This window comes from Psychrobacter sp. NZS113, assembly GCF_015864825.1.
GTDB lineage: Bacteria > Pseudomonadota > Gammaproteobacteria > Pseudomonadales > Moraxellaceae > Psychrobacter.
In genome coordinates this window covers 173,015-230,685 of sequence record NZ_JADYWL010000003.1, presented here as the reverse complement: position 1 = coordinate 230,685, position 57,671 = coordinate 173,015, and the positions used below count along the sequence as shown (strand labels likewise).

At 41.8% G+C, this 57,671-nt stretch carries 49 protein-coding genes (2 of these 49 running past the window's edge); 17 read left to right on the top strand and 32 right to left on the bottom strand.

Features of this window, described 5'->3' with window-relative positions; all coding sequences use genetic code 11:
• Positions 1 to 94 carry the 5' end (the start) of an enoyl-CoA hydratase/isomerase family protein gene (locus I6E61_RS05970; RefSeq protein WP_197131398.1) on the bottom strand. Its footprint begins 704 nt before the window's first position, so the window shows 94 of its 798 coding nt (coding positions 1-94); the start codon lies at positions 92 to 94; the stop codon falls past the left edge of the window.
• A 317-nt stretch (positions 95 to 411) separates the two neighbouring features.
• On the opposite strand from I6E61_RS05970, the gene I6E61_RS05965 reads away from it, so the two are divergent.
• On the top strand, positions 412 to 1,224 hold the full coding sequence (locus tag I6E61_RS05965) for an alpha/beta fold hydrolase (RefSeq protein WP_194197234.1): 813 nt from the start codon (positions 412 to 414) through the stop codon (positions 1,222 to 1,224).
• Positions 1,225 to 1,427: 203 nt separating this feature from the next.
• On the opposite strand, the gene I6E61_RS05960 is transcribed toward I6E61_RS05965, so the two are convergent.
• The 6 genes from I6E61_RS05960 to I6E61_RS05935 all read right to left on the bottom strand — a co-directional run bounded on the left by I6E61_RS05960 (position 1,428) and on the right by I6E61_RS05935 (position 8,711).
• The gene (locus I6E61_RS05960) at positions 1,428 to 2,492 is read right to left on the bottom strand and encodes an HpcH/HpaI aldolase/citrate lyase family protein (RefSeq protein ID WP_197131394.1); all 1,065 of its coding nucleotides are present in this window, start codon (positions 2,490 to 2,492) and stop codon (positions 1,428 to 1,430) included.
• 170 nt (positions 2,493 to 2,662) lie between these two features.
• Entirely contained in the window at positions 2,663 to 3,844 is a 1,182-nt protein-coding gene (locus tag I6E61_RS05955; protein ID WP_197131391.1) for a cysteine protease StiP domain-containing protein, read from the bottom strand.
• Between the two features lie 64 nt (positions 3,845 to 3,908).
• Positions 3,909 to 4,742 (bottom strand): HAD hydrolase family protein, encoded by an 834-nt coding sequence (locus I6E61_RS05950; protein WP_197131388.1) that lies wholly within the window; start codon positions 4,740 to 4,742, stop codon positions 3,909 to 3,911.
• A 41-nt stretch (positions 4,743 to 4,783) separates the two neighbouring features.
• On the bottom strand, positions 4,784 to 6,079 hold the full coding sequence (locus I6E61_RS05945; RefSeq protein ID WP_197131385.1) for a phosphoribosyltransferase domain-containing protein: 1,296 nt from the start codon (positions 6,077 to 6,079) through the stop codon (positions 4,784 to 4,786).
• Positions 6,069 to 7,391, bottom strand: coding sequence for an NYN domain-containing protein (locus tag I6E61_RS05940; RefSeq protein WP_197131382.1), 1,323 nt, complete (start codon positions 7,389 to 7,391; stop codon positions 6,069 to 6,071). The genes I6E61_RS05945 and I6E61_RS05940 overlap by 11 nt, the downstream gene beginning before the upstream one ends.
• Before the next feature lie 84 nt (positions 7,392 to 7,475).
• Positions 7,476 to 8,711 carry a serine protease gene (locus I6E61_RS05935; protein WP_227685703.1) on the bottom strand — a complete coding sequence of 412 codons (1,236 nt, stop codon included), beginning with the start codon at positions 8,709 to 8,711 and terminating at the stop codon, positions 7,476 to 7,478.
• Positions 8,712 to 9,456: 745 nt separating this feature from the next.
• Between I6E61_RS05935 and I6E61_RS05930 the strand changes: the two genes are divergently transcribed.
• Positions 9,457 to 10,161: a hypothetical protein gene (locus I6E61_RS05930; protein WP_197131379.1), complete on the top strand. Its 705-nt coding sequence runs from the start codon at positions 9,457 to 9,459 to the stop codon at positions 10,159 to 10,161.
• A 124-nt stretch (positions 10,162 to 10,285) separates the two neighbouring features.
• Positions 10,286 to 11,029: an MHYT domain-containing protein gene (locus tag I6E61_RS05925; protein ID WP_197131376.1), complete on the top strand. Its 744-nt coding sequence runs from the start codon at positions 10,286 to 10,288 to the stop codon at positions 11,027 to 11,029.
• A 229-nt stretch (positions 11,030 to 11,258) separates the two neighbouring features.
• Here the strand turns inward: I6E61_RS05925 and I6E61_RS05920 are convergent, their stop codons facing one another.
• The gene (locus I6E61_RS05920) at positions 11,259 to 12,407 is read right to left on the bottom strand and encodes an ATP-grasp domain-containing protein (protein WP_197131373.1); all 1,149 of its coding nucleotides are present in this window, start codon (positions 12,405 to 12,407) and stop codon (positions 11,259 to 11,261) included.
• A 331-nt stretch (positions 12,408 to 12,738) separates the two neighbouring features.
• Between I6E61_RS05920 and I6E61_RS05915 the strand changes: the two genes are divergently transcribed.
• The gene (locus tag I6E61_RS05915) at positions 12,739 to 14,007 is read left to right on the top strand and encodes a TerD family protein (protein ID WP_197131371.1); all 1,269 of its coding nucleotides are present in this window, start codon (positions 12,739 to 12,741) and stop codon (positions 14,005 to 14,007) included.
• 118 nt (positions 14,008 to 14,125) lie between these two features.
• Here I6E61_RS05915 and I6E61_RS05910 read toward each other — a convergent pair whose 3' ends face one another.
• From I6E61_RS05910 to rlmKL, 7 genes are all read right to left on the bottom strand, one after another.
• Entirely contained in the window at positions 14,126 to 14,734 is a 609-nt protein-coding gene (locus I6E61_RS05910) for a TerD family protein (RefSeq protein WP_197131369.1), read from the bottom strand.
• A 144-nt stretch (positions 14,735 to 14,878) separates the two neighbouring features.
• A complete protein-coding gene (locus I6E61_RS05905; RefSeq protein WP_194197243.1) occupies positions 14,879 to 15,631 on the bottom strand; it encodes a TIGR00266 family protein in 753 nt (250 codons plus the stop codon).
• A 229-nt stretch (positions 15,632 to 15,860) separates the two neighbouring features.
• Positions 15,861 to 16,436 (bottom strand): TerD family protein, encoded by a 576-nt coding sequence (locus I6E61_RS05900; protein ID WP_110922674.1) that lies wholly within the window; start codon positions 16,434 to 16,436, stop codon positions 15,861 to 15,863.
• 468 nt (positions 16,437 to 16,904) lie between these two features.
• Positions 16,905 to 17,834, bottom strand: coding sequence for a glutaminase (locus I6E61_RS05895; protein ID WP_197131367.1), 930 nt, complete (start codon positions 17,832 to 17,834; stop codon positions 16,905 to 16,907).
• A gap of 234 nt (positions 17,835 to 18,068) precedes the next feature.
• Complete coding sequence (locus tag I6E61_RS05890; protein WP_197131365.1) at positions 18,069 to 19,136, bottom strand: DUF475 domain-containing protein; 1,068 nt, start codon at positions 19,134 to 19,136, stop codon at positions 18,069 to 18,071.
• 227 nt (positions 19,137 to 19,363) lie between these two features.
• Positions 19,364 to 19,939, bottom strand: a complete 576-nt coding sequence (locus I6E61_RS05885) for a TerD family protein (protein ID WP_110922677.1) — start codon at positions 19,937 to 19,939, stop codon at positions 19,364 to 19,366.
• Positions 19,940 to 20,275: 336 nt separating this feature from the next.
• On the bottom strand, positions 20,276 to 22,582 hold the full coding sequence (gene rlmKL / locus I6E61_RS05880) for a bifunctional 23S rRNA (guanine(2069)-N(7))-methyltransferase RlmK/23S rRNA (guanine(2445)-N(2))-methyltransferase RlmL (RefSeq protein WP_197131363.1): 2,307 nt from the start codon (positions 22,580 to 22,582) through the stop codon (positions 20,276 to 20,278).
• Between the two features lie 188 nt (positions 22,583 to 22,770).
• Between rlmKL and I6E61_RS05875 the strand changes: the two genes are divergently transcribed.
• A complete protein-coding gene (locus tag I6E61_RS05875) occupies positions 22,771 to 23,433 on the top strand; it encodes a response regulator transcription factor (RefSeq protein WP_197131351.1) in 663 nt (220 codons plus the stop codon).
• 165 nt (positions 23,434 to 23,598) lie between these two features.
• Here the strand turns inward: I6E61_RS05875 and I6E61_RS05870 are convergent, their stop codons facing one another.
• From I6E61_RS05870 to queC, 6 genes are all read right to left on the bottom strand, one after another.
• Positions 23,599 to 24,906, bottom strand: a complete 1,308-nt coding sequence (locus I6E61_RS05870; RefSeq protein WP_197131349.1) for a hypothetical protein — start codon at positions 24,904 to 24,906, stop codon at positions 23,599 to 23,601.
• Between the two features lie 386 nt (positions 24,907 to 25,292).
• The gene (locus I6E61_RS05865) at positions 25,293 to 26,489 is read right to left on the bottom strand and encodes a mechanosensitive ion channel family protein (protein WP_227685702.1); all 1,197 of its coding nucleotides are present in this window, start codon (positions 26,487 to 26,489) and stop codon (positions 25,293 to 25,295) included.
• A gap of 151 nt (positions 26,490 to 26,640) precedes the next feature.
• Complete coding sequence (locus I6E61_RS05860; protein WP_197131345.1) at positions 26,641 to 28,131, bottom strand: dihydrolipoyl dehydrogenase; 1,491 nt, start codon at positions 28,129 to 28,131, stop codon at positions 26,641 to 26,643.
• Between the two features lie 215 nt (positions 28,132 to 28,346).
• Complete coding sequence (locus tag I6E61_RS05855; RefSeq protein ID WP_197131344.1) at positions 28,347 to 28,844, bottom strand: peroxiredoxin; 498 nt, start codon at positions 28,842 to 28,844, stop codon at positions 28,347 to 28,349.
• A gap of 272 nt (positions 28,845 to 29,116) precedes the next feature.
• Complete coding sequence (locus I6E61_RS05850) at positions 29,117 to 29,446, bottom strand: hypothetical protein (RefSeq protein ID WP_197131342.1); 330 nt, start codon at positions 29,444 to 29,446, stop codon at positions 29,117 to 29,119.
• A 235-nt stretch (positions 29,447 to 29,681) separates the two neighbouring features.
• The gene (queC, locus tag I6E61_RS05845) at positions 29,682 to 30,461 is read right to left on the bottom strand and encodes a 7-cyano-7-deazaguanine synthase QueC (protein ID WP_197131340.1); all 780 of its coding nucleotides are present in this window, start codon (positions 30,459 to 30,461) and stop codon (positions 29,682 to 29,684) included.
• Between the two features lie 228 nt (positions 30,462 to 30,689).
• Here queC and ttcA point away from each other — a divergent pair, with 228 nt between their 5' ends.
• Positions 30,690 to 31,826 carry a tRNA 2-thiocytidine(32) synthetase TtcA gene (gene ttcA, locus I6E61_RS05840; RefSeq protein WP_197131329.1) on the top strand — a complete coding sequence of 379 codons (1,137 nt, stop codon included), beginning with the start codon at positions 30,690 to 30,692 and terminating at the stop codon, positions 31,824 to 31,826.
• Positions 31,827 to 31,914: 88 nt separating this feature from the next.
• On the opposite strand, the gene I6E61_RS05835 is transcribed toward ttcA, so the two are convergent.
• From I6E61_RS05835 to ccoN, 6 genes are all read right to left on the bottom strand, one after another.
• Positions 31,915 to 32,505 carry a FixH family protein gene (locus tag I6E61_RS05835; protein ID WP_194197254.1) on the bottom strand — a complete coding sequence of 197 codons (591 nt, stop codon included), beginning with the start codon at positions 32,503 to 32,505 and terminating at the stop codon, positions 31,915 to 31,917.
• Between the two features lie 174 nt (positions 32,506 to 32,679).
• The gene (ccoG, locus tag I6E61_RS05830; RefSeq protein ID WP_197131314.1) at positions 32,680 to 34,089 is read right to left on the bottom strand and encodes a cytochrome c oxidase accessory protein CcoG; all 1,410 of its coding nucleotides are present in this window, start codon (positions 34,087 to 34,089) and stop codon (positions 32,680 to 32,682) included.
• Positions 34,090 to 34,567: 478 nt separating this feature from the next.
• On the bottom strand, positions 34,568 to 35,755 hold the full coding sequence (gene ccoP, locus I6E61_RS05825) for a cytochrome-c oxidase, cbb3-type subunit III (RefSeq protein ID WP_197131312.1): 1,188 nt from the start codon (positions 35,753 to 35,755) through the stop codon (positions 34,568 to 34,570).
• Positions 35,752 to 35,934: a cbb3-type cytochrome c oxidase subunit 3 gene (locus I6E61_RS05820; protein ID WP_194197257.1), complete on the bottom strand. Its 183-nt coding sequence runs from the start codon at positions 35,932 to 35,934 to the stop codon at positions 35,752 to 35,754. Before I6E61_RS05820 ends, ccoP begins: the two co-directional genes overlap by 4 nt.
• Complete coding sequence (ccoO, locus tag I6E61_RS05815; protein ID WP_194197258.1) at positions 35,934 to 36,572, bottom strand: cytochrome-c oxidase, cbb3-type subunit II; 639 nt, start codon at positions 36,570 to 36,572, stop codon at positions 35,934 to 35,936. Before ccoO ends, I6E61_RS05820 begins: the two co-directional genes overlap by 1 nt.
• A gap of 9 nt (positions 36,573 to 36,581) precedes the next feature.
• Positions 36,582 to 38,063 (bottom strand): cytochrome-c oxidase, cbb3-type subunit I, encoded by a 1,482-nt coding sequence (gene ccoN / locus I6E61_RS05810; protein ID WP_194197259.1) that lies wholly within the window; start codon positions 38,061 to 38,063, stop codon positions 36,582 to 36,584.
• Between the two features lie 846 nt (positions 38,064 to 38,909).
• Here ccoN and I6E61_RS05805 point away from each other — a divergent pair.
• Entirely contained in the window at positions 38,910 to 39,299 is a 390-nt protein-coding gene (locus tag I6E61_RS05805) for an SCP2 sterol-binding domain-containing protein (protein WP_194197260.1), read from the top strand.
• A gap of 111 nt (positions 39,300 to 39,410) precedes the next feature.
• Here I6E61_RS05805 and I6E61_RS05800 read toward each other — a convergent pair whose 3' ends face one another.
• Positions 39,411 to 40,385: a hypothetical protein gene (locus I6E61_RS05800; protein WP_197131309.1), complete on the bottom strand. Its 975-nt coding sequence runs from the start codon at positions 40,383 to 40,385 to the stop codon at positions 39,411 to 39,413.
• A 506-nt stretch (positions 40,386 to 40,891) separates the two neighbouring features.
• On the opposite strand from I6E61_RS05800, the gene I6E61_RS05795 reads away from it, so the two are divergent.
• Genes I6E61_RS05795 through I6E61_RS05785 form a run of 3 tightly spaced genes read left to right on the top strand, consistent with a single transcriptional unit; the run spans position 40,892 to position 43,190 of the window.
• The gene (locus I6E61_RS05795) at positions 40,892 to 42,127 is read left to right on the top strand and encodes a lipoprotein-releasing ABC transporter permease subunit (protein ID WP_197131306.1); all 1,236 of its coding nucleotides are present in this window, start codon (positions 40,892 to 40,894) and stop codon (positions 42,125 to 42,127) included.
• Between the two features lie 47 nt (positions 42,128 to 42,174).
• Positions 42,175 to 42,855 (top strand): lipoprotein-releasing ABC transporter ATP-binding protein LolD, encoded by a 681-nt coding sequence (gene lolD, locus I6E61_RS05790; RefSeq protein WP_110922693.1) that lies wholly within the window; start codon positions 42,175 to 42,177, stop codon positions 42,853 to 42,855.
• Between the two features lie 29 nt (positions 42,856 to 42,884).
• Complete coding sequence (locus tag I6E61_RS05785) at positions 42,885 to 43,190, top strand: hypothetical protein (RefSeq protein ID WP_197131303.1); 306 nt, start codon at positions 42,885 to 42,887, stop codon at positions 43,188 to 43,190.
• A 65-nt stretch (positions 43,191 to 43,255) separates the two neighbouring features.
• On the opposite strand, the gene I6E61_RS05780 is transcribed toward I6E61_RS05785, so the two are convergent.
• The gene (locus I6E61_RS05780) at positions 43,256 to 43,831 is read right to left on the bottom strand and encodes a DUF2062 domain-containing protein (protein WP_320108727.1); all 576 of its coding nucleotides are present in this window, start codon (positions 43,829 to 43,831) and stop codon (positions 43,256 to 43,258) included.
• Between the two features lie 307 nt (positions 43,832 to 44,138).
• On the opposite strand from I6E61_RS05780, the gene I6E61_RS05775 reads away from it, so the two are divergent.
• The 4 genes from I6E61_RS05775 (at position 44,139) to I6E61_RS05760 (ending at position 50,364) form a co-directional block, all read left to right on the top strand.
• The gene (locus I6E61_RS05775; RefSeq protein ID WP_320158572.1) at positions 44,139 to 47,156 is read left to right on the top strand and encodes a ComEC/Rec2 family competence protein; all 3,018 of its coding nucleotides are present in this window, start codon (positions 44,139 to 44,141) and stop codon (positions 47,154 to 47,156) included.
• Positions 47,157 to 47,388: 232 nt separating this feature from the next.
• Positions 47,389 to 48,441 carry a signal peptide peptidase SppA gene (gene sppA / locus I6E61_RS05770; protein WP_194197265.1) on the top strand — a complete coding sequence of 351 codons (1,053 nt, stop codon included), beginning with the start codon at positions 47,389 to 47,391 and terminating at the stop codon, positions 48,439 to 48,441.
• Positions 48,442 to 48,607: 166 nt separating this feature from the next.
• On the top strand, positions 48,608 to 49,498 hold the full coding sequence (locus I6E61_RS05765; RefSeq protein ID WP_197131300.1) for an alpha/beta fold hydrolase: 891 nt from the start codon (positions 48,608 to 48,610) through the stop codon (positions 49,496 to 49,498).
• A 65-nt stretch (positions 49,499 to 49,563) separates the two neighbouring features.
• Complete coding sequence (locus I6E61_RS05760) at positions 49,564 to 50,364, top strand: CPBP family intramembrane glutamic endopeptidase (RefSeq protein ID WP_227685701.1); 801 nt, start codon at positions 49,564 to 49,566, stop codon at positions 50,362 to 50,364.
• A 65-nt stretch (positions 50,365 to 50,429) separates the two neighbouring features.
• Here I6E61_RS05760 and dusA read toward each other — a convergent pair whose 3' ends face one another.
• The 3 genes from dusA to I6E61_RS05745 all read right to left on the bottom strand — a co-directional run bounded on the left by dusA (position 50,430) and on the right by I6E61_RS05745 (position 54,699).
• Entirely contained in the window at positions 50,430 to 51,404 is a 975-nt protein-coding gene (gene dusA / locus I6E61_RS05755) for a tRNA dihydrouridine(20/20a) synthase DusA (protein WP_197131297.1), read from the bottom strand.
• 100 nt (positions 51,405 to 51,504) lie between these two features.
• Positions 51,505 to 52,806 (bottom strand): MFS transporter, encoded by a 1,302-nt coding sequence (locus I6E61_RS05750; RefSeq protein ID WP_197131294.1) that lies wholly within the window; start codon positions 52,804 to 52,806, stop codon positions 51,505 to 51,507.
• A gap of 252 nt (positions 52,807 to 53,058) precedes the next feature.
• Positions 53,059 to 54,699, bottom strand: coding sequence for a phospholipase D family protein (locus tag I6E61_RS05745; RefSeq protein WP_197131291.1), 1,641 nt, complete (start codon positions 54,697 to 54,699; stop codon positions 53,059 to 53,061).
• Between the two features lie 597 nt (positions 54,700 to 55,296).
• Here I6E61_RS05745 and I6E61_RS05740 point away from each other — a divergent pair.
• From I6E61_RS05740 to recR, 3 genes are all read left to right on the top strand, one after another.
• Positions 55,297 to 56,571: an O-succinylhomoserine sulfhydrylase gene (locus I6E61_RS05740; protein WP_197131288.1), complete on the top strand. Its 1,275-nt coding sequence runs from the start codon at positions 55,297 to 55,299 to the stop codon at positions 56,569 to 56,571.
• Positions 56,572 to 56,651: 80 nt separating this feature from the next.
• Positions 56,652 to 56,981, top strand: a complete 330-nt coding sequence (locus tag I6E61_RS05735; RefSeq protein WP_110922703.1) for a YbaB/EbfC family nucleoid-associated protein — start codon at positions 56,652 to 56,654, stop codon at positions 56,979 to 56,981.
• Between the two features lie 218 nt (positions 56,982 to 57,199).
• Positions 57,200 to 57,671 carry the 5' portion of a recombination mediator RecR gene (gene recR / locus I6E61_RS05730; protein WP_197131285.1) on the top strand. 122 nt of this gene lie beyond the right edge of the window, so 472 of the gene's 594 nt are visible here — the first part of the coding sequence; the start codon lies at positions 57,200 to 57,202; its stop codon lies off the right edge, out of view.

Here is a 57,671-nt window from a genome sequence, read left to right as displayed (position 1 = left end):
GAGGCGTACCAAAAGCATTTAGGCTTTTTGGGTCATTGAATGTAATGGTAGCAATATGCTGTTCGACTTGATAATCGACTAAAGGCTGCGACATGTTATCTATCCTTGTATAAGTTTTTATAAGTATCTTATGGTCGATCACATATAAGCCAGATACGCAAAATCTACGTTTTGTAGTCCTTTCACTAGCCTTACTTATATCTGAATTATATTGAACTGACGATGTAGACAGCATATTACTATAGCAGTTTGGCATGATTATAAAAGTAGGTTTTGTGGGCGCTCAAGACACATCGAAATTGGATAGGTTATGCTAAAATGCCAAAAGCTGTGTCAGGGAATTATTTATAAAGATGCTAGAATCCTGAGGGATATATTAGCCTCTCTTATCTATCAAACAAGGAAGTTATTATGCCAGTCATTAAAATCAATGATGCAGATATTTATTATGAAGACAGTGCACCAAATGATGTGCAAAAGCCGGTCATGGTATTTGCACATGGTCTGCTGTGGAGTACGCAAATATATGACGAACAAGTCAAACATTTCCAAGCAGACTATCGCTGTATTGCTTTTGACTTCCGTGGGCAAGGTCAATCGCAAATTACCAAGTCTGGCTATGATATGGATGCGCTCACAGAGGATACACTTGGCCTGATTGCTGCGCTTGGCATTGATAAATGTCACTTTGTAGGATTGTCTATGGGTGGTTTTGTCGCTCAGCGAGTTGCAATTAAGCGTCCTGATTTACTGCTATCGCTTACCTTATTAGCAACGTCTGCTGATCCTGAAGATCCTAAAAATATGCCGCAGTATCGTAAACTTGTCCAAGCCATTCGTTGGTTGGGTAGCAAGCGTGTGAGTAATAAACTCATGCCTATTATGTTTGGCAATACTTTTTTGGCAGACAAGCTGCGTAAAGTGGAACGCAAACAATGGCTCACGATGCTACAAGGCAATCGTAAAGGTGGTGTGATTAAGGCAACAATGGGTGTGATTGAGCGTAAAGGCATCTATGAGCAGCTCGGTGATATCACAACACCCACATTAATTATCGTTGGTGATGAAGATGTAGCGACCCCATATGCAAAGGCTGAGCGCATGCATTTTGCGATTGCAGGATCAAAGCTAGCAATTATTAAAGGTGCGGGTCATACATCATCTGTAGAAGAGCCAGAGCAAGTAAACCGAGTCATGAGTCAGTTTTTAGAAAACTGTGTGTAGTCAGTGAACTATTAAACTGCTACGGCGTTATCCTTCTTAAATGTACTACTCGTACAATTTGCAGTCAGCTGCCTTGTACCCATTGTAGAGTTCTTTGACTATAGTGTATTAAAGCCTCATTCTTAGGGTTAAACTTAGCATAAAAAAGCCGCTATCAAATGATGATAGCGGCTTTTTTGTGACATACATTAACTATCTGATAGCTACATTCGAGAGCTGTATTCACTACTGCCATCATCAATAGTCCCAAACACTTCGGCACGATTCACGACCTCAGTCGCCCAAGCACGATGCGTGGCTGGCTCTAACATGGTGTTGTTGTATTTGAATACCGCTTTGGCTTCGCTATGAAGAATCGCTTGTGCCTCATCCAAGGTGCTGAGTGGTACACAATATGCTTGCTGTACCAAAGCGATTTGGCTTGGATGAATGACAGTTTTGCCAACCAAACCTAAGCTAACATCATGAGTCAGTTCTTGCATAAACAGTGTTGGTTGATCCAAGTATTCAAACACAGGTGCCGTCAGATAAAAGCCATGTGGCACAAAGCAGCCAAGTAGCTGATAGGCTAAGGTGCCAATGGGTGTGTCATAGACAATACTGTGTTTAGGGCGCCTGAGACGCAGCGCGGCAAACAAGTCATTGCCACCGATACGCAGTGCAAATACTGGCTGGCTAAAAGCTTCTTTAAAACCGATAGCCAGCTCTTGATTGTGATGTGGATTGAATAAGGCGGCCGTCTCAAGCGTGGGCATTAATAGTTGCTCGGCACTTAGATTCTGACAAGCCATGCGCCAGTTGGATAAGCTATACATATCGACTTTTGGCATGACGAAACCATCGATGAGATCGATATGAGGGTAGTCCGCCAACTGCTGTAGCATCATCGGATTGCGTGGACGAATGAACACCAACGGACGAGTTGGATGTTGAGTTTTGATGTCTGCTTTTCTAGAGGGGTTATTGATACTATCGACATGCGTAGCCCATGTGTCGAGTAATACTTGCAAGCGATCAAGTGCTAAGTCGACATCGCTATGACTGACGGCATCCTCTAAACAAATAATAATACTGTTAATCGTAGGAAGCTTGTCGCGCTTGATGACTTGCCATATATCTTCCCGAGTTGCAGGCATATAAAGGCTAGCACCAAGCTGATAAGGATGATGTGTGTGTGGTTTAACCATCGCATGACGCTCAGTAAATAGATGAGCGTAAGACTGGGAATGGTTATAGAAGCTTGCTTCGTTGTGTGGCGTATCTGACATAGTTGGCATCATAAGTAGTGATAAGTAAGGAGTTATAAAAAATCGAAGTTATTATCAAGTGGCATGGCTCAAGGGTCATTACTTATCAACAGCTCTAAGTTCAATATCTCTAAATATAGACATTGAAATGTAGTTATTAAAATATAGCCATTAAAACTAAAAAATAGCCATTAGCTGTCTTTGGTGCGTTGCTTGATGAGAGTGATGGCTTGATAAGGCAGTATTTTATCACCTAATACACTGATAGCGATATCTCGTTGCGCACATAAATGTCTGAGCAGTATCGTATCTGGATGATCGGCTGTTGCTAGCAAAATACGTTCAGGATCACGGCGCAATATGGCCCTCGTTGCTTCTGCAATGGTCGGCTTGATTCGGTTGCGATTGGCAATAGCATAATCTGCTGCGAGCGTGTCGATTAAGTCAGCCGTTTGATAGCGGGGTTGTTTGTATAGTGACAAACATTGCAAAGAATCGGTCAGTGTACGACGTGCCGCATCGATGCGATCGACAAATGCTAAACTGTGATCTGACGCTACCAAGTTATCATAAAAAACACTACGATGCAGCCCTGATTGTGGCTCGGTATATAAGCTGCGTGATATGAGCCCTGACACGGTGCTGTTTAATAGCCCTGATGGAATCAACCAGTCTTCTTCGCTTGCCGCAAGCCAAGCGACGCCAGCCGGATCAGCAAGCGTCAATAATGGAATCACACCTTCACCCTGATGAAAGATATTCGCAAAATTTGAATGGCTAGGATTGCTAAATACCTCTAGGCTACGGGATAGCTCTTGGTAAATAGCGCCTTTTCCTGTCCAACCATCGACGAATACAATAGGGCTGTTTGGATGTGATTTTAATATTAATGCTAGGGCGACAGAATCTAAACCTCGGTCACGAATGATGCTAATACCATAATGTACGCTTGGCAATGTGTAATGGCTATCAGTATCTACCAATGCACGCTGTAACAGTACCCCAATCGGCAAACCTGCGCGCACTAAGCTGACCAAAACTAATGGTTGCTCAATATCAACGGTCGACTCAAAAGTACCCTGTAATGTATGAGCTAAGTTAGCGATATCAGTCGCAGTTCTGTTTGTTCCTTGCTCTAGCGCCTGATGATAGAGTCGCTCATGCATCGCTGTTGGTGCATTTTCTAACGTCAACATATCAGAATAGTGACGCTGGCCACTTTGGATAAGCGCTTCTTTTTGGCTGACAGGTACATCAGCTACGGCGTCTTTATCAACGATATCGAGTAGAACAGTCACATCACTGGCAAGGTAACTGCCTGAACCGTAACTTTGCAAATCGGCTATTTTTGTATTGAGGTTATTTGAAATCATGATAGCAATATTGTCACTCATTATAGAAAAAGGTGAGGGTCGTGAGAATGAATAACCTAGCCTATCACAAAGGCTGTAACTGCGATTGTAACTCTGAATGCAACTGGCCGTGATTGGGCATCCCATACCAGTCTAGTAGCTGTAGAAATGGCAAGTCCGCTAGGCTGTCACCAAAGCCAAAGCTAGGCCGCTGACTGTCTAAATGATGGTCTAATAAAAACTTTACAGCATGATGCTTATGCACGGCACGCGGCAATATCGCTAGATTATTTGCATTCACGTGTACATAAAAGTCTTGATCAAAATCACGTATTAACGTTGGCAACTTTTCAGCCAAATCTATCAATGCCTGATGGTTTTTGTGAGCATGTTTAATAGCCAGATAAATGGTTAATTCTGCATCAACAGAGCCATTATGAAAGCTATCGATATGCGGTGTAAATACGAGCTGACTGCCATCACTTTTGCTGTAATTGGCGAATACTTGACTCAGCTGATTTAGTTTATTCTGTAGTGGTGCAAGCTGGTCATGCATATGCTGCTGCCATTGAGCTTGTAGCTTGCCATCCTTGCTGAGAATAATCGCACCATGGGTTAAGACTTGCCAGCTGTCAAAAGGCAGCTTCACGCGTTTTATTTCACTACGGTCACGGGCAGTAACGACTACCAACTCAGTGCTCGCAAGCAGCCAATTAAATAGCGCCGCTTGACGTTGACTCATAAAGCTCAATGGCTCGTCTTGCTTATTGACGGTCGCACAAACCAATTGTTCAGGCTCCGTAGTGGGTAAGTCCCACGCGTCAATTTTGCGTTGAGTTTGGAATAGCGTGTCGTCTAAATCCATTAGCGCATAGGGTTTTACGATATTTGCATTAGGTTGAAAAAATGGGGTGGTCATAGAACCGTTCCTAAACGTTAAACAGAATGTTATATAGTAAATTAAGGCGTAGGACTAACCACCAATACATTATCCAAACCTTGCCACATGTCATCAACGCTATCGCTTGAGGTTTCTACACACAGCACAATTAAATCCCAATCGCTAGGCTCAACGTTATAGGCAAAATTGGTCATACCAAGTCCATAATTATCGCTAAAGCTTAGCATGGTGGTAATAGCACCACCCAGAGCAATGGGTGAGCGTGTCAAAGCGCTAAAGTTAACAGTTTTTTTAGAGTCTTGAACCTGACCTTCGAGCCATTCAGCCAACAAAAATGGCAGCCACACAAACTCATTACTACCTAATACCAGAATTCGCTCAGGTAACTGTTCTTTATCAAATGGTGTTTGATTACTAAAACTCGTCAATGCTGCTTGAAAATTCTCTAGATAGTTATCGAATCCATCCGTACTGTCTAGTGTTGGAAAACGTCCCCAATGGCCAGTGTTGCCCAACGACTGACTACCAGCGTCAGTGGTGTCGACTGATGGCATGATGATGGGTTCAGGATTGGGTGCATCCGTCCATTGCCAAGCGCCAGATAGTAGATGATGACGATGAAAGTCAATATTCGGCAAACGAGTAGATATGGTGTCGTCTATATCCGCTGCACCTTGATTCTGACTTAGAGACCAGTCAACCAACGTGGTGAGATGCACTTGCTCTAATTGGCTTAGCCCTGCATTGCGTAGTGCTGTGACGACATTGACGCAAGTGTTACCCGTTGACGCTTCGTCATCCACCATAATCAAAGTTTTACTGGCCAGTAGCTGCGCTTGCGTGATTTTATCAGAGCTTTGATAAATGAGATGCTGGCTAGCATGACTGTGGTCTTCGCTGAATGTGGTCAGCAACGTTTCACTGTTATCATCATTGTGTTGCGCATGACGCGTAGAATTCAATAATAAAGCATTAGGGTAACGCGTTTGCAATGCTTGATGAACGCCGGCCGATAAGCCAACGGCCGTCTCTGCCATGCCAATAACCAAAATCGGTTCAGGTAAATCGCTAGGCACTAAGTTTGCCAAATCCGTAAAAGCACTACGCATCGTACTAGGCGCTACCGGAATATGACGGCCTAAGACTTTTGACACAAATAAAAACGCACGTTTTGGATTGATACGCTGGGCAAACCCGAGTAAGTCTTCTAATTGATAGTTGTCATTTTTTTGCGAGTCATTTCTAGCAGCTGCTGGATTGATTTGATAAGTTAGATCAAGCGTACCACGAGGTAAAGCGATGCTGCGTTTGTAGGTTTTATTAGATGTCGTACTATTTTTAAAATCAGTTATCACTTAGTTCTACCCCATATTTTTCACAGAGATAACGTAGGTCGCCATCTATATTTTGATGTTTTGGCACAAACTGCCATTGATTGCCAGTTCGGTTTAACGTAAATAGTATTAGGCTTTTGCCTGATTTATTCTTTACGTCAAATTTGCCTGAGAATAATAATGTATTTTGCTGCTCATCAGTGATATTTAATTCAATATTGGTTTGCTGTGAGTCAGTCGCTAAGCTTTCCAGTTCACTTGATAGCACGAAGTTAAGTTGTTCAATGCTGGTAGGTTGGAGGTTTAGATCACAACTGAACTCAGATACTGATGTATTACTTTCGAGCTGCTGGTTTAGCTCGATTGAACCATCCTCGCTATGCGTTTGACCATAAAATATCATATCTTCATCACCGCGTACCTTTGCAGTGGGAGTCACTCTAAATAAGACGGCGTCGATAGTAGGTGCTGTTGATATTTTGACAAGAATAGGAGCAGCTGGGAACAGGTTAGAAGTTGGCTTAGTATTAATCGTTTTTTTATTAGCAGTTGTAGCGGCTGTTAATGCCTTCTGTATTTTAATCTTTGCCCACATGCCATTAGATTGCTTTCTAATATCATATAAACGCAATGCAATCATTAAATTAGAAAATTTATCATAGCCATACTTATCGAGTTTGATATCATTATGATTTTTGCTGAGCTCGCTGGCTATATAAGATAGATTCGACCAACCATTATGGGCATTAATATTTTCTTTGATTATTTTATTTAATAAGTTAATTAAGTGCGTTTGTGTTTGTAACTGTTTAGTCGTCCATTGTTTTGATGAATTATTATCAGGTGCTTTTTTAGGAGAAAGAGTTGTTTGCGTAGAATTGCTATTATTCTGATCGACCAATAAATCTTCTACATAAAAGAATTTATCACAAGCCTGCGAAAACGCGCTAACCGTATTACGTTTGCCAAAGCCAAATACTTTTACATGGTTTTTACGAATACGTAAAGCCAGTGAGGTAAAGTCACTATCACTTGATATGAGACAAAACCCATCGTAATTATTGCTATACAGCAAATCCATGGCTTCGATGACCATGCCTATATCAGTGGCATTTTTGCCTTTAACATAAGCAAACTGCTGCATAGGATCGATAGCATATTTGAGTAATGCTTCTTGCCAACTTTGAATATGAGCATTTCCCCAATCACCATATATTTTTTTGCAAGTGATATGACCAAGCTTTTCTATTTCTTGCAAAATATGGCCAATATTTTTTGCTGATGCATTATCAGCATCGATAAGTATGGCTATATTTTTGAGCTGAGCTGACATTTATATTTCCTAATACGTTTTCTTTAAGCCATTGTTTTATATTTTTTAGGTTCGTTACGTGATTCTTTAACCTCAACCTCAACCTCAACCTTGACAGCCAACCAGCCATAGCGCACCGCGGCTTTGTTTGCTCAACTGCGGTGTGGTTAGTGGTGACGTTTTACCAAGAGGCAAGTCCGATAAGTCATCTAAGCCAATGCCAGCGCTCGCTAGTAGGGCAGATAATAACTGAAATTTCACTGCGTAGTTCATGTTTTGTGCATGCTCGTGGACGAGGCTAGAGGTTACCATGCCGACAACTTCACCAGTAGGCAGTAATAAAGGGCTGCCACTAGATCCGGGCTGAATGGGTGCGGTGAATTGCATATAGCGAATATCATCGCCAAACCCTGTCAGACCTGAGATACAACCTTGCGTGACTTGTAATTGGCTACTCAGTCCTGACAACGGGAATCCCAATGTCGTAATGGTCTCTCCCAAATTATCAGAGCATCGCTGTGCTAATGGCAAATAGCTAGGCAAAGGTTCACTCACTCGAATAATGGCTGAGTCGCTTCCGATATCGCTGAGGACTACTTGCGCCTCCCGATCAGGTTGGCCTTGCTGACGGACACCAATCATCGCCGCTGACTCAATCACATGATAGCAGGTCAATAGGTGATAGGAGTCAATCGCAAATGCTGTTCCCGTCCAGGTTTCGCCAGGCTGAACGTGACGTGGGGGACGCGACTCGTTGTTTGGCTGAGTTCGCTGTTGCTGCTGAGCCGCTTGAATAAGTGCATGCGTATCTGGCGGACGGGTATCGAGACTGATTTCGACTCGATGCTCTACACTTGCTAGTCCTTGTGTAGAGCTTTCCCCCAGTGCACGGCATTTAAACTGGCCATTACGTCGATATACTTCCAATATGATAGCCACTTTAATATGACGTTCAGTTGCCATGAAATCATATTTGATCGCGTCATTATTGAGGGTTAGACAAATATTGTTGAGTTCAATCGCTGGTAGGTTAAGGCTTGGATCATGATAGACATATGCAATCAATTGCAAAGAAACAACACCTTGCGTATCAAATAATTTGGTCAAATCTAGCTGCCATGCGCTTGGATTATCATTATCGTCTAACTGAGCCCAGTCCTTGGGCTCATGAAGGTAGGCAGGGCTACAAGCTGCTTTACGATGTTCATCTAACGGCAGCCATATCAGTCCAAGTTGCTGCCCAAATGTAAGCTGCTCTGTTGTAGAAAAAGCAACCGAACAATTAGATTGCGCGATAATCGTATTTGCTCCTAGCACTAACGCAGTCTGTACAGTCATCATATGCCTCTAATTGAGTCGATTATAAGTCATTATAGACAGTTTTTAGATAGCTGTTTAAATAACTATAGGGTCACTATAAAAAGCCGATATTTGTGCATTATAGTGGTTTTTGCTTATAATTCGGCATAGAATAGTTAATATCTCATTATTCTAAATTCTAATATTAAGCTAAAGCATCTAGTAAAAAGCGAACTTTAAAAATCAATTCAAAAGACCTATAGCTTATTTTTAATAAAATAAAACAAGTCTCTATTTTTGCTTTCAGCCACCTATCGGATAATATCGCCATTTATCCGGCAATATCGAGTTAGCTCTTGTCATAATATATCTACTCAGTAATAATGCTACATAATTACTTCTATAAAGTAACTGAGTTTTATTAGACAAGGGGTGAATAGTAGTTAAGCTCCTAATTCTTTAAATATCATCTACGAATATTTCTCTGTACTAGCTAGAGATGTAGAAAGTCAAAAACAAATAAATATAAAGCTGAGCTTCATTGTTAGTGATAAAAAATTTATCAAATACCAAATATACAGATTTCTTGTTCCATCTCACTAAGTATTAATAGAAAGTAAATGTCTTGAACATTATTTTCTCGTCACATTCATTCGACAAGAAAGTCGATAAACCATAAGTCTGAAACTGAATTTATATTAGTCGTTAAGCTTAAATAGATAGCTTTGTACTAAAAAGTTTAGCGATTTTTTTAGAAAAGGAGTGCTCTTTGAAATTTTCTTGTTCATTGGAAACGTCTTCTGAGCGGATTCGTTTGGTTAATGTTATCTCGCCACTTATTAAAGCAGGTTACCAACTCGTAACCCAAAGACAAGAGCCTTCAGAAAATGGTGGCAACATTATTCATGTTGTTGCCAAAAGCCAAGGGTCAAAGACACAAGAGGATTTAATCGATGATCTTTCTTCTATTGAAGGCTGTACACTTTTTCAGCTAGAGATAGATGGAGAGGGAAGTGTCGATGCAGTACCGCCGACACCACCACCAGTAGTACAAGATTTAGATCAAAAAAATGCATTAGCAGCTATTGGTGCACAGTATCCTGATATAGCGGATGTCGTTAGGCACTATGAGGCCAGTTTACCACAGGAGACTCGTGCTAAAGCAATGCATGAGTTGGGACGTAAAGTGGGGAGTGGAATTTACAAACGTGACTATTCACTTGGTAGTGCACTAAAAATGCCAACCACGATTAATCGCGAACTTGTACCAGCTTTGAAGATGTTTTCTAAGGTTAAGGCTAAGAATAACTTAGTCGCTTTGACTAAATGTCCATTCTGCAAGTTGTCAGATAGCAATCATTCAGGCTGTCACTTTGTAGTAGGCTACATAGATGGATTCTTATCAAGTAATCCAGCTGTAGACAGAGTTCGGGTTGAGGAATCAAGTTGTGGTGCTGGTACTACCAATATTTGTGAATTTATCATCTGGTAGAAAATAATGATTCATAGACAACTAAATGTCTATTAAAAATAGTAATACATGCATAAAGCGATGTTAGTTCATTAAAGCCAATATTGCTTACGCTCAGTTTTTATTAAATATAAAGGTCGAAAAAATGATTGAAATCGAATACAACTTGCTTTTGGTGGCTATCTCGTATGTTATTGCCGTTATTGGTTCTTTTGTTGGTCTAAACCTTGCCATTCGCGTACCATCAGCCAAACCAGGTAACGATCTATACTTTTGGGTAGCATTATCTTCAATCGCGATCGGTGGTGCGATTTGGTCTATGCATTATATTGGTATGATGGCCGTTGATATGAAAATGCCGGTCACTTATGATTTGGGTTTGACCGTTATTTCAATGCTACTTGCTATTTTGTTTGTTGCTGTTGGTATTGTCATCGTCGGCCGTGGTTCGTCGAGTATTGCCAAGTTGATCAGTGGTGGCGTACTTACTGGATTGGGTGTTGCAGCAATGCACTATACTGGTATGGCCTCAATGCAGATGGAGGCAACCATGTCATATAACATACCACTTTTAATCACTTCGATTGTCATTGCAATTGTGGCAGCAATGGCTGCGCTATGGTTAGCATTTAACCTACGCGGTACAGTACAGCGCTTTGGTAGTGCATTCATTATGGGTATCGCTGTTTGTGGTATGCATTATACTGGTGTAGCCGCGATGGAAATGAGCGCTACTGCTGGTCACACAATGTCTATGAGCCATACACATGAAGGTGCGATTACTTCGTCGATTATCATCTTTATTGGCTCAGCAGTTGTACTCGGCTTACTATGGTTCTTAGCATCTAAAAATGCTCCTAAACAAGAAAACTTAGTATTCGGCGAGTAATGATATAGTTAATTCAGTTTAGAAGAGAATCAAGGCAACCGAGTACAGATGTATATATGATACTTCAAGCAAGGTTAACGCTATCACTCTTTTATAGGGGATTGACTATATATAAGCCACGACTGTTCTGTCTATTGAATGGTTAATACAAAAAAGGTTTTTAGATATTATTCTAAAAACCTTTTTTTATGTCGAATAGCCAGTGTATAGATAAGGATTTATCTACACTCTAATCCGTTGTTGTCTCTTCGACTTTTACACCTATCATGATTGAACGTACTTGGCATGGGGTTATTTTCTGAGCGATATCAGCCAGCTTTGGTTTATCAGTCAAGCCCAACCAGTAGGCAAAGCCGACCTGTGTTAAATCCACACCGCTATGAGTTGTGTAACCAATACCGCCAGATGGGCGACTATTAATCTCAAGTACACGGTGCTGACCCTCATCATCGGCTTTGGTCTGTACACTGACGATACCATCACAGTTGAAGGCTTTGATTAATGGAATGACGACATCCATAACGGATTGCTCGTAGCCGATATGCTGGATTTTCCCAGTTTTATAACGAGTAATAGCGGCCAGTACTTCACCATATTCGCATACCACATCGATAGAGTACTCTTGCCCTGACAAGTAAGGCATTAATAACATCGGAATAGGGCGCTCATGCACCATTAAGCTGTTTGTGTACGCATTTATAAATTGGGCAGTACTGATTTTTTTCTCTTCGGTAAAGTATAAATGCTCAAAGCTATCATATTGCTCCTCTGCTGTTTTGCCTAAGTCCAATCGCCAAAACCCTTGTGCAAAAATACCAGTGACTGGTTTGACACATAAAGGCTGATGACCATGTTTGGCAAGTAGCGCCTCAAGCTGCTCAGTCGTATCAAAGCGCCAAGCATCAGCAACAGGTATGTCATGAGAATGGCACTGTTGCATAAAAGCAAATTTATCATCGATTGATTCTAATGATGCAACACTGGTTGCGCCAGTCAACAAGCGAATACCTGCTGCATCAAATACCTCTCGATGGGCCTCATAATCAATACCATTTCGACCAGTCAATAATACCTTTACATTGTGCTGTTGAGCCTGTTCTAGGACGAACTGCCAACGCGGTATAACGGGCTCAGGTTCAACGTCCACTTCATCGAGGCTATCTATAGTGGTTATAGATGGTTCGAGATAGACATCATCCGCAAACTCAAAAATCTCAGGTCTGTCGTGACGGTGTGAGGCGATGATGTTGAATGATGCCTCAGACTGGGTTTTTAGCGTTTGTAGGCTGGCTAACATATCACGCTGGCTTGACTGGCCTTCAGCTAACCAAGCCGCAGTTGAGATTGTAGGGTGATTATCGTTAGCAGTGTTATCCATAATTCTCTCAGCAGTATTGTTAGTTTTAGATATAATTGGATAACGAAATACCGTCATCGCAAAACCAACAGCAATCTAGATAAGCTCAAAATATAGCTAACCATCCAAGTCATCATATTGCTGATAGTAGAGCTATTATATACAAATGCTAGTCGTTATAAATGATACTGATAAAATAGTATGAATAAGAATGCTTAAGGTTTATTTTGGGATTTTTAGCACTTAACAGAAGACGTGTATCGACTAAAAACCCTGTAATAACCGTGCTACTATATGCTGATAGTAGACATAATAAATACATCGATATAATAAATAAATGAAAGGATGAACAATGAGTCAAACTCTAATCGCAGGTGCCAATGCGCCACTACCGACGGACAATATTAGTATTCGTATCTTAAGCCAAAATGCGATTGATTGTGCTGCTTATCGCCTAACTGCCGATGGTAAAGTGCGCGGTGATGGAGACATGATATTTTATGGGCAGACACGTAGTGACGACAGCAGTGTCAGCTTTCGTGGTCATGACAGTGATGGCTTTTTTGACATCAATTTGCCAGCTCAACCTGCAAGTATTGAAAAGATAGCGCTCGCATTTTCTAGTGATAAAACACTTGCTCAAGTCGGTGATGTGGATATTCAAGTATTACAAGGCAGTCAAGTGCTGATGACTTGTCAGCTTAGTAGTACCGATCGCAATGAAAAAGCGATTATTTTAGCTGAGTGCTATCGCAGGCAGGGCAGTTGGAAATTTAGATTTATTGCGCAAGGTTTTGAGGGTGGTCTAAAACCATTGTCAGAGCACTTCGGTGTTGAGATCGCTGATGAAGCCCCAGTTCCAAACCAGTCTCAAAGCCAGTCACAGAGTCAGGCTCAACCTATCAACACGCAACGTCCAATCAATACTCAAAAAGCGGGTAGCGCACCTCAAGCAAACACACCACCACCGATTCCAGCCAATCCTGCTATAAACCTAAGCAAAGTAACCTTAACTAAAAATCAATCTAGCATCAATCTCAAAAAACGCGATGATTTTGGTAAAATTACTGTGAACTTAAACTGGAATCAACGACCAAATGCTGATCAGCAGGCACCTAAAAAAGGGCTCTTGGGTGATCTATTTAAGCAACATAAAGCAGGTGGTATTGATCTGGATGTTGGTGCGATGATTCACCTGAAAAACGGTGAAAAGACGCTTATCCAAGCGTTAGGTAATCGTTTTGGTAGCTTACAGTCAGCGCCTTATGTTTGTCTGCGTGCCGATGACAGAACAGGTCAGATAAGTGGTGGTGAGTGGCTGGATATCAATGGTCAGCAGTGGTCGCAGATAGAGGAGGTCTTTATCTTTGCCTTTATCTACGAAGGTGCACCGAACTGGGCACAGACAGATGGCGTGGTCACCATTGCGGTACCAGAGCAGCCACCGATTGAAACACGTTTAACAGAAGGTACAGGCAACTTGCCAATGTGTGCAATCGCTCGTTTGGTCAATCAACAAGGCAGTATCAATGTTGAGCGTATCAATCAATACTTTAAAGGTCACCAAGAAATGGACAAAGCCTTTAATTGGGGATTTAGCTGGAAACGCGGCAGTAAATAGTAACTAAGTAGTAACGGCTGCAAGAATATCGATTGGTACAAAAAAATAAGCCCTTCTATTATAGAAGGGCTTATTGCTATTGAAGAGTATTCAATATTCAAAAATTTTCTAGAGTCAATTACGCATGCGGTGTGATAGCAGGCATCAAATCATGAAAAGTACGACCAGATGCTGTTTCACCGATGGCATGCATTTTCCACTCATTGTTATGGCGATAAACTTTTGCCATTACCATCGCTGTGTGTCCACCTTGCGCTGACAAGTTATAGCGGGCAACTTCTTGGTTGTTATTGGCATTGACGATACGGCAAAACGCATTTTCTACGGTCTCAAAAGTCTGACCAGTAAAGCTGTTAACCGTAAAGACCAGCGATACAACATTAGCAGGAATTCTAGAGAGGTCTACGTTGATGACTTCATCATCGCCATCGCCATCACCCGTACGGTTATCACCAGTATGTACAATGCTGCCATCTTTTGATTTTAGCTGACTGAACCAAATAGCATCGATCGCTTGTTTATTACTATCGAACATGATGCATGAGGCATCAAGATCGATAGAGTCGCCGCCACTACCGCCACCAAATAGTTTACCTAAGAACCCACCTTTTTTCTCTTGTGGACCTTGTGCGACATCCCAGCCTAAACCTAGTTTTACCTGCGTGAGGTCACCACCAGCTTCTTTGCTAAGTGAGATTTTTTGACCTTTTTGTAAGCTAACTGCCATGTGATTATCCTTATAGTATCAATATTGAGAAATATGAACTGAGTGTATTACTACTACTCGTCTTCCTTGCTATCTAAGTTTCTAAAAATGTTGTAATAGTTTTGAGTAAAGCGTTGAGTAAAACCTATATATGACGATATACAATTATAAGATATTGCCTAATAAGCCGCTACTACCACCGCGACCGCCTGAGCTACTACCCAAAACGCTTTGTAGCCAGCCTTGATAGCTATCACGATTGCGCGAACAAATAATGACCTTGCCAGTACCAGAGAAGTTCAATACCATGCCTTCACCACTGGTGACGGAGTTGATAATATTGCTCATGAAGCCTTTTTTCTTGCTGGTAGACACTGACAGCTTATAATCTAAGTTGGAGTCCCAGCAGACCACGTGACCGTTATCAATAATGACGTCTTTACCGGGTTCTACATCGATCTCGAACAGCGAACCAAACCCTGATACCACGACCTGACCTTGGCCTTGTGTTTGCATAACCATAAAGCCACCAGTATCACCAAATACCGCACCGCCAAGGTTGCGTTGAATATTGGCTCTGATATCAACGCCAGTTTGTGCTGCTACAAAAGCACCATCGCTGAGCGTGTACTGCTGAGCACCGCAATCAATGATTTGCATATCTCCATCTAGCGTTGGTGCAAGCAAACAATCACCTTCACCATTGACCGCTTCGATTTGCTGTTGAAATAGTGATTCATCATTAGCAAATCGGCGCATGAGTGACTGCATTAACCCGCCTTGCAGCTTACCTTTTAGTTCAAGGTTTGATTCCATCATCACCATTGCATTGGCTTCACAATAAATCGAGTCGCCTTTTTTGAGATTACAATGTAAAAAAGGTTCGATGGTACCGATTAAGCTAAATGTTGCGGCCATGATTTGCAAATCCTTATTCTAATTTTTTAATATGTGCGCTTGATAACTATGTTTGTGGTTCTGTATATGTTGTCTTGAAGACTTTGGCTTTTTTGATTAGCCAATTAACATTAAAGCCATCAAATGCTTTAAAAGGGCACACTTGATGACTTTAAATAGCTCTGTTATATCGCAATCAACTATATGACAGCGATATTTAGTTTGCTAAGCGATTACGTCAAAGCTAAGCTTATACGTTTACGCCATAAGAGCCCGCTAATGGTCCAAGACCACCGCTGAAGCCTTGACCAACAGCACGGAATTTCCAGTCGCCGCTGTGACGATACAACTCACCAAAGATCATGGCCGTTTCAGTGCTGCCGTCTTCTGATAGGTCATAGCGTGCAATTTCACTGCCGCCATTGTCATTAACGATACGGATATAAGCTTCGCCTACTTGACCGAAGTTTTGGTTACGGGCCTGACCTTCATAAATGATGGCACAAAGTGCTACTTTATTAACGTCAGCTGGAATGCTCGCTAGATTTACTTTAATAGCTTCATCATCGCCATCACCTTCGCCAGTACGGTTGTCGCCTGTGTGCTCAACAGCGCCATTGTCTGACTTTAAGTTGTTAAAGAAAATGAAATCTTGGTCGTTACGTACTTTACCTGCTTCATTGACCAAAAAGCCAATCGCATCTAAGTCAAACTCTTGACCGTCAGTAGCGCGTGGATCCCAGCCAAGACCGACTGTAATATTGGTTAAGCCTGGCGCTTCTTTTGATAAGTTTACGTTGCCGCCTTTTGTTAAGCTGATAGCCATATAAATATCCTATTGATTAGTAATTAAATAATAAAAAAATGAACTGAAAATGGTGCAAAGGTTGATACGTAAGCGCACACAGTTAATATCTCTGCCTGTATGTCACGGCCTGCATATCATTACGTTTTACTATACTAAGCGTTTGCTTAGTAAGCAAGGCGTATTTTGTGCACTTACTATATGTTTCCTAAGAGACATAATGCCCCTGTATATCTGATACTTTTTAACAATTTTGATAGCAATACTTAAGGTGTTGTTATCAAAAGTAAATTACCTATCTATCATCATTTGTAGATTAAACAAGAAAAAATTGGTTTTTGGCTGATAAGAACGTATTTTCCTAAAGAAAGCTTTAAAACGAAAACGGGTCATGCCAATATATTTGGCATGACCCGTAGTAAAACTTACCATATCTAACGGTGTACATCGTCTTGAATAACTCACCGATAAAGTATTAGATAATAGTTTTTAATCTCCAAAAACCGACCAGCCAGTTTCCTGTACAAACAGCTCTAATGCTTTAGTCCCAAGCTTAGAGTTTCCTATATGATCGAGCCCTGGTGACCAGACGGCAATTGAACCTTCCCCTGGTGCTATTGTCAAAATACCGCCACCAACTCCGCTTTTACCTGGCAGACCGACACGATAAGCAAACTCACCAGAGCCATCGTAATGACCACACATCATCATCAGCGAATTAATCCGTCGAGAACGTTGTGCATTAATAACTCTAACGCCTGTGTGCTCATTAATACCATTAGAAACTAAAAATAGGCCAGCCTGAGCTAACTGCTGACAATTCATCGCAATTGAGCATTGATGAAAATAAGTACCCAGTACTTTATCCACATCATGTTTTAGACGTCCAAAGGATTTCATAAAGTAGGCCAATGACGCATTTCGATCTTTATGCGCCATTTCGGATGCGGCGACTTTGTGATCAAAACTGATCGAATCATCATCAGCAATGAAGCGCACAAACTGTAGTATCTCGCCCAATGTCTCTTTTGGCTCATGTCCCATCATGATGGCATCCACTACCGCAATCGCACCCGCATTGATGAAGGGATTACGTGGCCTACCAGATTCGTGCTCTAGCATCATAATGGAGTTGAAAGGGTCGCCAGATGGCTCGCGACCGACGTGTGTCCAGAGCGCATTACCTAATTTGCCAAGACCGATGGTCAAGGTAAATACCTTGGAAATACTTTGAATAGAAAACAGTGTGCCCGCATCACCCGCTGTATAGACCTGTCCATCAGGTGTCGCTACCGCAATACCGAATTGATTTGGATCTACATGAGCCAGTTGCGGGATATAATCTGCTACTTTGCCACGATCGGTTTCATTTGCCATTTCTGCAGCAATGTTATCAAGAATTTTTTGTATATTAATCATGTAGTCGTATTTTTATGATGTTATTAGAAGGTGGAGATTTTAACTGAATAAAGGATGATGGTGCTGGGGGAATTGTACTTTAATTATTGGTCATTCTGGCATACCGATGCCTACATCATCTATTTATAACTGATCGCTTTAATTAGGCTAAAAAAAGCAGGTCATATCAATTTTTTGATATGACCTGCTCAAATACATCACTAGATATAGCAGATGCTATATGAAGGACACGCCTTAGTTCAGACTTGCCTTTTCAGCTTTACGATAATTAAGTGATGCAACAAATGCCCAACCAATAAAGGTAATACCGATCAGACCAGTAATGATCTCTGGTACATGGAACTTAACCGACAGCAGCATGATAATTGCTAATGCACCAATCGCATAATGTGCGCCATGCTCAAGATAGACAAACTCGTCAAGCGTGCCTTTATCTACCAAGAAGATAGTCATAGAACGTACAAACATCGCACCAATGGCAAGACCCAACATGATGACAATAACGTCGTTGGTAATGGCAAATGCACCAATAACACCATCAAAACTGAATGAAGCATCGAGGACTTCTAAGTATAAGAAGCCGATGATACCGCCTTTCATAATAGCGCTAGTCGCTGCTGCACCCGAACCGCTTTCTTCGTTTTCTAAGCCTTCTTCAAGATCACCTTCGAGCATGCCAGAGACAACCTGTACGCCAAGATAAACGAGAATACCCCAGACACCTGCAATTAAGACGGCACCTGACTGCTCAGCGCTGGCCCATGATACGGCAATCATTAAGACGATGAGAGCGACAAACACGCTCATAGCATCGACTTTACCGAGCTTAGCCAAACGGCTCTCTAGCCAATCAAACCAATGGACTTCTTTTTCATCAAAAATGAAGTTCAAGAAAACTAATAGTAGGAAAATACCACCAAATGCTGAGATTTCAGCGTGATGCGCCATTAGTCTGGCTGAGTATTCTTCTGGTTGATACAGAGCTAGATTGATAACTTCCATCATGCCAAGATCAGCGGTAACCGCGACGATGACAATAGGGAAGACCAAGCGCATACCAAATACTGCAATCAAAATACCAACGGTTAAAAATATCTTCTTCCAAAATTCGTCCCAGCCCTTGAGGACTGAAGCATTGACCACCGCATTATCAAATGATAATGAAATTTCCATGACGGCCAAAATAGCGGTAATAGATAGGGTGGATATCATGCCACCCATACCGCCATGTGAATATCCCCACCATGCCGCTACCGCTAGGGCAATAGCTGTGAAGATAAAATCTAAATAAAAATGTCTCATGACACATCCTGTCTGGTTGCGTAAAGCTAAGGTCGGCCTATTATAGACACAAACTGCAAAAAAGTGGTTATTGCTAACCACCTTTGATAGGTAATTCTAAACGAAACGCAGAGCATTACTAGTCATTTGGTCACTATAAATTGTGACTATTTGCAACTATGTCAGCTTTACGTTTTGGACGTGATAACGACGGTTGATAACCACCTAAATGTTAATAAAATGGGATTTTAAATATCAACACCGTATTGCTGACACATCGCCTGTAGGCCACCTGAATAGCCTTGACCAACGGCGCGGAATTTCCACTCACCGTTATGGCGATATACTTCGCCAAACACCATTGCCGTCTCAACAGAGTAGTCTTCAGCCAAGTCAAAACGTACGACTTCAGTGCCTGTTTCTTCGTTAACGACACGGATAAAGGCGTTGGCTACTTGACCAAAATTTTGACTACGTGCTGCAGCATCATGGATAGTCACTGTGACGACGATTTTGTCGACGTCAGCAGGCACTTGAGTTAGGTTTACTTTGATAACTTCATCATCGCCATCACCTTCGCCAGTACGGTTATCACCAGTATGTTCAACGGCACCATTGTCAGATTTAAGCTGATTATAAAAGATGAAGTCATGGTCACCGCGCACTTTACCAGCACCACTTAGCAAGAATACGCTTGCATCAAGATCAAACTCTGCGCCTGATGTGGCACGCTCATCCCAGCCAAGACCGATAAGTAGCTTAGTTAGGTTTGGATCCGTTTTGGTTAGCGATAAATTACCGCCTTTATTAAGTGATAAAGCCATGAGAATATCCTTGTTATTAGAGTAGGGAGAGGTTCAATATTAAAGCAATAGCCATGCGAAGGAGTAAAGATAAGCTAGTAAAATCGATAGTGGGATTAATATTATCAACAAGCTATCGCCGCAAAACTATTGCTTAATAACGCCCTATCATAACAACAAAAAATGACCCAATCAAAACTGATTGGGTCATTGTTATGTTTCATAAAAAATTGAGCATAAAACTTAAGATTTAGTGGCTTATAGATGACCGTTTATATGATTAGTCATCTGTAGGCGCTTATCTAAAAGCTGTCATTTAAAAGCTTTGGTGACAGCCATAAGATTATAGACTGTCGCTTAGAAACTCTGACGATGGCGAATCTCAAAGCTCTGATGGATTGGCTTTTTGATATTGAAATCAAAGCCAATAGTCTTTTGCGTAATCTCAACAATATCGTAGCGCTCAGTCAACTGCTCATCTAGCTCAAAGCGAGTAAAGTTGTTTGAGAAGTACAACACACCATCTGATGTCAGGCGATTCATCGCACGATTGATAAGGGCAGCATGGTCACGCTGTACATCAAAAGTACCTTGAAACTTTTTAGAGTTTGAGAAGGTCGGTGGATCAATGAAGATAATATCGAACTGCTCGGTATTGTCTTTAATCCATTCGAAGATGTCAGCAGCAACGAACTGGTATTTATTGCGGCTAACGTCCAAGCCATTGAGTACAAAGTTCTGTTTGCCCCAATCTAGATAGTTCTGTGACAAATCGACACTAGTGACTTTTTTCGCGCCAGCCAATGCAGCGTGAACACTCGCCGTACAAGTATAAGCAAATAAGTTCAATACCACCTTGCCGCGACTGTTGTCCTTGATACGTGCACGCATGTTACGGTGATCGATGAACAGACCAGTATCAAGATAATCTGTAAAATTCACATAGAGATAGGCACCGTCTTCACGCGCAACATGAAACTTGCCGCGCTTTTCTGTGGTGTTCTGCTTGCTATATTGATCATTACCAGACTGGCGTGCACGTGTTTTGATAAAGATTTGTTCACGGTTAATGCCAAATACTTCACGTATTCCCATCAATGCCAAGTTAAAGCGCTTTTTAGCTGTCTCAGGTGGGATAGTCTTTGGTGGTGCATATTCTTGCACATGAGCGTAGTCACCATATAAATCGATCGCGACTTTGAAATCTGGTAGGTCAGCATCGTAGACACGTACATTACTGACGTTGTCTTTTTTCGCCAGCTTCTTCAGCTTGGCAAGATTTTTTTGCAAGCGGTTGATGAAGTCTTGACCATCTTCTACTTCAATATCACGTTTTTCAAAGCGACTCACGAGGTTGCCCGTTTGTCCTGCAATCAAGGTGCCATAGCGGAAATAAACGGTGATAGCACCATTATGACAACGCAACGTTTTTGGCTCTTTGATCGGTAAGATATCGACTTGTTCGACATGAGACGCCAGTATGCCAAGCATCGGATCAACGCCACTACCGGCAAAGCTATCTTGCAAAATAAGACCAATCGCTTGGTATAACGGCTTAATCATTTCTTCATCACCCAAACGCTCACCATAAGGCGGGTTGGTAATGATTAAAGGATTGCTCAATCGACCATCACTGACGAGAGGGCTTAGTACAGCACCCAACTGGTCAAGGGCGCGAGTTTCGATATCGAGTAGCGGCAGTAAATCTTGTAAACCTGCGGCAATGATGTTTTTTTCTGTGGCGAGAATTGCACCACTATCAGCGTCGAAACCTAACATTAGTGGTAGGGTGTCAGGCTGCTCGTTTGCAATCTCCAACGCTTCACGGAAACGCGTCTGTGCATCATCGATCATCTGCTGCCATAACGTATCATCATGGTGCTGCCACTGATAAAAGCCAAATTGATTGGCGGCTTTATCGATACCAACCGCATAATCACAATGCATGAGTAACGCTTCAATGATGAACGTTCCAGAGCCACACATAGGGTCGATTAAGGCATTGTAGAAAGGCGCGTTACCTTCTTCGTTCTTTTTATGCCAGCCAGCGCTATAGAGCAGGGCGGCGGCCAAGTTTTCTTTTAAAGGCGCGTCTGTCATGGCCACACGGTAACCACGGCGATGTAGACTGGTACCTGATAAATCTAAATATAGTTCAGCTTGTTTGTCATTCACGGTCGCAAAAATAGAAAAATCTGGATTTTTGCTATCGACGTTAGGACGACTGTCATAAACTTCATTAAATGTATCCGCAATCGCATCTTTAATACGCAGCATGGCGAACTGCTGGCTGACGGCCACGCGCTTGTCTACAGAGAGACGAATCGCAAACGTTTGCTCCAAGCTAAATTGCTCAGTCCAATTAACCGATTTTGCCAAACCATAAATTTGCTCAGCCACATCATATTCGGCATTGATGTTTTTACGTTTGATGAGCATCAATACTCGAGAAGCGACACGTGACCACAGACAAATAGTATATAGGTCGCGCAAAGTACCTGTAACTGCTAGACGGCCTGTGCTTTTTATCTCACTGGCAATGCCAAAACTGGTCAGTTCGGTCTGTAGCGGTGCCTCAAGCCCATCGGCACAAGTGATGATAAGATCAAGCGACAACTCTGGCGAAGCTGCTACTAAAGTTGAGGGCGCGGTTGTTTCGGTCATACGGATACCTGTGGGCTAAATTGATAATTAATGCACATCATAAAATAAGATGTTTAACCGACAATTTTACCATATTTCAATAAATTTAGTTTAAAAGCTATCTAGGATTATAAGATTGAATGTCACGGTGTTCAATAAACCAGTAATAAACTGGTAAGTTAACGCAATATTTGTTCTATACTAAAAAAATGGAGACGATAACCACAGTAATCGTAGCAGACAACCATCCAATATTTTTGGAAGGGTTGATGCTTTTGCTTGCACGTGTGGAATGGCTAGATATTGTAGGCCATGCGACGAATGGCGATCAAACATTACATCTAATAGAAAAGTACGAGCCAAATATTGTCTTAATGAATGTCACGATGTCTGGTATAGATATCGAAAACATCGTTCTTTCGGTTGAAAAGCAATCACTCATCACGCAATTAATTGCATTGACCACCGTCAATGATAGCGCTAAAGCACAGCAATTACTCAATATTGGATTGTCAGGTTACGTGTTAAAAAATACAGCCTTTGTAGATTTATTAGCCATTATCAAGCAGGTTCGTACAGGAAAAAAATTCATATCCCCATCATTACTGGCCAGTCTGAAACCTATCATAGCCAAAATTAATAAACCTCAACTCACTGTGCGTGAAATTGAAGTGCTAACCTGCATTGTAAAAGGGGATAGCAACAAACAAATCGCGTGCGATCTCGGTATCTCCCAGCGAACAGTTTGCTTTCATATGAGCAATTGCCTCAGAAAGCTGGAAGTCTCTAACCGTACACATGCCATAGTACAAGCAGTCAATCATGGATTGATAGATATTGATTCAAAAGTATATGATTTGAAAAATGGTTGAGCGGGATTGAAGAAGCGGTAGCACTAAATTGGAGTCTACATTAACAAATAAACCACCCATCATAAAATGATAAGTGGTTTATTAATTGATAATTAACGTCTTCAAAATTCTATGACTTCTCCATTATTCTCTTATCAGATTTCTCTAAAGAGCTATAGATCTATTTTAGAATCGTTTTAGAGTAGCGCTTTTCTTCATTGACATAGATTTAGGCTGAGCTTTAGATTCTACTTTGACTCTAGCAATCTCTTTTTTACCATCACTAATGACGAAGCTACCAGCACTACCATTTGAGCCAGACGACTTGTTTCCACCAACTTGCCAATTAACCCAATAATCAGCAGACTCACATGTCTGGGGGAAGAATTTGTTACCACCATTAAAATATGTGCCTACTTGTACACGATACCAATGGTTTGGTTTCATGTCATAACTTGATGAAGTATTACCATGATTTATGGGATTAGTGATATGGAAGTTGGTATAAAATGCATCAATACTAGTACCCCAACCTGGTGACGTAGGTACGGGTGAACCTAATGCACCTGGTCCTTTATCATATATAGTCCATTTGGATATTAATGCATTGATAGGGGGCTTCATGCTATGCACATAGTTTAAGTAGCTTTGCATCTGATTGTTAAATTGCGGTGTTGCTGAGAAATTAAGACGATATTTTGCATTTGATCCGCCACCGGGCTGAAATACCGGGGTTAATTGTCGAATGATAGCTTCTTCATTGATAGGTGGGCAGCAGTTATCAGCAGGTATATTAATGACAATATCATCAAAATCCATTGGAACCAAATCACCTAAATTTGTAGCCTCATCAAAAATTATGGGACCCGGTCCAGTGCCTCCATCGCCAGCACACCCTTTGATATTGACAAAGGCTTCATCAAAGTTCATGTTATTATCCATTTTGATGACTAATGAATAGGTATTACCTGCTACCACTGGGCTAGTATAGGATACTAATTTCCAAGGATCTGTTGAAGAGTTACCGCCTGGGAGAGTTACAGGGTTAGACTGACCAACGATTGATCCATTGGTACCTGTTCCATTACGCAAGATGACAGAGGCTGTTCCATTACTATCAGCTCTGGTAGAAAAGTATCCACCAAAATTTGCTTCACCATTACATTTTGCTATAAAGGTTTGATAGAAGTCATTACTGCCATTAGCAATATCAAGATAATGTCTAATAGTTCCTGACGCAGTGCCTGATGCATCACTCCGAGGGCCATCTCCCGTGGAATTAATGCCTTGGTTGGTTCTGATGACGTTTGAATCATCACCTGTTCCTAACACCCAAGGAGTAATAGGATGACCTATATGGTTGCCAAACCCACTGGCAGGCGGATTTAGCTCAAAGCCTCCATTAACCAGTTGATTTGCAAATGCTCCCGTTGTCAATATTAAACTAGCACCAGCTATGCTCAAAGCTTGAGTGAGTCTTAATTTGATTTCCATGCGCAGAATTCCCTGTCAGTAATCAATTGATTATGCCCTTAGATATTTTATTAAACCTATTCAACGGTCTACTAGTATCTGTTTGCAGCATAACAAGGATTTATCAAAGATGTACCTGTAGATATCTACAGGTATAGGATCTGCATGCATAGCGTTAGAGGTATTTTAATAGCCTTAATTCATATTAATTAGTATCGTAACCCGTCACTATGAAAGTAAGCTATAAGAGGTGTTCTTAGGTGATGATATGCAGGATAGGTCAGGTGTTACTCAAAGCAATGCGTCTTTAAATACCTTGAGCAATGTTATGAGCAGTCTATTGCATGCGTACAAAATTTTATTAAGCTAACAGAACAACCATAAACGGTTAGCGATTTCATTTGATATTAAGGCTGAATATTGTTTTCAGGGTGGATATGACTGTCTGGTGCTACCCGTTGTGTCGTCGTTGCAAACGGTTTGGTTGCGATAGGGTAGTCTACGTCTTTTGGCATCAGCAAACGCATATGTGGATAAGGGGTTGAGATGTTTGCTGCATCGAAAGCGCACTTGATATCTTCTCTCAAATGTTCTTTGATTTTCGGCATACGTGCCACAGCGGCTGGCTTAACCCAAAAACGTACGATAAAGAACACACCATACTCACCAATCTCTGCCACAGTGGCCGAGGTTTCAGGACGGCTAAGTACCACCTCGGTGTCGGTCAGTACTTGCAAAATTTCCTTACGGGCAGTGTCAATATCGTCTTCGAAAGCAATACGTACACGAACATCAAAGCGTATAAAGTTTTTGGAGGTTAAGTTGATTACTTCGGAGGAGGCAACATTAGAGTTCGGGATAATGACAGTGATATTGTCTCGAGTCAAAATATGAGTGGTACGTAAGGCGATAAGCACCACACGTCCTTCATTCTCATTAATATGAATCCAGTCGCCAACTTGAAAGGACTGCTCAAGTAAAATAGTAATACCAGCGATAAAGTTGGCAAGCGTCGACTGAGCAGCAAAACCAACTGCTAGACCTACAATACCCAAACCCGCTACCAGTGAGACGATATCAAAGCCAAATTGCGCCATGACGCTGGCAAGTCCGAGTACCAATAGCAGCACGGACAAGATATTCTTAAGTAACTGCTCTATGGAGGCATTGAGGCCATAATGCTGTAACACTCTATGAATAATTTGCCCTGAAGAGGTCCAGAGCACATAGTAGATACCGGCCCACGTACTGGCCTTTGCCGTCGCTTTGATAGTATCTGGTTCAAAGTAAATCTGACTCATAATGGCGATTAAACTGGCCACAACCCATATATAACGCAGCACTGAGCGAACAATTTTGGTTCGACGCTCATTTAAACGAATTTTCGCTTTGCTTTGTTTGAGAATATAAATAGCCAACCAATAAAAAAATCCCAATACCGCAAGCAGTATTAGGATTTTGATGCCAGTACTTGCCAGATCTACTGCTTGAGATGACCAATCAAGTGCCTCTTCATCTGCAGATCCGCCAAGCGCAAGGTAGAGGCTAGTATGGAGGTCACGTATGATCTCTTTGAAAAAATCAGTAATACTAGCGATTGGCATTTTTTGGTCCATGCAGATTTTGGTACATGCAAAGGGTTCAATACAAGGTATAGGATTATAAGTTACCTTAAATCATCAGTGCAATCAAACATAAGAGATGTGCTGATTGACACTGAGTATACCTGCTTTGAAGGAACGGCTGAGCTAATAATTAAGAGCTATTTTTCTGAGTGTCTTGATACTGATAAGGTATCTCCATCTTGTGCTGTACATCACGTAAAGCAGTGCGTAGACCTTCCAATATCGTTGGGTGATAAAAAGGCGTGTCAAGCATGTCTTTGACACTCAAGTCATTGGTAATCGCTGATGCCAAAATATGACCAATATATTCAGCGTCAGGACCCACCATGCTAGCCCCTAAAATTTTATCTGTTTTTTTACAGCCATAGATGTGTAGGAGACCGCAATTGATGCCCATGACACGACTACGGCCTTGATTATCAAAGCTGACACTGCCGATAACATGCTCTAGGTCTGAGTCCTGTTGAATCTCTGACAAAGACATACCAACATTAACGATTTGTGGTGAGCAGAATACGATAGAGAATGGTGTGGCAGGCGGGCGAATGTGAGCGTTTTCTTCGTTTTCGCAGACCATACTTCCTGCACTATAGCCTTCATCACTGGCCACATGGAGCAATGGAATATGCGCGTTGGCATCACCCACAATATAAATGTTTAAATCGCCGATTTTTCCGGTTTTCTTACTTAAATCTTTTGGGCGATTTTTGTCATCAAGTTCGACACCTAGGTTTTCAACGCCTAGCTGTTTAATGTTATTGCGGCGGCCTGTCGCGACCAGTACGTATTCACCTTGCCACTGCTTCGACTCTCCAGCACTGTCTTCATAATCAATAAATGCTGTTTTATGCTCGTCATTCGTTTGAGTGCCGACGTTATTGATCTTACTACCCAAATGCATGGTCAGCTCACTACTCAAGCAGTCAATTGCTTTGTTGTTGATATCGTCATCTTTGAGGCCGGCAACACGTTTGACTTGATTGAATAATGTCACGTCCACACCCAAACGTGTTAACGCTTGAGCTATCTCCAACCCTATCGCGCCTGCGCCAACGACTGCCATTGATTTTGGTAAATCTGTGAGCTCAAAGATGCTATCAGAAGTGAGTAGCGCATCACCAAGTTTATCAGCCCAACCGTCTGGAATGAACGGAGAGCTACCAGTCGCGATAATGATTTGTTCTGCTTCAATTAGCTCATCATTGACTTCGATAAGCCCTTGCTTATTGATATGAGCTCGGCCATCTATTTTTTTATCGTCAGGCCATCCTTCGACTTGCTTTTTGATGTAGCTAGCGAAGTGATTGCGCTCATCACGGACACGTTGCATAACTTGCTTACCATCTATCTGAACGGTAGCATGAACACCAAACTTAGCAGAACTTTTAGCATCATGAGCACGCTCAGCAGCTGCAATCAACAGCTTGCTTGGCATACAGCCGACTTGGATACAAGTGGTCGTCCAAAATCCATCATTAATAATGACAATGTCGTCATGAATTTTTTTGGCTTGGCGAAAGGCATTTTGACCAGCGGTACCTGCACCAATGATGGCTACAGATACTTTGCGAGTGACCTTGGGTACTGCATTATCAACACCGTTCTCAGATTGTTTATTCATAGTATTCTCAAGTGATAGAGGCGGTAGCATTGAATGCTTTTATTAGTATTTTGCACCGCATTATTATTATGGTTATTATCGTTATGGTCAGCGCTTATTTTAAAGTGATTTTATATATAAGTGACTTTGTATAAAAATGGCTTTATACAAAAGTAACTTTATATCGTTTATGACTGTCGTGATTTATGGCTATATTGGTTAAGAGGCTATGTTGATTAAGGTGCTAATATTTCAAGCAACCGTTCGGTATAGCCTTTGGCACGTAGATTGCGCTGAGCATGAGTTAGCGTACCATCCGTATCAAAAACAAAGGCTGAACGGACCAAGCCTAACGTTATTTTTCCATACATATTTCTTTCTTTAATAACGTCAAAGTACTGGCATAGTTTTTCGTCAGTATCACTAATAAGGGCGATGTTTAGGTCTTGCTTAGCGATGAATTTTTCGTGAGACTCAACACTATCACGTGAGACACCGATGATGTCATAGCCCAACTCATCAAATTCGTTAAGATGAGTAGTAAACTCTGTCGCTTGGGTGGTACAGCCAGGCGTATTGTCTTTTGGATAAAAGTAAAGAATGAGGCCTTTATTGGTATTGCTAATCATCTCTTTTAGATTTATCTCGTCATGGACGAAGTTGCCATCTAGCTCTCGTACTATAGTGACTGGGAACTCAGGTAAGGTAAGGTTTTCTGTGGTTGGCTTTGCCATTATAAAGTCCTTATTAATTTTGATTATATAGTCAATCCTCTATAAAAGAGTGACAGCGTTAACCTCGCTTGACGTATCACATATACATCTGCACTCGGTTACCTTGTCTCTCTTTTAAACTGAATCAACTATATATTGGCTATATTTATTTATCGTATTCTTATTATAGGCAGATTAGGAGAGATTCATAATGAGTTTTACATTTTACTTGTCTATTTCCAACAAAAAAGACTGGTAATGACCAGTCTTTTATATGTTGAGCAAGTTATAAATTAAGCAGGTTTTTGTGGCTGTTTTAAGTCTAAGCCAACCGTGCATTGCTGTAATTCTTTTTGCATTTTTTTGACGTAGGGTAGGCTAGAAGGGTCTTTTTTGTCTTGCGCGTAGCTTTCTATTTCCCACATTTGACCAATGGTCATATTGCTCCGGACTTCAATGGTGCAATTACACAGCTTGGTAGCAGTGCCTTTATCCGCGACTTTGTATTTGACCGCACCATCAATGCAAGTATTGATATTTTCTTTTTTGATATCAGCCGCATTTGCTTGTGGCATCGCAAAAACAGCAGCTAGAGCTAAAGGTAATATTGGTAATAACTTCATAAATATCCTCTTACAGGTGGCATCAGTTCTTATATTGTGTACTAAAAGCACTAATAGGTGATGATTGGTATGGGTACTTGTGACTTTCGATGAAGGCAATCGCCCATACCATAGCAAGTATATCGATTAAAATACAATGGCGACATGCTGTGTTAATGCAAGCAAATGTTGCGCTAATGTTTAGCACTACCATTATTTAGCATGGCGCTTAATGAAACTCTACTGATACTATTTACTAAGATTGATAGTGGGTAGGGTCAGCAACGCCAGCTTGTTCAAAGCCTTGACGACGTAATGTACAGCTGTCACATACACCGCAAGCAAGGCCTTTTTCATCGGCACGGTAGCATGAAATAGTCTGCCCATAATCAACACCGAGTGACAATCCAAGCTCAATAGTTTTTGCTTTGGACAACTGCTGCAATGGCGTTTGAATCGATAAATGGTGCCCTGTGACGCCTGCTTTTGTGGCAAGGTTGGCCATGTGCTCAAAGGCAGCAATGTATTCTGGACGGCAATCAGGGTAGCCTGAGTAATCGACTGAGCTGACCCCGATGACGATATGGTTGGCATCAGCGACTTCTGCCACTGCTAGCGCATACGATAAAAATATGGTATTGCGTGCAGGTACATAAGTGTTAGGAATGGCGTCGTTATCGATTTCATCACGGTTTTTATTAGGGAATTTGTCTGAATCACCGTCAGGAACGATCATACTATGATCTGTCAGGGATGAGCCGCCGAGTTGAGCGATGTCGATATCGATAATTCTGTGATTAACTTCAGCCGTCTCAGCGATAGTCTTGGCTGCGACAAGTTCACTGTTATGACGTTGACCATAATTGAAGCTGACTGCTGTCACAGAGGCATAGCGTGCTTTTGCCCAATATAAACAAGTAACCGAGTCAAGCCCGCCTGATAATAGCACGACGGCATTTTGGTTGTTATGAAGGCTATCTAATTCGCTATCAAGCGTTGTGTCATCGGCGGTACTTTGTGAGGTAACGTTAGTCATAATGGTATCTATTATTGGTTTACGAAAAATGGTTATTTTAGCAAAAATCCAACCGTTACAGAACCATGAAGCCATTATTTAATGTCCTCTTTTCAAACTGTTAGCAAATTTTGTTATAATCGCTGCTTTTAAAGCATCAGTGTTAGTGCTTGCCCATCAAATATGACAGCGCTGTAATAGCAGTTTGCTGTATAGCAAAATCACCCTTGTAAAGATATTGAGTAACTTATGACTGCAGCGACCTTGTTTACGCCAAAAATTACGCCAGAGTTTGATGAGATGTCTGCTGATGCAGGTATGGCTGATTATACTTTAGAGACTGATGGCATGGAAGATGATGCCGCTGAGGATGATTTGATGGCGGAGCAGTTATCACCTACTCAATCAGCACAGTTTCGCAAGCTACAGAAAAAACTGCGTAGACAAGTATCTTGGGCGATTCGTGATTTTAATATGATCGAAGAGGGTGATGTGGTGATGGTCTGTGTGTCAGGCGGCAAAGACAGCTATACGTTGCTTGATATCTTGTTATTGCTCAAGCGTATTGCCCCGATTAACTTTGATATCGTCGCGGTGAACCTCGATCAAAAACAACCTGGCTATCCCGAAGACATTTTGCCCGCGTATTTGAACGAGCAGGGCATCGCTCATTATATTTTAGAAAAAGATACTTATAGTATCGTTAAAAGCGTGGTGCCAGAAGGTAAGACTTATTGCTCTGCCTGCTCACGTCTGCGCCGCGGCTCGTTATATGGTTTTGCTAAGCAGATTGGTGCCACCAAGATTGCACTGGGTCATCATCGCGATGATATGTTGGCGACGTTCTTTTTAAACTTATTCCATGGCGGTACGCTCAAGTCTATGCCACCTAAACTATTGAGCGATGATAAGCAAAACATGCTTATTCGTCCACTGGCTTATGTCGAAGAAAAAGACATCATTGAATACGCCAAATTGAAAGAATTCCCAATCATTCCATGTAACTTGTGTGGTAGCCAAACCAATCTACAACGAGCCATTATCAACGATATGCTGCGAGAATGGGACGATGCTCATCCACAGCGTTTGGCTTCTATTTTCAAAGCAATGCAAAACGTTGCCCCGTCACAATTAGCCGATCGTGAATTATTTGACTTTGAAGGGTTAAGTCTTGATCGTGATGAAAACGAGCGTTTGTTTGAAGGGGATAATATTCAAGCAGGGCAGACCGATAGTCTTGCCGAAATTGGCTTGCCTATATCACCAAAGACCCAAACGTTTAGTCCGAAGTTTATGAGTGATAAACAGCAACTACCAGAATCGGATAAAGGGCCAGAAGTCAGTCGTACAACACAGAAAATCCCAACGATTAATCCTGTTATTTAACACTTTGTTTGCTAAAAATATAACTCATAAAAAAACCAGCTCATTATTTACTAATGGCTGGTTTTTTAAGTCTTAAGATTACATCTGATCAATCAGGTTGTTTTTTTTCGAAAGCTTGTAAGGGCACAAAACTAACATTTGAACGAGGTAGCTTGGCGACATCTTGCATACGCCAGTTATTTGTACCACCGTTACTGACTTGCAGATAGTATTTGGCTTTTACTGGATCCATATCGACTCGCGCGCTATATTTATTGCCTTCTTGGTGCTGTAATATAACATCATGGTCTTTTTTGATATCAGTGGCATGCGAGATAGACAGGTTTAGCTGTTCTGGATAAACGAGCGGCGTACCATTCAATAATTTACCTGATTGCAAGCTTTGCTCAGGATAATCTAAATAAAAGGTAACATCCCCATTATCGGCAAATTGCATTTTGCCATGTAGGTCTAAATCATAAGTCAGCTTGTCACGTGACACATCTTGATAAAGAGTCTTGCCATCCATATACCAATCGTCACGTACGACACTGTCCCGAATCTGATAAGAATAGTAAACAAAGTAGATACAGGCCACTACCACAAATGCTGGCATGCCAATCACAAAGATAACGACCATGTAATTTTTATACCATGGCTGAGTGTCTTGATGCTTAAAGTTTGATGCTGGATTAGACATAAAGTACCTATTAATCAGATATCTGGTTTGTCAGACATCTATAAACTGTATCAACGAACCATCTGACGGCTACATGCTGCCAGTGTAATGATAAATGGTTTACCTGCTAGTCATAGATCAACAGGTAGTATGTATAATTATATACTAGCGAGGCGCTCAATAGTTTATTGAAGCCTACTGACCTTGAGTAGTAAAGACATTCTGTTTACTGACTTTGTATTGTCCATCTTCACTGGTCACATTTAGAGTGATGGGCGTCTGTTCGAAATCGATCACATCTGGATCTCCATAGATGCTAACTGGCATATCAAAACTTTCGCCTGCCTCTAGTGGCACATCGTTGAATCGTAGCTCTAAACTCAAACCATCTTTCGGCGCTAGTGTTATTTTATAGGCATGAGGATTTTGTGTTTTATTGGTCAGTTTAACAATATAACTGTTCTCAATCATGCCTTGATTGTTTATTGAAGATAACTGATTACGGTCGCGACGAATATCAATCTCTAAGGGCACACGATCCGTCAATGCATAAACTAGACCACCACATAAAACAGAAATGACTGCTAAATAAGCAAATAAGCGTGGACTAAATACACGAGTATCTTCTTTTTCTGCCAGCTGTCGTTCCGTCGTATAGCGGATGAGCCCACGAGGGTAGCCTACTTTGTCCATAATATCATTACAGGCATCAATACAAGCGGCACACTGAATACAACCCACCTGCAACCCATCACGAATATCGATGCCAGTGGGGCAGACCTGCACGCACATTGTACATTCAATACAGTCGCCCAAATGCTCAGGGTTTGTGCCTTTTTTGCGTGCACCACGTGGCTCACCACGTTCGTAGTCATAGGATACAACCAGTGTATCTTTATCAAACATCACACTCTGAAAGCGACCGTAAGGACAGATCTGGATACACATCTGCTCACGCATATAGCCTGCATTGGCGTAGGTGGCAAAGGTGAAAATAAACATCGATACCCATACCCATGTTGGCCAATCAGGAATTGGGACAACCCCAATCATTTGCCAGCTTTGGTACAGATAGTCTGTGCCAGCGACGTAGCTTACAAAAGTCGCTGCTGTGATAACTGAAAGCACAAACCAAATAAAATATACAGCAGAGCGTTTAAAGGCTTTTTGTGCGCTCATTGGCTCTTTGTCGAACTTTATGCGCTTATTACGATCACCAATGATCCACTTTTCAACGTACTGATACAAGTGTGTCCAAATCGTCTGTGGACAAGCATAACCACACCATACACGGCCTGCATAAACGGTCACCATGAATAGCATGAATGCGGCAATAATGGCAAAAGCGGCAATGAAATAAAAGTCCTGAGTCAGAAAGGTCGTACCAAAAATATAGTAATGCTGTGAGGGAACGTCAAACCATATTGCTTGTCGGCCATTGTAACGTAGCCATGGCAAAAGCAAAAAAGCAGCCAATAGAGCATACATTGTGATGATACGAATATTTTGATAAAAGCCTTTAATGAACCTAGGATGAACACGGTGTTTGGTGGCATCTAAGTCAATTTGCTGTACAGGGATTTTATTGGATTGTTGTGCTGACATAAACGTGCCTCTTTAAAAAAAGAATCAGTTTGCTGGCATGATGAACAAACATCTTGAATCATAAGATGTATGAGCGAACGATGTTATCAATGTCAGTAGGTAGCGGATAAATATTTATTAAACCATCTACCAAATGATCGATTACGAATAACTTAATGAAAATGAGAAATAGCTGTATAAATCAGCGATTGATGCACTGTTTTTGAGTGCGGCTATTTTAGCATTCTCCTTACTATAAATGGGGTAATAATATCAAAAAGCAATCAATATCTTATTCTCAAAACATGCTAGTTGTGTACTAATCAGTATTCAGATTTCGTACATAGTCTAGGGCATGTTTGATGTTCGCAAATAGGCAGTGCTATGGTCAAATATTAAACATGACTTAGTGAAAGCATATAAAAAAGGGAGAACTGTAATAACAGTTCTCCCTTTTTTCAATATCATTCATTTACGACAGAGCAATCTACTAAAAGTATTAGTTAGCAGTAGCTTCTGCTGTTTCTACAGTTGGAGCAGTAGCAGTAGCAGTAGCAGTAGCAGTTTGCTGGGTCATAGGCGGTGTTACCTTATCTGATAATGAATAAACATAGGCCGCAAGCAGCATAATGCGTTCATTACCCAGTTTAGTCTGCCATTGTGGCATTACACCAGCACGACCATAACGTAAGGTGTCACGGATGGTTTCGCGATCTCCACCGAACAGCCAGATGTTATCTGTTAGGTTTGGTGCACCTGTAGATACCATACCTTTACCTTCTGGGCCATGACAAAGCACACAGTTAGTAGGCTGATTAAATAATGTCTTACCTTGTGTAACTAACGTTTGGTCTAGATCGTAATCGTTTTGATTGCCAGAGATTGATAGTACATACTCAGCAACCGCACGCACACCGTCTTCACCAAGGTTTTCACGCCAAGCAGGCATTGGTAGTTTTGCAGGCTCTTTCTTGTAATCTACACCAATATGCCAGCCGTTATGCAAGGTCAGCAAGATATTCTCTGGCTTTCCACCATGTAACCAATCATTATCAGTCAGATTTGGATAACCGGTTGCACCTTTAGCGTTAGAGCCATGACATACAGCACAGTTCTGTAAAAATAAACGGCTACCCACTTTCAAGGCATTCGGATTTTCAGATAGCTTCTCAACATAAGGTGCAAGTTCTGCAACTTTGCCATCAATCTGAGTTTTTAAGTCTGCTGGTGCTGTTTCGCTATGACGCAAAGTCGATTGCATATCTGCAAGTGTGGCTAACGTTGATGTTGCACCACTTGCATCTGCTTTCGCCAAGATATTCTGTTCAAAGTTATCCGTAAATACTTTGTTGTTCTGTTCAAGCTCACTATATAGCTCGTTTTTAGAGGTCCATGGTACAGTTTCACCATCGACTTCTACAGTGGCAATTCCTTCCCAATGTTTGGGGAACATAGCTGGGAAAAATACCCAGTAAGCAACACCCCAAACAATCGAACCAAAAAATATTACTAGCCACCATTTAGGCAATGGTTTGTCATATTCTTTGATACCATCATAGGTATGACCAGTGGTGCCATCTTCTTCTACGTCAGGTTTGTATTTTAGAACAAATAACAAAACCCCAAGAATAAAGAGCCAACATCCGATACTTATTATAGTAATCCAAGAACTCCAAAAAAATGTCATCGTTTATCCTTATTGCGCTGCTCTTCAGACAAAGACTTTATATCTTCGTCATCAAGCGCAAGTTGTGCATCTTCTTCGAAGCGTTTTTTGTTTTTTGGCGAATACGCCCACCATGCAACACCTACGAAGGCAATAAAGGCAGAAACGGTCGCAATTGTTTGTAATTCACCAATACCCATTAGCGCTGTCCTTCCATCGCGGTGCCTAGTTGCTGTAGATAGGCAACCAAAGCATCAAGTTCGGTGGCACCAAGAACAGCATCTGGCGCTCCTTCGATATCTTCTTCAGTATAAGGCACACCAAAGCGATCACGGAATAGGCGCATTTTATCTTGAATGTTTTCACCATCTACTTCATTCTCAGCGAGCCAAGGGAAGCCAGGCATTACTGATTCAGGAACCAATGAACGCGGATTGATCAAATGCTGCTTTTGCCAGTCTTCAGAGTAACGTCCACCAACACGTGCTAGATCAGGTCCAGTACGTTTAGATCCCCACAAGAATGGGTGATCCCACGTTGATTCTGCAGCACGCGAGTATGGTCCATAACGTTCAACTTCAGCACGTAGCGGACGAATCATTTGGGTATGACATACGTGACAACCTTCACGAATATAAATGTCACGGCCTTCGAACTCTAGTGCCGTCCAAGGTTCCATAGTGGGGAGGGGAGCGTTAACCCCACCTTCTTCAGGACCTTTGTTGTCATATATCAATGGTACGATTTCAACTAGCGTTGCAAAGCTAATAGCAATAACGATACCGATGACCAACAAGCCTGTATTTTTTTCAATAATTTCATGCGGTGTACCAGCCATGATAGCTCCTTATACGTTAGCTGCTGAAGGTTTATCAACACTAGTTTCATGATCCGTTGGATCAGCCACATCTACAGGCTTGCCTTCTGGCATCTTAAGTGTTCTATAAACGTTGTATGCCATCACAAACATGCCCGACACATATAAGAAGCCACCAAAAGCACGACCGATATATGGGAAATGTGAGAACTCAACAGTATCAACGAAGCTATATACCAAAGTACCATCTGGATTGGTAGCCAGCCACATCATGCCTTGGCCAATACCTGAAATCCACATAGACACGATATAGAAGATCGTTCCTGCAGTCGCTAACCAGAAATGCGTGGTGATTAAGCTGATAGAGTACATTTTTGGTTTGTTAAAGATACGAGGTAATAATACGTATAGTGAACCAATGGTAATCATACCAACCCAGCCAAGCGCACCTGAGTGTACGTGTCCTACTGTCCAATCCGTGTTATGCGATAGCGCATTGACTGTCTTAATAGACATCATTGGGCCTTCGAACGTCGACATGGCGTAGAACGACAATGCAACAATCATAAAGCGAATGATTGGATCGGTACGTAACTTATCCCAACTACCTGATAACGTTAGTACACCGTTAATCATACCACCCCAAGATGGTGCAAATAGGATGATTGAGAATACCATTGCTAATGACTGCGTCCAATCTGGAAGCGCTGAATAATGCAAATGGTGACCACCAGCCCACATATATGAAGCAATTAGTGCCCAAAAGTGAACGATAGACAAACGGTAAGAATAAATAGGACGACCAATCTGTACTGGAACGAAGTAGTACATCATCCCAAGGAATGCTGCCGTTAGATAAAAACCTACCGCATTATGTCCGTACCACCACTGCACCATCGCATCAGTTGCACCGCCAAATAACGAGTAAGATTTAAATGCGCTAACAGGAATCGCCATGCTGTTTACGATATGCAGTAGTGCAATCGTAATAATAAAAGCTGCAAAGAACCAGTTAGCTACATAGATATGTGAGGTTTTACGTTTGATGAGCGTACCGAAAAAGACAATGGCATACGATATCCATACCAAAGCAATCAAAATATCGATTGGCCACTCAAGCTCAGCGTATTCCTTAGTCGAGGTCAAGCCTAGAGGAAGGGTAATAACTGCTGATACGATAACCGCTTGCCAACCCCAAAAGGTAAACCAAGCTAAATAAGGCGCAAATAACCGTGTCTTACAGGTACGTTGCACAATATAGTAAGACGTTGCGAACAGGGCAGAGCCACCGAACGCAAAAATGACCGCATTGGTATGAAGCGGTCTTAGGCGACTAAAAGTCAGCCATGGAATGTCAAAGTTGAGTGCTGGCCATGCTAACTGTGAAGCAATGAACACACCAATACTCATGCCGACGATGCCCCAAACTACGGCCATTATCGCAAAAAATCTTACGATAGTAATTTCGTACTCACGGTCCACTGGGGCGACTGCTGTGTTTTGTAAACTCATTGGATGATTCCTTTACAGCCCGAATTATCAACAGAATTAACTAACTCTCCGCACTATCTGCATCATAATAATTGATGGTCAAATAGTAGTTGCGGTACATGCTGTTTTTTGGATTGCTTATAGTTTTAACGTTATTAGCTATCAATCTAAGCCATATATCAGCTGGTGCTCATATACAGAGGCATTTAAAATCACAGCACTCATGGCCAATCGATAGTAGGATTATTAATAACTGTTAAGGTGAATAAGAAAATGCGCCGTTTTTGAGCATCAAACATCTAATGAGGCTAAGTATTTATCTTAATTATTACCAAAATTCTGTACCAATGAAGATAGATACCAATATCCATAGGGCCATAAAAACGCACTGACCATAGACGTATGCTAGCGGCGGCTGACAAAAAAACATGTTTACGTAATGTTTAGTTAAAACTCCCGACTCTGTTTAAGGGTATTGTAACGCAATCCTAATCAAATATCATCAGAACTATGCGGCAAAATACAAACTCTTTGGTAAAAACTCTAGCGTGCAACTTATTATTGCTGCACTATCCGCTTATTTTATACACAATTTTGTCATGATTCTAGAGGTGGTCTTTGGTTAGAAACAGATGGTAAGTGTCATACGTTACTGTCAGGATGAAAAAGAATCTTGTAACAATGGCAGCATTAGTCATGTAAATAAGTTTTACTTATCATCAAGCCGACCCTTATAATGAGGTTAAATATGATAGGTAGCAGCGTTTTTATATCATTGCTATCAGAAATTATTTTATAATTTGATGTTCAGTCAGGCGAGGGTGACTAAAACCTTAGCCTTACATAATACTAATTAAGGACAATAATATGGCAGTTTTTTTGACAAATGAATGGTTTGAGCAAGTTGAGAAAATGGGTCAAGAAGCGGGTGAGCTTAATTTACCACCAGCACTTGCAAATATGATCGTCAACTTAAAGGTTTCTGATACTGATCAAGATATTGAAGCCAACTTCACTAATGGCTTATTGCATCGCGGCTTAAATGATGCGGCGACCACGACCTTGCTACTTGATCGTAGTATCTTGCAATCGATCATCACTGATTTTGATACCAATCAAATCATGGGTGCATTTATGAGCGGTAAAATTCGTGTTGAAGGCGATATGTCACAATTGATGGCAGTACAGACTGCTCGCCCAAGCACTGAGCAAAAAGAGCTGTACTCTCGTATCAAGTCTATGACGACTATGGCTTAGTTTTATATTTGCATGGTTCTATGTGAATGATTCAGTTGATGTAAAAAAGCCTCTAATTCATATTAGAGGATTTTTTATTGATAAATTTAATAACAATACGTTTTTATCTGATTAACTGGCTTTGGACTGTTGCGCTGCACTTTTTTGGTTTTGCTTATAGATAGCCGCCTGTAACCAAACGTTGGCTTGTATATAATCATGCACTTTAATGATGGCTGTCTCTGCCGTGTTGAGCGCACCAACACGTATCACAAATGGGTCTGCGTCTTGTTCGCGTAATATGACGATATCAAACAAAATAATAGATTTGCCATTGAAGACGGTTTCTTGTTTGCCAAGGACTTGACCCTGACACCATGCCTCGTCTTCTTGTCCGAGTGTATCGCCAAATAGATATGCACACATATGACCCAAGTTGATTTCGACAGGCGCCATTTGCTCTTTGGTCTCAGGTTTCCACTCTTTGATTTGCTCTTGCAAATCGTCGGGTATCTTTCCATCATTGGCGGCAACAATGTCGTTAAAGGCACGATGATAGCGAATCGACTCTTGATCTTCGACCATAATTACTTCGTTTTGTTCACTGTGTTTGATCTCATGTGCCCAAGCGCTAAGGTTCACAAAGTATGACGTATCTCGTTGATATAAATGACGGTTGGTCGTATAAAGCTGATCAAAAGCATAGATGATACTGCCATCAGCCGTATGCAAGCGTAATACCGCATCGTGTGAGTTGTCATTGGCGATGATACGTTCAATTTTACAATTTAGGCCATATGGACTATCGACACAAGGGTAGGCATTGATGAAGCACTCAGGCTTACCATTTTTCATCGCCAGTACTTGATTGATATGACATGGTTGGTTTTCCGATAGTAATAGGCAGCTATCTTGCGAGCTTACATTGCTATTAAGACCTTTAGGCATCGCTGCTTGTTCGATCATTTTCTGTAGCCATTCTGGTACGTCATGGCTCATATCGTCAGTCAGAATTCGCCAATGATCAGCGTGACCTGCAGATTGCTCGTCAGTTAAGGTTACCTTAGTGGGAGACTGGATGTTTTTATATTGGTAATTAATGGTCATGAGAGTACTCAAAATTAAGTCAGCGTGAAGTTTGGCGCTAAAGCTGCGATTACTGGATACCATAACCTACTATGCTAAACATGGGTCTATGATGGCTAGCAACGTTGTCATCAGCAAAAGGTGAACAAACAACAATGAATGGGTAATGACAATTGTCCTTAGCATACAATATATAGGTATTGACGCAAGTAATAGCAAGTCCCACATAAAAAATAGTAACAAAACCCTGTTTTTTAGCAAAAAACATACTCAGTTTTTGCTAATGATTGGCACATATCAGCTGATTTGTGTCAAACTAGCTCCCTTTTGACGGCTGTCTTAAGCTCGTCTGAAACCCAGTTTGTGTGCTCGTTTTATAGCATATAGCCAATCCTCTATAAATTGGATATGGTGTCAGTCTCGCTTAGTTTACTACTTGTAGTACTTTCACTTGCTTTCCTTGTATCCAAATTATATTGAACCGACTATATATAAAGTCGCACGTAGATAAGATAAAGAGTTTGAATATGTTTCGTCCTTTAGCGTTATTTATCGGCTTACGATATACCCGAGCAGAGCGTAGTAATGGTTTTATCTCCTTTATATCGCTGATCTCGATGATTGGTTTGACTCTTGGGGTTGCCGTATTAATCACGGTGTTGTCGGTCATGAATGGTTTTGATCGAGAGCTAAAAACCCGTATTTTGGGTATGGTGCCGCAAGCAACGGTCGTCTCATCTGAGATTATCAGTGACTGGGAGCAATTGGCAGACAAGATTAAAGAAGACCCAGAAGTGGCAGCGGTAGCGCCATTTATCCAACTGCAAGGGATGTTGACTTCAAATGGTCAGGTCGCAGGGATTATGGTCACAGGTGTTGAACCTGAGTATGAGAAAAAGGTCTCTATAATCAATGAGCACATGGTTGAGGGTAGTATTGATACCTTACAAAATGGTGACTTTAGTATTGTGCTGGGTGAAGAGATGGTGCAATCATTAGGGTTGCAACTCGGTGATAAAGTCACGTTAGTATTGCCAGAGGCATCACCGTCAGCAGCCGGTGTCATACCGCGATTTAAGCGCTTTACTTTGACGGGTATCTTCACTATTAGTCCAGAAGTCGATAGTCTGATGGCCTTTATTCCTATGGGTGATGCTGCAAAACTGTTACGTCTGCCAGAGGGTGCACAGGGTGTGCGTATGAAGCTTAATGATATCTTTACTGCGCCAATTGCCTCAGAGAAAGCGGCTGCGATTGCCCCTGATAGATTGTATCCGAATAATTGGACACAGACTCATGGCAATCTGTTTGGTGCCATTCAGATGGAAAAGGCGATGGTAGGCTTACTGCTCTTTTTGATTATATTAGTTGCAGCCTTCAATATCGTTTCTAGTCTGGTCATGCTTGTCACGGATAAGAAAGCGGACATTGCAATCTTAAAAACCTTTGGTGCATCACCTCGATTGATTACCCAAGTGTTTATGGTTCAAGGTGTGGTCATCGGTGTCATCGGTACGGTTGCTGGCACGATATTGGGTGTGATATTCGCCCTCACGGTCAGCGATATTTTGGGTTTCATCAACCAAGTCTTTAACCTGAACCTATTTGATGCGTATTTTGTGAACTATTTGCCGTCAGAGTTGCGTGTACTAGATGTGGTGTTGATTACTGGTGCATCGTTTGTATTGAGCTTTTTGGCAACGATCTACCCAGCACGTCGCGCTGCTAAAATTCAGCCAGCACAAACATTGCGTTATGAGTAAATGATTTTATAAAGCATCAACTATATAAATAGAATAAAGGAAATACCATGTCTGCCATTTTAGAGGCGAAAAATATCAACAAGATATATGATGAAGGGGCAGTTAGTACGCAAGTATTGACTGGCTTGGATTTGACGGTTAAGGCTGGCGAGCGTATTGCTATCGTTGGTACCAGTGGCTCAGGTAAGAGTACATTGCTACATTTGCTAGGCGGTCTTGATACACCTACTACGGGTGAAGTGTGGCTACATGGTCAATTATTAAACAGTATGAATGAAACCGAACGTGGTGCGATGCGTAATAAGCATTTGGGATTTATTTATCAGTTTCATCATCTGTTGGCTGAATTTACGGCTATCGAAAATGTCGCTATGCCATTATTGATGCGACCAAAAGTATCGACGACTGAAGCGCGTCAACAAGCGATTGATATTCTAGAAAGTGTCGGTCTAGAGCATCGTCTGATGCATAGACCAGGCGAGTTATCAGGCGGTGAGCGTCAGCGTGTGGCGATTGCCCGTGCGCTTGTGACCAAGCCATCGCTTATCTTGGCAGATGAGCCAACCGGTAACTTGGATTATGATAATGCCCAAAGCGTTTTTGGACTGTTGACAGAATTACAAAACACGATGCAGACCGCATTATTGATGGTGACGCATGATCGCAATCTGGCGGCATTGGCAGATCGTCAACTACTATTGCGTAATGGTCATTGGGAACAGTATTAAGCCCCTTATTTCTGACAAGGATGAACATAATGAATGAAAATGAAGATCCAATCGAAGCTTTTGGCAGCGCCGAAGAAGGCAATGCGCCGCTACATTCTTATATGGATCCAGCATTGTTCGATACGATTGATAGACAGGAACAGGTAGATCTACTGACACCTGTCTTTGATGCCATTACTTTGGCTGGTGTCGACTACGATCTCAAAGCTCAAGATAGCGCAACAGGCAAACGCTATACGCTCTTCAAAGGTGAGAAGGTGATTGAGGTTTTTGTGATGGATAGCAATCTCACCAATAATATTACGGAAGCTATAGAAAATAGCAAAGACGTGTAGTTTAGGCAATCTAGTTTAAGGCTGATGCTGTTAGTAATCTATAATCTAATGGCATCTAGCTTAGTTTAAGATTCAGGCGGTTTGTCAGAAGGTATATCCTGACGGTTTTGCCAGCTGACGACCGTTTTATAACGCCAAATAGCTTTAAATGCCAGTCCGCAAATAAGGCTAGTCAACACCGCCAAAATCGTGAGTCCAATACAAAATGCCGCAATCGATACAGTACCGCGATAGGTAATAAATGGATTGGCACCATCTGACAACGCCCACAAACTAAAATCAGCAATCATTCTTCCAATAAGTCGAAGGCTTAGCACTGGTGCGTCGATAATTTTAGCGCCGATGTAATAACCAGCATAAAAGATAGGCAAGCTAGTAAGCGGATTGGTAATCCAAGTCAAACCGAGCGCCATCGGAACATTGGCACGGAAGATTAATGAGCCGACCAACGCTATCAGCATCTGTCCTGGCAATGGAAAAAATGCGCTAAGCACACCAATATAGACCGCTTTATTTAGGCTGTGACGATTAAAGTGCCATAATCGTGGATCAGCTAAATGCGGTGCAAACAGTTTTAAGGTGCGACTTTCTAGAATTTTCTCTGGTGTAGGAAGTAGGCTTTTTAGACGTTTTTGGGGCACAAGATTGCCTTTAATCGTTAACTACAGCCCAATCAATCATCTTGATGGACTGTTATAAGGTAATATTTTTAATAAAAATAAGGATAAGATTATATAGTATGATAATGTCAGAGTATCGTTATCGTACTATGTATGAGCAGTATAGGGTAATATAAATATAAATGCCATTGTATGACGTATTAGCTACCGCTCGTTTGGGCTTAAGTTTATGTCGATACTTCTTTGTGGTGCTAGGTTGCTGTCCACCGTAACCAATGACTATATTTAGCCATATCATAATATTTATATCATCAAGCAAGGAGTGCTGGTGTATTGGTTGATCTGTAGCTTGATTATTAGCGCTATGATGGGCGTGTTGGCAGTTGCGGATAGTATGCCAATGAGTCCGTTGTTAATGGATATGACTAATGTATCTATTGCACCTTTATCACTAATGGCGCTTGCCATCACTTTGACTATCCTTGTTCAATTCAATATACCTTCCATCAATATCAGCCGTTCCTCGCAAAAACCTTCTAGTTACTCTCCACATTATCCTAAACTATTATGTCGTATTGCTAGTCATTTGATAGTCGCTATATTGGCGATTGGATTGGTCATCGGCAGCGCGATGCAAGCTTTGCTAAGCCACCAACAAGCAGAAATGACAGCAGTCACTGAGCCTATGCGTGTGCAAGCGTTGGTGACCGTTGAGGGGATAAGTGATAGCTTCTATGATGCCACTACAGAAAGCGGCTATCGACAAGTAGCGGTTATTAGCCATATATCACCGCTGGTATCAGAGTTAACGTCGAAAGACTTAGATGATATTAACGTTGGTTTTTTAGAAAATAGCCTAAGTAAGAGTTCCTTAAATAACGATACGTCGTATGATAACCATTCAGATAGCAGTCCAGATAATAATGGCAATGAGAGTATAGAGTACCGTGTATTACTCAATGCTTACCCCAAAAAAACCCTATCCAAAACGTCTTCAGACAGTCATCAATTTGCAAACTTAAATCATTTGCAGCCAGGTGATCAGCTATTTATGAGTTTGACGCTTGCGCCACTGGCTACCTCTGAACAAGTGTTAAATAATCCTTCTGGTTTTGATAGCTATCGTTGGTTGCGAGGTCGCCATATTGATGGTGTCGCAAACATATTGGCGGTTAGTACGTCGACCTTTTCTAATGATATGCCATCGAACATAGCACCTACTTCCGATAGCTATCTTCAGCGTTTGCGTACTCGTATTGACCAAGGGCGTTGGCAATTGCGGCAGCATTTCTATACCGATTGGCGTGATAAAACCACAGCAGAGCAGCAAGCAAAAGCTGTCATACTGAGCCTGCTGACAGGCGACCGTAGTCTAATCAACCGCGATACTAAAGATTTGTATCAGCTGGCAGGTATCTCACATTTACTGGCAATATCAGGGACGCATGTATTGTTTTTAGCGATTGTGCTGGCGGGTGGTGCAGTTCTAATCTTTGATCGATTCTGTCCAGTTGCTTATCGCTATATACCACGTTGGCAAGTGCGTTGGTGGGTGATGATCGGTGCTGCTTTTGTTTATGCCTTATTCACCGGATTTGATGTGCCTGCTGCCCGTACTGCATGGATGCTATTGGCAATAGGCTTGGTGCGTTTAACCTTATTACCTATCAGCACCATGCGTGTATTATTCGCACTGGCAGTATTGATGGCATGGCTTGATCCTTATGTACTATGGCAAGCAGGGTATTGGTTGTCTTTTATTGCAGTGGCACTATTACTCAAATACGAAGACAAGTCCTATAAATATAGGCAAGCCTCTGTATTTACTCATCAAGCTGGCGCCTATAAATCTAATGCTATAAATGAGTTGGCCAAACGTGTTTGGATGATAGGTAGACGCATATTCAAATTACAGTTTTGGTTGTTTATCACTTTACTGCCCATTACGTTACTGCTGTTCGGTAAGGCCTCACTATGGGGACTTTTCATCAATCTATTTGCTATCGGCTTATTTGGTTGGGTGATTGTACCGCTCAATCTACTGGCAGGACTTTTTTATCTGTTGTCACCTACTATCGCCGATAGTATTTGGGCATTGGTGAGCGTAATTGTTGCAAGCTTGCATGAGTTGATGACGTGGCTAACTTCCTTATCATCGTTGTCAGAAGCATGGCTCTATACACCAGTAAATATGGCGATTTTATTGATGGTATTGCTGAGCACATTGCCTTGGCTGTTACCACGTGGGTTTATCAGTCGTTGGCTAGTGTTGCCGCCATTGACCATGCTAATGATGACCGTTTATGCCAATCAGCAGTCACTAACGATGACACCAACGTTATATATATTACCAACGGGTGATCAGTATATAAGCGCTGCTCTGTTGCAATATCCTATTATCAATTCTGAAAATACTAATAATGGGAGTGTCAGTTGGCTGTTTTTAGCCGATCACCGACCGAAAGCCACACGAACGATGCCAAGTAACTTGACGGTAGAGAAGCTCTCGACGATGTTAGAGCAGCAATTGGGTAGTTTATCGATTGGTAAGCTAGACGGTATTACCGTACAGAGTGGTAGTGTTGGATTAACGGATACGCTGACGACTGATGATAAGCGTGCTGACATCAATACTATAGGTTCTGAGCTATTACCACTGACGGTTGTCCAGTTAAATCAGCAGCTGCCTATTAATAAGTACTGGCAGGCAGGGCGCTTTGATCGTTGGCCTGCACTTCAGCGCTCATATAAGGTCGCCAGTCAAATTAAGAGTAAGTCAGATATTAGCGTGCAAAGTTGCGATCAGGGTAAAACATGGCAGCTACCGAATGGCGACTTGTCCATACAAGCATTGACAGGTTGGCGCACAATAGATGATGACAGCGTCTGGGATTGCACGCTCGCTATAGACACTGGTTTACCGATACAAATATTAAAGTACAATGCAGCTGATCCACTTAGGTCAGCACCTGCAGCTGTACAAACACTGCGATCAAACCTTTCATCCTTGACGCCTAATGTAGCAGAGACTACATCACGTCTTGTTTTGAATGTAGATACCCATCAACGTGTTTGGCAGATGTGGGAGCTGCTGTGTTCAACGGAGCCACTATCTGGTCAGGTAGCTGCTGGTCAAACACCTATTAACAAAACAACCACTGATCCAATAACTATCAATCAAACAACAATGCTATCTGATATTACATGGCTTGGACACAGTACATCGCATATAACCGCCAATGTACTAGGCCTTCAAAGCATTAATGAAATTATGACCTATGATGATAAAGCGCTGGAGGTGGCACTATCTATAGATGATAACTCTCAGAGCAAACTCTCATACTAAATTATAATAATGCCCCTCAAAAAATTGCTCATACTCTTGGCGTTACAATATGGTGATATTTCACAGTTATACTATTGAACCATGATGAAAATGCGACCATACTTACCAACCTATTAATATAAATGACGATTGTATTACAAATGCGTTGAGAGTAAGAACTAGCTTCTTACTACATTTATATTCTATATCATCTCTTTTATCGTTTTAGATTGTTTCTGACTTAGGAAGTTATATGCCCAACTGGCCACCAGACCCTAATAAACGTCCTGACACTTCGGCAAATCAGCCAGCACCCATTCAACAATCAAGCCAACCGACTGGACAAGAGTGGCGACTGCTGGAAAACACATTACTAGCTAGTGTGGTTGAACAGCGCCGCGCTCGTCGCTGGAGTATCTTTTTTAAATTATTGACCTTTGGTTATATCTTATTGATATTTCTGACCCTTGGCCGTGGTTGCAGCAGTGCATCAACAGGTATCGATGCAGTTGACAACAGCGAGCCACATTTGGCCGTGGTTGAGCTGCAAGGCGTCATTAGTAGTGGCGATGTGGCCAATGCCTATGATGTCAATGAAGCATTAACCCGTGCTTTTGAAAACAGTAATTCAAAAGCTGTTGTGCTAGATATCAACTCACCTGGCGGCTCACCTGTACAGTCTGATGAAATTTGGCAGACTATGATGGAGTTGCGTCAAGAATATCCAGACAAGAAACTTTACGCAGTGATTGGTGATATTGGTGCTTCTGGCGCTTATTACATTGCTTCTGCAGCAGACGAGATTTATGTCAACCCATCAAGTTTGGTTGGCTCTATCGGCGTGATTATGTCGAGCTATAATATTGAAGGCTTGATGGATAAAGTGGGCGTAAAAGATCGTACTTTGACCGCTGGTGAGTACAAAGATATCCTAAGCTTATCGCGTCCATTGACTGACTATGAAGAAGGTCATGTCGAGAAAGTATTAGCAAATACGCACAAGCATTTTATCGATGCAGTGAAAGAAGGCCGCGGCGACCGTCTAAAAAATCCTGAACAGAATAAGTTGTTCTCAGGGCTATTTTGGACAGGTGAGCAGTCTATCGAACTTGGTCTAGCAGACAAGAAAGGTAGCATCGCGAGCTTAGAAAAAGAGTTAGATCTTGATACGGCGATTAACTACAGCCCAACAGATCCTTTTGAGTCGTTTATGGATCGCTTCGCTGTTAAGTTAGGTGCAGGCATTGGTTCAAGTGTCAATCTTGATGTCCTAACAAAAGAAGATGGCAATGTAGAGATGCGTTAAGCATTTTGTATTTTAGATTTACTGTGTATGATTGATAAGGCTGAGTATATGATTATGCTCAGCCTTCTTATTTATATATTAGATATGTCAGATATGTCAGATATGTCAGATTTAATCATGACAAATGACACATAAGCTATCCATAATGATTCGATGAGAGCCAGTTATGACTGATGAACGCAATTTTCAGACCTTTGCCGCTTTACCTATCTCTAACATAACAAACAAACCTGTTATTCATTTTGCACATGCCAATGGTATGCCAAGTGCTGTCTATCAGCCATTTTTTGAGAATTTAGCAGAGTTTTTTACGATTGAATATATTGCGATGCTAGGTGATACTCCAGGTTATCCTGTAGATGATCATTGGCGCAGCCTCACAAACCAAATTATTGATAGTGTGAAAAGTGCTTGTGAGAAACATGGCGTCGCGCAAGTAGTCGCAGTCGGCCACTCACTTGGCGCAATGTGTACCATGCAAGCATTGTATCGTGAGCCAAAGTACTTTGCGAAAGCGGTCCTCATGGATCCGCCTTGGATTTATGGCAAGGTAAGTCTGCTATGGCACTTGGCAAAGACAGTGGATCGTTTGCCGTTGATGAATAACCGTTTGATGGATAAATTATCACCCGCTGGAATATCCAAGCATCGCCGTGATGTATGGGATAGTCGAGCAGATGCTTATGAAAAAATGCGCCATAAAGGGTTTTTTAAGAATTTTGATGAGCGCAGTTTTCAAGGCTATATCGACCACGGCCTACACCAGCGTGCTGACGGTAAAGTAACTTTGGCCATTCCTAAATCGAGCGAAGTTGCCGTATTCCGTACCAATCCATCTTGGTATTGGTTGGCACCAAATCGTGGTCCTAAGGTGCCCGTAACTTTGATTATTGGTGAAGATAGCATATTCTTAAAACGTCACTTCCCTCAGCAAGTGCAGGCACGATTAGGGGTGCCTTATACCACTCATGCAGGTGGTCATATGTTCCCGCTTGAACATCCTGACTCTGTATCACTGCAAGTATTGTCATTGATTGAGCAGCAACTGTTAAAATAGTCGCCAATTATTATTAATGTTTTTCACAGACATGGGCTGAAAACAGACTTTTGAGTAACGACTTTATGCTAAAAAATGCTACTGACGCACACAAGCAAGCTGCATTGCCTAACCATGTACCACTGTTTTCAAACTTAGGTGCATTCCTACTGACGGTAGGCATGTTGATGGTGTTTTTTATCAGTCAGTTATTAGGGATATATGTCGCTGGCAAGTTGGTATTACCTGCTACTCAAAATGCAACAGTAGGCGATATATTCTTATTTGGCGGTAATGATGGCACGGTTGTGAGCCTCTCTATCATTATAGGTTGTGTGTTAATAACAGCGACTACTTTCTCAGTCATTCGTTTGAGGGGAGGCAGTGTGCGTCAGTATTTGGCGCTAAAGTCATTTCCACCTGCGGTTGGGCTGGGAATGGCTGGACTGCTATTGATATTTATGATTGCCAGTCAGGCGCTCACGTACTTTCTCGATGAGACACCACTGGTATTTGTAGATCCGCTATACCAGTCTGTCAGTTCGGTATGGCTGCTGGTCTTTGCGATGGTCGTCGTTGCACCACTATATGAAGAGCTGGTCTTTCGCGGTATATTATGGACTGCTATTGCAGAACAGTTCGCTGACTCCTCTTATTCCTCTTATCCAACAAAGTATCGAGGCGCAATCGTTGCCAGTATTGTGACCAGTTTGATATTTGCAGTAATCCATGTGCAGTATGGTGTTTATGAAATCAGCACCATTGTCGTATTGGCATTGGTATTTTGCTATGCACGCATCAAATCAGGGTCATTATTGTTGCCAATACTATTGCACATCGCTAATAACGGTGTAGCGATGTGGCAATATATGGCGCAAGGAGCTTAAATAAACAGCAATTGTTGCTGATTTTTTATATGTCTTTATTGTCGTTCTTACGATGATAAAAGCGATTACATATCAGGATTCAATAAGAAGACTTCATCTGCCGCGCGTTTGATATCATCAATGGTCAGCTGAGGTTTGCCACTCAATGCCTGACGCCATTTACGTGCACCCATAAGTCCTTGGAACAACCCTAAATAATGACGCGTCATCGTAGGTAGCGGCTCACCTTTGGCGAGTTGCTCTTCGAGATAAGGATAAAGCTGCGATAGAATCTCTGAGCGTTTAGGTGTTGGCTCGTCGCCCCATAGACTATTGGCTTCTGCCAATAAGTAAGGATTGTGATAAAACGCTCGTCCAATCATGACCCCATCAATATGCTGCAAGTGCGCTTCAATATCAGCGATGGTGTCGATCCCACCATTGATTTCAATATCGAGTGCTGGAAAGTCTTGTTTTAGGCGATAAACATCTTCGTAGCGAAGTGGTGGTATCTCGCGATTCTGCTTAGGACTCAGCCCTTGTAGCCAAGCAGTACGTGCATGAACGATGAATCGTGTACAGCCAGCTTCGGCGACCGCCTGCACAAAATCTACCATAAACTCATAACTGTCAAAGTCGTCAATACCGATGCGGTGCTTAACCGTCACCGGAATATCGACTGCTGCTTGCATATGTTTGACCAAGTCTGCAACCGTATGAGGCTCTGCCATTAGGCAAGCGCCTATCTTATTATGCTGTACGCGATCTGATGGGCAACCAACGTTGATATTGACTTCATCATAGCCATGCTGCTGTGCAAATTCAGCACATTGAGTCATCTCACTGTTGTCAGCGCCACCCAGCTGCAACACTAATGGATGCTCTTGCGTATCAAAGCGTAGATGCCGTGCGCGATTACCATGTATTAGGGCACCCGTACTGATCATCTCTGTATATAAGTACACGTGCGGATTAAAAAGCCGTGCAAAGTACCGATAATCTGTGGTTGTCCAGTCGATCATTGGTGCGACAGAGAGTCTTTTATTGGTCATATCAACCATGATTGTTAAGCCTTAATATTCTAATCTTTGAAGATGTGGGGTTTGGTACAAAAATGTTTATACCAAATAATGGTATAAACATTTTAATGAATATCCCGTACTAGATAATATGATCGATTTTTTTGGCTTCAGGCAAATTATAGAAGTAAATACCCATTATTATCCCAATAAAACCGATGAACGCAATGTAGAGTGCTGGTGAGAAAGACACATAAATAGTGGCATAGCCAAGCCCGAAAGGTACTAGTACTCCGACGATGCCGTAGGCTATATTATAACAAAAAGCCATTCCTGTGAGTCTGACATTGGTTGGAAATAACTGCAAGATAATGGCTGGTATCATACCAATGATGCCAGCACAAAATCCTAACAGCGCATACATAATAAGGATGTAGTCACCGCTCCCCTGTAGGTGGTAAAAGAATGCCAGCATCTGAACGATTAATAGAATAGAACCAATTGTCAAAATTTTACCAAAATTTTGATGGTTAGAGATTATTCCATAAAAGATACAGCCAAGAATCATGAATATAATACCTAGACTGTGGGAAAATCCAAACAGATCGCTATCTAAGGTAAAGTGCATTTCAATCAAATCAGGCAACAAGAGCACAACCACAGTCGTTACACTAGAAACAATAAGCGTGAGAACCATACCAATAAATAATGAATGTTTGCAGTGCTTGAAGAGGAGGCGGAATGGTTTGGCAACGTAGTTATTTGGTTGCGAGCTTTTCATTTCAAGGAAAAATGGCGACTCATCGATCCATCGCCATGCCAATAGTGGCATAAGGCTCAAGGCAGCCGCGATGAAAAATGGTAAACGCCAACCATAATCAGCCAATTGTGACGTCGTCATGGCACTGGTCAGCCAAAGAAAGAAGGCATTAGAGAATAGTACCCCTACATAGAAACTGGCACTGACATAACTACAGACTACCGACGAATACAGCCGTGGCACATGCTCTGCCACAAAAATCCAAGCGAGTGGGACATAAATACCAAATGCCATGCCTTGTATAAACCGTAGGGTGATAAATAAGATGGGCGCAATCAATCCCCATTGTGCATAAGTAGGTAAGCTTGCCATTGCCAATAGGCTGAGCGCAGTCACTAATATACTGATTAATAGTATGGGTTTTCGACCTTTGATATCACCATAACGGCCAAAAATGATGCCACCAATCGGGCGTGCCAAATAACCAATCGTAAATAGTCCAAGCCCTTGTATCTTTGTAATAGTAGGATCGATGTTAGCAGGAAAAAAAGCGGCCGCCACAATATCTGAGATATATAAATAAATCAAAAAATCAAAAAATGCCACTGCACTACTAAAGCAGATAAACATTACTGTATTTCTGTCTCTAGAAGACATCAGTGCATATTGAGAACGAGAAGGCATAATAGATCACGCATATATAAAGGCATTCGTTAAGCCGGTTATTATCTAGATAACCGGCCATAATAAAAAACGACAAATCAGTATGAATAGATAATGATTTGTCGAAAAAATAAAGGTTTGGGAGCTAAAATATGATGGAACAAGTGTCTAATTTACAAGCGGTGAAGCTAAGCATACGCAAAAATTACTCACTCAGTTATGCTACGTTATTTAAATCTGAATGAGTGTTTCGAAGTCTATCAAGCGTGAACGCTATAGTAGCCAGTCAATAGGTAGCCATGACATGATAGTCAGCCAAACATGATCACTGACATCGACACGTGGCTCTGAATCGTAAACCACTTTTTTATCGTTTTCCATGGTTTGCCACTGTAGGTTACCATTGTCTAATAACTTGACTTCATAAGCCTTGCCTAATAGATCATCGCTAAGCGCACCATGCAACTGTCTTGCTAGCTCATCATCATTGATAATCACACCCATTTCGGTATTGATATTGGCAGATCGGGGGTCAACATTATATGAGCCAATGAATACTTGGTGGTCATCAACCGCAAAAGTCTTTGCATGCAAGCTGGTTGAGGACTGACTGCGCGCTTTCCATAGCTTGTTTTCGCGTTGTTCTTCAGAAGCGGTGGATTTTAGCTCATAGATTTTGACACCGGCACGAAGTAGGTTAGGTCGCCATTGGCTGTAGCCAGAGTGCACAGCAGTCACATCAGTTGCATCAAACGAGTTGGTTAAAATTTTGATATCAACACCAGCTTCGGCTAGCTTCACTAACGTATTTACGCCGTCTTTGGTCGGCACAAAGTAAGATGAGATAATCGTTAACTGCTTGGTTGGTGTACCTAACAATGTACGTAGCTGATGCACTAAATTGGTATCAGTGGGAACCGCCTTTGTTAGTTTGCCAACATCATCACTCAAAAACTGCATGTCCGTCCAACGAAAGGGCACACGTTTATTGATCAAATCATTGTCTATCGTTGAATCTTCAATTGCTGTTTTATAAATCGTTAAATCGTTCTCTTCTTTTTTGCCATCTAGACCAAGTTTGTCTAATGCTGATAAAAAATCAGACGGTGCGTCAGCATCGGCAGTGACTAGGGTTTCGATATCAAATGATAGCGGCGATGACCAATAACTTGTAAAGCTGTTGTCAATGTCTGCGACTACCTTACCAATCAGTAAAACATCTAGATCTGCAAATTGGCTGTTTTTATCATTACTTAGATATTCATCACCAATATTACGCCCACCAATAATGGTGATTTGCTTATCAAAGGTCATGCTCTTGTTGTGCATGCGGCGATTGATACGTGGTAAACCCGTGACGTAATTCAATGTTTGAAATTTACGGTGCATAAGAGGGTTGATAATACGTACTGCAATATTGGGGTGGCTAGAAAAACGTAGTAAATGTTGATCGAATGTAGCGTTATTATTAAAATCATCTAATAATAAACGCACAAGCACGCCGCGCTCAGCAGCTTTCCATAAATCTCTTAAGAGCAATTGACCTGCTTGGTCGTTGTGCCAAATATAATACTGTGCATCGATGTTGCGTGTGGCCATATCCGTCAATATACTACGAGAGGCAAATGCATTGGCACCAGTCACGATAGGGTGATAGCCTGACAGTTCTGGATGAATATCATTTTGCTCACTAACCGCCGCCACTAGATCGATATTATTGGCTATAGATGTTTTATTTTCATCAATGTTTTGGCTGCTTTTAGGTTGATACAGAGCCTCCACACGCGCTGATAACGCTTGGCTTTCAGGCAGATGTGGTTGCTTCGGTAAGCTTTGGCACCCAACCAGTCCTAAGGTAAGTCCGAGCGTTAGACTCAACGATAGATTGCTTGGATCTATACTGAACATTGACATAAATGAGCTGCCTTAGTAAGCCTTGATATAATAAAAATTCCGTTAAAAATAAGCATGATATCTCTGTGTTTTCTGACAGAAAATAGTGTCAATTATGGGACAAATGACAAAACTGCCCAAGGTGGAACTTAGATCGCCGCTAAGCTTATCAGCTGTTGGCATCTATGCCTATTATAAATACGTTATTTTTGTTAGATTTGGCGGCGCATTTATTGGTTGTTTGACTACTCTTTAATCCTTATTTGTCTTCAAAGATATAAATGTATATCGGTATTCAAAAATAACATTTGATAATCATCTGAAACCAGCTGTTTGGAATAAGTTGGCATGATATGATAACGCTGGTGTATTAGGGCGTGTCTTCATTTCAAAAATGGTGATAAAAATGAGATAAATTGCCGTCAAACAAGAAAAATAGCGCTGATAATATCGGGATATTAACCAGCTATTTGACGATGTTTGGCAAGATTTAGCCATTTTTAGCCCATTGAGATGACTATCGAGTGAATTGAAGACACGCCCTAAGTCAATAATTAAAAAATAAGCAGTCATTTTTATTACAGTCAAATTTATAACTATCAAAGTAACGGAAGATTTATGAGTCAGTCGCAAACCAATGATGAAAGCAATGCAAACAAATTAGATCCAAACTGGCGCAACGATGCCTTAGATTTAGGGCTGGATTATGGCATGCAGACCATTGCGGTACGGGCAGGTCAGCATCGTACAGATGAAGGTGAACATTCAGAGCCTATTTTCACTACCAGCTCTTATGTTTACACGTCTGCCGCTGATGCCGCTGCGCACTTTGATGGCACCAAGACGGGTAATGTTTACTCACGTCATACCAATCCGAGCGTGCGTACCTTTGAGCGTCGTCTAGCCGCCCTCGAAAATGGTGAGCGCGCCGTTGCGACGGCTTCAGGGATGGGTGCGATTTTAACCATGTGCTTGGCCTATTTGAAAGCAGGCGATCATCTACTGGCTGCCAATCAATTATTCGGCTCATCCATTGGTCTATTTAATAATTATATGGCCAAGTTTGGCGTTGAAGTTAGCTACGTTGATTGCTTCGATAACGAAGCATGGACGAATGCCGTTCAGCCAAATACCAAGGTTATTTATTGCGAAAGCCCAAGTAATCCGTTGGCACAGATTTGCGACCTTGGTTATCTCAGCCAGTTATGTAAAGCCAATGATATCTTATTAGTGGTTGATAACTGCTTTGCCACGCCAGCATTACAGCGCCCATTAGATTTGGGTGCCGATGTGGTGATTCACTCTGCAACTAAATATTTGGATGGTCAAGGTCGAGTACTCGGCGGCGCGCTGGTCGGTAGCGACAAGCTTATGCAAGAAGCATTTACCGTGGTACGCTCAGGCGGTATCAGTATGAGCCCATTTAACGCTTGGGTATTCACCAAAGGTCTTGAAACGCTTAAATTACGTATGCAAGCGCATTGTCAGAATGCCAACCAAGTAGCTGATTTCTTAGTCAATCACCCTAATGTGAGTACCGTGCATTTCTCAGGGTTGAGCGATCATCCTGCTCATGAGCTTGCCACGCGCCAACATCATATGAAAGGTGGCTATGGTGCTATCATGGGTTTTGAAGTAAAGCCGACTGCTGACCTTGACTCAAAAGCTGCCGCTTGGCATGTCATTGACTCAACACGGATGGTGTCTATCACCAATAACTTGGGCGATGCGAAAACAACCATTACCCATCCGGCGACCACCACACATTTCCGTCTGACTGCTGAGGCTCGTGCAGAAGCAGGCGTCAAAGATGGTCTTATCCGTCTGTCTGTAGGTTTAGAAGACGTAGAAGATATCATCAAAGATTTGGCGCGTGGTTTAGACAGTTTGTAAAGATAACGGTATAATCGCTGTTAGCACTTTATATTAGTCAAATATCAATCATTTATTATTAAAAAACAAAAGAGGCAACTATGAATATTCAAGCATTGATGCAACAAGCACAAACGATGCAAAAGAAAGTCGAAGCAAACGTTGAAAATGCTAAGAAAGATTTGGCCAATAAAGAAGTGCACGCAGAAGCGGGTAGCGGTCTGGTAAAAGTAACCATGACTGGCCGTCATGTCGTTAAGCGTTTAACCATCGATCCAAGCTTGCTCGAAGATGAGCCAGACATGATCGAAGACTTAATTGCTGCTGCTATCAATGATGCCGTTCGTCAAGCAGATGACTTGTATGAAGAAACTATGGCTGGCGCAACATCAGGTATGGGCCTACCACCAGGTATGCAAGGCATGTTCTAATATCTATTCCAGAGATAATCTAACTTGTTAGACTTACTGAACCTACTAGGGCAGTACTAGTCTTCCTCGTTATTTTTAATTTTTGGTATGGATAGGCGGCTTGTTTTATAGTTAATTGGCGATATGTCATCTGACTATAATGTCTAGTAAATGGGGTTGTTATCGACATGATACGACCCCATTTTTATAGCTACGGTTTATAGATAAAGGAAGTGGTTTTGCTGACAGCCAAATTTGATCAGCTGGTCAAACAGCTACGTATTTTGCCAGGCGTCGGGCAAAAAAGTGCCCAACGTATGGCGTTACATCTGCTCACCAAAAAACGCCCACAAGGCATGGCGCTCGCCCAAGCACTTGATGATGCGATGCGTGATATTGTTGAGTGTCAGCGTTGTCATAGTTTCAGTGATGAGGCTATCTGTCCGCTGTGTCAAGATCCTAGACGTGATGATGGGTTGCTATGTGTGGTCGAAACAGCAGCAGATGTGATGGCGATAGAGCAGACAGCAGGCTATCGTGGACGTTACTTTGTCTTAGGTGGACACTTATCACCTATCGACGGCATCAGTGCAGATGATTTAAATATCGATCAGCTGGTCTGGCGTGTCAAACAAGAGCCGGTTGAAGAGCTGATACTGGCCACTGGTACTACTGTCGAAGGGCAGACCACCGCACACTTTATCAGTGAAG

Excerpts from the sequence above, each read along its gene's own strand:
- I6E61_RS05965 (WP_194197234.1), top strand. The coding sequence starts at position 412 with ATGCCAGTCATTAAAATCAATGATGCAGATATTTATTATGAAGACAGT.
- I6E61_RS05960 (WP_197131394.1), bottom strand. The coding sequence starts at position 2,492 with ATGTCAGATACGCCACACAACGAAGCAAGCTTCTATAACCATTCCCAG.
- I6E61_RS05955 (WP_197131391.1), bottom strand. The coding sequence starts at position 3,844 with ATGATTTCAAATAACCTCAATACAAAAATAGCCGATTTGCAAAGTTAC.
- I6E61_RS05950 (WP_197131388.1), bottom strand. The coding sequence starts at position 4,742 with ATGACCACCCCATTTTTTCAACCTAATGCAAATATCGTAAAACCCTAT.
- I6E61_RS05940 (WP_197131382.1), bottom strand. The coding sequence starts at position 7,391 with ATGTCAGCTCAGCTCAAAAATATAGCCATACTTATCGATGCTGATAAT.
- I6E61_RS05935 (WP_227685703.1), bottom strand. The coding sequence starts at position 8,711 with ATGATGACTGTACAGACTGCGTTAGTGCTAGGAGCAAATACGATTATC.
- I6E61_RS05925 (WP_197131376.1), top strand. The coding sequence starts at position 10,286 with ATGATTGAAATCGAATACAACTTGCTTTTGGTGGCTATCTCGTATGTT.
- I6E61_RS05920 (WP_197131373.1), bottom strand. The coding sequence starts at position 12,407 with ATGGATAACACTGCTAACGATAATCACCCTACAATCTCAACTGCGGCT.
- I6E61_RS05915 (WP_197131371.1), top strand. The coding sequence starts at position 12,739 with ATGAGTCAAACTCTAATCGCAGGTGCCAATGCGCCACTACCGACGGAC.
- I6E61_RS05910 (WP_197131369.1), bottom strand. The coding sequence starts at position 14,734 with ATGGCAGTTAGCTTACAAAAAGGTCAAAAAATCTCACTTAGCAAAGAA.
- I6E61_RS05905 (WP_194197243.1), bottom strand. The coding sequence starts at position 15,631 with ATGGCCGCAACATTTAGCTTAATCGGTACCATCGAACCTTTTTTACAT.
- I6E61_RS05900 (WP_110922674.1), bottom strand. The coding sequence starts at position 16,436 with ATGGCTATCAGCTTAACAAAAGGCGGCAACGTAAACTTATCAAAAGAA.
- I6E61_RS05895 (WP_197131367.1), bottom strand. The coding sequence starts at position 17,834 with ATGATTAATATACAAAAAATTCTTGATAACATTGCTGCAGAAATGGCA.
- I6E61_RS05890 (WP_197131365.1), bottom strand. The coding sequence starts at position 19,136 with ATGAGACATTTTTATTTAGATTTTATCTTCACAGCTATTGCCCTAGCG.
- I6E61_RS05885 (WP_110922677.1), bottom strand. The coding sequence starts at position 19,939 with ATGGCTTTATCACTTAATAAAGGCGGTAATTTATCGCTAACCAAAACG.
- rlmKL (WP_197131363.1), bottom strand. The coding sequence starts at position 22,582 with ATGACCGAAACAACCGCGCCCTCAACTTTAGTAGCAGCTTCGCCAGAG.
- I6E61_RS05875 (WP_197131351.1), top strand. The coding sequence starts at position 22,771 with ATGGAGACGATAACCACAGTAATCGTAGCAGACAACCATCCAATATTT.
- I6E61_RS05870 (WP_197131349.1), bottom strand. The coding sequence starts at position 24,906 with ATGGAAATCAAATTAAGACTCACTCAAGCTTTGAGCATAGCTGGTGCT.
- I6E61_RS05865 (WP_227685702.1), bottom strand. The coding sequence starts at position 26,489 with ATGCCAATCGCTAGTATTACTGATTTTTTCAAAGAGATCATACGTGAC.
- I6E61_RS05860 (WP_197131345.1), bottom strand. The coding sequence starts at position 28,131 with ATGAATAAACAATCTGAGAACGGTGTTGATAATGCAGTACCCAAGGTC.
- I6E61_RS05855 (WP_197131344.1), bottom strand. The coding sequence starts at position 28,844 with ATGGCAAAGCCAACCACAGAAAACCTTACCTTACCTGAGTTCCCAGTC.
- I6E61_RS05850 (WP_197131342.1), bottom strand. The coding sequence starts at position 29,446 with ATGAAGTTATTACCAATATTACCTTTAGCTCTAGCTGCTGTTTTTGCG.
- queC (WP_197131340.1), bottom strand. The coding sequence starts at position 30,461 with ATGACTAACGTTACCTCACAAAGTACCGCCGATGACACAACGCTTGAT.
- ttcA (WP_197131329.1), top strand. The coding sequence starts at position 30,690 with ATGACTGCAGCGACCTTGTTTACGCCAAAAATTACGCCAGAGTTTGAT.
- I6E61_RS05835 (WP_194197254.1), bottom strand. The coding sequence starts at position 32,505 with ATGTCTAATCCAGCATCAAACTTTAAGCATCAAGACACTCAGCCATGG.
- ccoG (WP_197131314.1), bottom strand. The coding sequence starts at position 34,089 with ATGTCAGCACAACAATCCAATAAAATCCCTGTACAGCAAATTGACTTA.
- ccoP (WP_197131312.1), bottom strand. The coding sequence starts at position 35,755 with ATGACATTTTTTTGGAGTTCTTGGATTACTATAATAAGTATCGGATGT.
- I6E61_RS05820 (WP_194197257.1), bottom strand. The coding sequence starts at position 35,934 with ATGGGTATTGGTGAATTACAAACAATTGCGACCGTTTCTGCCTTTATT.
- ccoO (WP_194197258.1), bottom strand. The coding sequence starts at position 36,572 with ATGGCTGGTACACCGCATGAAATTATTGAAAAAAATACAGGCTTGTTG.
- ccoN (WP_194197259.1), bottom strand. The coding sequence starts at position 38,063 with ATGAGTTTACAAAACACAGCAGTCGCCCCAGTGGACCGTGAGTACGAA.
- I6E61_RS05805 (WP_194197260.1), top strand. The coding sequence starts at position 38,910 with ATGGCAGTTTTTTTGACAAATGAATGGTTTGAGCAAGTTGAGAAAATG.
- I6E61_RS05800 (WP_197131309.1), bottom strand. The coding sequence starts at position 40,385 with ATGACCATTAATTACCAATATAAAAACATCCAGTCTCCCACTAAGGTA.
- I6E61_RS05795 (WP_197131306.1), top strand. The coding sequence starts at position 40,892 with ATGTTTCGTCCTTTAGCGTTATTTATCGGCTTACGATATACCCGAGCA.
- lolD (WP_110922693.1), top strand. The coding sequence starts at position 42,175 with ATGTCTGCCATTTTAGAGGCGAAAAATATCAACAAGATATATGATGAA.
- I6E61_RS05785 (WP_197131303.1), top strand. The coding sequence starts at position 42,885 with ATGAATGAAAATGAAGATCCAATCGAAGCTTTTGGCAGCGCCGAAGAA.
- sppA (WP_194197265.1), top strand. The coding sequence starts at position 47,389 with ATGCCCAACTGGCCACCAGACCCTAATAAACGTCCTGACACTTCGGCA.
- I6E61_RS05765 (WP_197131300.1), top strand. The coding sequence starts at position 48,608 with ATGACTGATGAACGCAATTTTCAGACCTTTGCCGCTTTACCTATCTCT.
- I6E61_RS05760 (WP_227685701.1), top strand. The coding sequence starts at position 49,564 with ATGCTAAAAAATGCTACTGACGCACACAAGCAAGCTGCATTGCCTAAC.
- dusA (WP_197131297.1), bottom strand. The coding sequence starts at position 51,404 with ATGGTTGATATGACCAATAAAAGACTCTCTGTCGCACCAATGATCGAC.
- I6E61_RS05750 (WP_197131294.1), bottom strand. The coding sequence starts at position 52,806 with ATGCCTTCTCGTTCTCAATATGCACTGATGTCTTCTAGAGACAGAAAT.
- I6E61_RS05745 (WP_197131291.1), bottom strand. The coding sequence starts at position 54,699 with ATGTCAATGTTCAGTATAGATCCAAGCAATCTATCGTTGAGTCTAACG.
- I6E61_RS05740 (WP_197131288.1), top strand. The coding sequence starts at position 55,297 with ATGAGTCAGTCGCAAACCAATGATGAAAGCAATGCAAACAAATTAGAT.
- I6E61_RS05735 (WP_110922703.1), top strand. The coding sequence starts at position 56,652 with ATGAATATTCAAGCATTGATGCAACAAGCACAAACGATGCAAAAGAAA.